This is a genomic window from Mesorhizobium temperatum (assembly GCF_002284575.1).
GTDB lineage: Bacteria > Pseudomonadota > Alphaproteobacteria > Rhizobiales > Rhizobiaceae > Mesorhizobium > Mesorhizobium temperatum.
Genome location: NZ_NPKJ01000015.1, coordinates 54,985 through 112,163 on the forward strand (window position 1 = coordinate 54,985; position 57,179 = coordinate 112,163).

General features: G+C 59.7%; 55 protein-coding genes, 1 tRNA gene and 1 pseudogene (2 of these 57 only partly in view). 29 read left to right on the forward strand and 28 right to left on the reverse strand.

Going from position 1 to position 57,179, the window contains the following annotated elements:
• Both CIT26_RS03235 and ureC read right to left on the reverse strand, forming a co-directional pair.
• Positions 1–307: the 5' portion of a hypothetical protein gene (locus tag CIT26_RS03235; RefSeq protein WP_095491217.1), read on the reverse strand. The gene continues 287 nt to the left of window position 1, outside the view; the window shows 307 of its 594 coding nt (coding positions 1–307); its start codon is at positions 305–307; the stop codon falls past the left edge of the window.
• Between the two features lie 45 nt (positions 308–352).
• Complete coding sequence (gene ureC / locus CIT26_RS03240; protein ID WP_095491218.1) at positions 353–2,065, reverse strand: urease subunit alpha; 1,713 nt, start codon at positions 2,063–2,065, stop codon at positions 353–355.
• 178 nt (positions 2,066–2,243) lie between these two features.
• Here ureC and CIT26_RS03245 point away from each other — a divergent pair, with 178 nt between their 5' ends.
• On the forward strand, positions 2,244–2,627 hold the full coding sequence (locus CIT26_RS03245) for a hypothetical protein (RefSeq protein WP_095491219.1): 384 nt from the start codon (positions 2,244–2,246) through the stop codon (positions 2,625–2,627).
• 126 nt (positions 2,628–2,753) lie between these two features.
• A complete protein-coding gene (locus CIT26_RS03250) occupies positions 2,754–3,248 on the forward strand; it encodes a hypothetical protein (RefSeq protein ID WP_095491220.1) in 495 nt (164 codons plus the stop codon).
• A 26-nt stretch (positions 3,249–3,274) separates the two neighbouring features.
• Here CIT26_RS03250 and CIT26_RS03255 read toward each other — a convergent pair whose 3' ends face one another.
• From CIT26_RS03255 to CIT26_RS03275, 5 genes are read right to left on the reverse strand one after another with little or no spacing between them, the layout of a single operon-like run.
• Positions 3,275–3,580, reverse strand: coding sequence for an urease subunit beta (locus CIT26_RS03255; protein WP_095491221.1), 306 nt, complete (start codon positions 3,578–3,580; stop codon positions 3,275–3,277).
• An 8-nt stretch (positions 3,581–3,588) separates the two neighbouring features.
• Positions 3,589–4,182, reverse strand: coding sequence for a HupE/UreJ family protein (locus tag CIT26_RS03260; protein WP_095491222.1), 594 nt, complete (start codon positions 4,180–4,182; stop codon positions 3,589–3,591).
• 31 nt (positions 4,183–4,213) lie between these two features.
• On the reverse strand, positions 4,214–4,471 hold the full coding sequence (locus CIT26_RS03265; protein ID WP_091596265.1) for a DUF1272 domain-containing protein: 258 nt from the start codon (positions 4,469–4,471) through the stop codon (positions 4,214–4,216).
• A gap of 10 nt (positions 4,472–4,481) precedes the next feature.
• Positions 4,482–4,784, reverse strand: coding sequence for an urease subunit gamma (locus CIT26_RS03270; protein ID WP_023801505.1), 303 nt, complete (start codon positions 4,782–4,784; stop codon positions 4,482–4,484).
• A 43-nt stretch (positions 4,785–4,827) separates the two neighbouring features.
• On the reverse strand, positions 4,828–5,670 hold the full coding sequence (locus CIT26_RS03275; protein WP_095491309.1) for an urease accessory protein UreD: 843 nt from the start codon (positions 5,668–5,670) through the stop codon (positions 4,828–4,830).
• Between the two features lie 472 nt (positions 5,671–6,142).
• Between CIT26_RS03275 and CIT26_RS03280 the strand changes: the two genes are divergently transcribed.
• The 3 genes from CIT26_RS03280 to CIT26_RS03290 all read left to right on the forward strand — a co-directional run bounded on the left by CIT26_RS03280 (position 6,143) and on the right by CIT26_RS03290 (position 8,406).
• On the forward strand, positions 6,143–6,397 hold the full coding sequence (locus CIT26_RS03280; RefSeq protein WP_095491223.1) for an acyl carrier protein: 255 nt from the start codon (positions 6,143–6,145) through the stop codon (positions 6,395–6,397).
• 4 nt (positions 6,398–6,401) lie between these two features.
• Complete coding sequence (locus CIT26_RS03285) at positions 6,402–7,610, forward strand: beta-ketoacyl-[acyl-carrier-protein] synthase family protein (protein WP_095491224.1); 1,209 nt, start codon at positions 6,402–6,404, stop codon at positions 7,608–7,610.
• A 91-nt stretch (positions 7,611–7,701) separates the two neighbouring features.
• Positions 7,702–8,406 carry a glutathione S-transferase family protein gene (locus CIT26_RS03290; RefSeq protein WP_095491225.1) on the forward strand — a complete coding sequence of 235 codons (705 nt, stop codon included), beginning with the start codon at positions 7,702–7,704 and terminating at the stop codon, positions 8,404–8,406.
• A gap of 29 nt (positions 8,407–8,435) precedes the next feature.
• On the opposite strand, the gene CIT26_RS38185 is transcribed toward CIT26_RS03290, so the two are convergent.
• On the reverse strand, positions 8,436–8,564 hold the full coding sequence (locus tag CIT26_RS38185; protein ID WP_280951085.1) for a hypothetical protein: 129 nt from the start codon (positions 8,562–8,564) through the stop codon (positions 8,436–8,438).
• Positions 8,565–8,577: 13 nt separating this feature from the next.
• Between CIT26_RS38185 and CIT26_RS37325 the strand changes: the two genes are divergently transcribed.
• Positions 8,578–8,853 carry a hypothetical protein gene (locus CIT26_RS37325; protein WP_245319069.1) on the forward strand — a complete coding sequence of 92 codons (276 nt, stop codon included), beginning with the start codon at positions 8,578–8,580 and terminating at the stop codon, positions 8,851–8,853.
• A gap of 48 nt (positions 8,854–8,901) precedes the next feature.
• On the opposite strand, the gene CIT26_RS03300 is transcribed toward CIT26_RS37325, so the two are convergent.
• Positions 8,902–9,522, reverse strand: a complete 621-nt coding sequence (locus CIT26_RS03300) for a nucleoside triphosphate hydrolase (protein ID WP_095491226.1) — start codon at positions 9,520–9,522, stop codon at positions 8,902–8,904.
• 364 nt (positions 9,523–9,886) lie between these two features.
• A complete protein-coding gene (locus tag CIT26_RS03305; RefSeq protein WP_095491227.1) occupies positions 9,887–10,996 on the reverse strand; it encodes a hypothetical protein in 1,110 nt (369 codons plus the stop codon).
• A gap of 229 nt (positions 10,997–11,225) precedes the next feature.
• Between CIT26_RS03305 and CIT26_RS03310 the strand changes: the two genes are divergently transcribed.
• Positions 11,226–12,113: a D-alanyl-D-alanine carboxypeptidase family protein gene (locus CIT26_RS03310; RefSeq protein ID WP_095491228.1), complete on the forward strand. Its 888-nt coding sequence runs from the start codon at positions 11,226–11,228 to the stop codon at positions 12,111–12,113.
• 133 nt (positions 12,114–12,246) lie between these two features.
• Here CIT26_RS03310 and CIT26_RS03315 read toward each other — a convergent pair whose 3' ends face one another.
• The 4 genes from CIT26_RS03315 to CIT26_RS03330 are packed head-to-tail and all read right to left on the reverse strand — an operon-like array spanning position 12,247 to position 19,373.
• A complete protein-coding gene (locus CIT26_RS03315; protein WP_095491229.1) occupies positions 12,247–15,672 on the reverse strand; it encodes a DEAD/DEAH box helicase family protein in 3,426 nt (1,141 codons plus the stop codon).
• Positions 15,673–15,679: 7 nt separating this feature from the next.
• Positions 15,680–16,612, reverse strand: a complete 933-nt coding sequence (locus tag CIT26_RS03320) for a hypothetical protein (protein WP_095491230.1) — start codon at positions 16,610–16,612, stop codon at positions 15,680–15,682.
• Positions 16,609–17,802, reverse strand: a complete 1,194-nt coding sequence (locus tag CIT26_RS03325) for a restriction endonuclease subunit S (RefSeq protein WP_095491231.1) — start codon at positions 17,800–17,802, stop codon at positions 16,609–16,611. Before CIT26_RS03325 ends, CIT26_RS03320 begins: the two co-directional genes overlap by 4 nt.
• Complete coding sequence (locus CIT26_RS03330; protein WP_095491232.1) at positions 17,799–19,373, reverse strand: type I restriction-modification system subunit M; 1,575 nt, start codon at positions 19,371–19,373, stop codon at positions 17,799–17,801. The genes CIT26_RS03325 and CIT26_RS03330 overlap by 4 nt, the downstream gene beginning before the upstream one ends.
• Before the next feature lie 151 nt (positions 19,374–19,524).
• Between CIT26_RS03330 and CIT26_RS03335 the strand changes: the two genes are divergently transcribed.
• The 5 genes from CIT26_RS03335 (at position 19,525) to CIT26_RS03355 (ending at position 23,755) form a co-directional block, all read left to right on the forward strand.
• Complete coding sequence (locus CIT26_RS03335) at positions 19,525–19,902, forward strand: hypothetical protein (RefSeq protein ID WP_143747775.1); 378 nt, start codon at positions 19,525–19,527, stop codon at positions 19,900–19,902.
• Between the two features lie 141 nt (positions 19,903–20,043).
• Positions 20,044–20,120: transfer RNA gene (locus tag CIT26_RS03340), tRNA-Arg, on the forward strand.
• A gap of 101 nt (positions 20,121–20,221) precedes the next feature.
• Positions 20,222–21,247, forward strand: coding sequence for a site-specific integrase (locus CIT26_RS03345; RefSeq protein WP_095491234.1), 1,026 nt, complete (start codon positions 20,222–20,224; stop codon positions 21,245–21,247).
• On the forward strand, positions 21,244–21,639 hold the full coding sequence (locus CIT26_RS03350) for a hypothetical protein (protein WP_095491235.1): 396 nt from the start codon (positions 21,244–21,246) through the stop codon (positions 21,637–21,639). The genes CIT26_RS03345 and CIT26_RS03350 overlap by 4 nt, the downstream gene beginning before the upstream one ends.
• A 244-nt stretch (positions 21,640–21,883) precedes the next feature.
• Positions 21,884–23,755, forward strand: a complete 1,872-nt coding sequence (locus CIT26_RS03355; protein WP_143747776.1) for a DEAD/DEAH box helicase family protein — start codon at positions 21,884–21,886, stop codon at positions 23,753–23,755.
• Between the two features lie 693 nt (positions 23,756–24,448).
• On the opposite strand, the gene CIT26_RS03365 is transcribed toward CIT26_RS03355, so the two are convergent.
• Complete coding sequence (locus tag CIT26_RS03365; RefSeq protein WP_095491237.1) at positions 24,449–24,874, reverse strand: hypothetical protein; 426 nt, start codon at positions 24,872–24,874, stop codon at positions 24,449–24,451.
• Positions 24,875–25,934: 1,060 nt separating this feature from the next.
• Positions 25,935–26,846, reverse strand: a complete 912-nt coding sequence (locus CIT26_RS03375; RefSeq protein WP_095491239.1) for a hypothetical protein — start codon at positions 26,844–26,846, stop codon at positions 25,935–25,937.
• 403 nt (positions 26,847–27,249) lie between these two features.
• On the opposite strand from CIT26_RS03375, the gene CIT26_RS03380 reads away from it, so the two are divergent.
• The 9 genes from CIT26_RS03380 (at position 27,250) to CIT26_RS35610 (ending at position 36,208) form a co-directional block, all read left to right on the forward strand.
• Complete coding sequence (locus CIT26_RS03380; protein ID WP_095491240.1) at positions 27,250–28,071, forward strand: competence protein CoiA; 822 nt, start codon at positions 27,250–27,252, stop codon at positions 28,069–28,071.
• A gap of 134 nt (positions 28,072–28,205) precedes the next feature.
• Positions 28,206–30,176, forward strand: coding sequence for a COG3904 family protein (locus CIT26_RS03385; protein WP_095491241.1), 1,971 nt, complete (start codon positions 28,206–28,208; stop codon positions 30,174–30,176).
• A gap of 73 nt (positions 30,177–30,249) precedes the next feature.
• Positions 30,250–32,241 carry an ATP-binding protein gene (locus CIT26_RS03390; protein ID WP_095491242.1) on the forward strand — a complete coding sequence of 664 codons (1,992 nt, stop codon included), beginning with the start codon at positions 30,250–30,252 and terminating at the stop codon, positions 32,239–32,241.
• Positions 32,242–32,416: 175 nt separating this feature from the next.
• A complete protein-coding gene (locus CIT26_RS03395; protein WP_095491243.1) occupies positions 32,417–32,626 on the forward strand; it encodes a hypothetical protein in 210 nt (69 codons plus the stop codon).
• 54 nt (positions 32,627–32,680) lie between these two features.
• Entirely contained in the window at positions 32,681–32,944 is a 264-nt protein-coding gene (locus tag CIT26_RS03400; RefSeq protein ID WP_095491244.1) for a hypothetical protein, read from the forward strand.
• A 582-nt stretch (positions 32,945–33,526) separates the two neighbouring features.
• Positions 33,527–33,991: a hypothetical protein gene (locus tag CIT26_RS03410; RefSeq protein ID WP_095491245.1), complete on the forward strand. Its 465-nt coding sequence runs from the start codon at positions 33,527–33,529 to the stop codon at positions 33,989–33,991.
• A 207-nt stretch (positions 33,992–34,198) separates the two neighbouring features.
• Positions 34,199–34,396, forward strand: coding sequence for a hypothetical protein (locus tag CIT26_RS03415; RefSeq protein ID WP_095491246.1), 198 nt, complete (start codon positions 34,199–34,201; stop codon positions 34,394–34,396).
• Between the two features lie 519 nt (positions 34,397–34,915).
• Positions 34,916–35,716, forward strand: coding sequence for a hypothetical protein (locus CIT26_RS03420; RefSeq protein ID WP_095491247.1), 801 nt, complete (start codon positions 34,916–34,918; stop codon positions 35,714–35,716).
• Positions 35,717–35,728: 12 nt separating this feature from the next.
• On the forward strand, positions 35,729–36,208 hold the full coding sequence (locus CIT26_RS35610; RefSeq protein ID WP_143747777.1) for a hypothetical protein: 480 nt from the start codon (positions 35,729–35,731) through the stop codon (positions 36,206–36,208).
• A 10-nt stretch (positions 36,209–36,218) separates the two neighbouring features.
• On the opposite strand, the gene CIT26_RS03425 is transcribed toward CIT26_RS35610, so the two are convergent.
• The gene (locus CIT26_RS03425) at positions 36,219–36,470 is read right to left on the reverse strand and encodes a hypothetical protein (RefSeq protein ID WP_143747778.1); all 252 of its coding nucleotides are present in this window, start codon (positions 36,468–36,470) and stop codon (positions 36,219–36,221) included.
• A 560-nt stretch (positions 36,471–37,030) separates the two neighbouring features.
• Here CIT26_RS03425 and CIT26_RS03430 point away from each other — a divergent pair.
• The gene (locus CIT26_RS03430; protein ID WP_095491249.1) at positions 37,031–38,878 is read left to right on the forward strand and encodes a DUF262 domain-containing protein; all 1,848 of its coding nucleotides are present in this window, start codon (positions 37,031–37,033) and stop codon (positions 38,876–38,878) included.
• Between the two features lie 139 nt (positions 38,879–39,017).
• A complete protein-coding gene (locus CIT26_RS03435; protein WP_095491250.1) occupies positions 39,018–39,251 on the forward strand; it encodes a hypothetical protein in 234 nt (77 codons plus the stop codon).
• 77 nt (positions 39,252–39,328) lie between these two features.
• Here the strand turns inward: CIT26_RS03435 and CIT26_RS03440 are convergent, their stop codons facing one another.
• Positions 39,329–39,628 carry a hypothetical protein gene (locus CIT26_RS03440; protein ID WP_095491251.1) on the reverse strand — a complete coding sequence of 100 codons (300 nt, stop codon included), beginning with the start codon at positions 39,626–39,628 and terminating at the stop codon, positions 39,329–39,331.
• A 213-nt stretch (positions 39,629–39,841) separates the two neighbouring features.
• The gene (locus CIT26_RS03445) at positions 39,842–40,297 is read right to left on the reverse strand and encodes a MarR family winged helix-turn-helix transcriptional regulator (RefSeq protein WP_095491252.1); all 456 of its coding nucleotides are present in this window, start codon (positions 40,295–40,297) and stop codon (positions 39,842–39,844) included.
• Positions 40,298–40,475: 178 nt separating this feature from the next.
• Between CIT26_RS03445 and CIT26_RS03450 the strand changes: the two genes are divergently transcribed.
• From CIT26_RS03450 to CIT26_RS03475, 6 genes and pseudogenes are all read left to right on the forward strand, one after another.
• The gene (locus CIT26_RS03450) at positions 40,476–40,964 is read left to right on the forward strand and encodes a methyltransferase family protein (protein WP_095491253.1); all 489 of its coding nucleotides are present in this window, start codon (positions 40,476–40,478) and stop codon (positions 40,962–40,964) included.
• A 103-nt stretch (positions 40,965–41,067) separates the two neighbouring features.
• Positions 41,068–41,865 (forward strand): pyrroline-5-carboxylate reductase, encoded by a 798-nt coding sequence (locus tag CIT26_RS03455; RefSeq protein ID WP_095491254.1) that lies wholly within the window; start codon positions 41,068–41,070, stop codon positions 41,863–41,865.
• A complete protein-coding gene (locus CIT26_RS03460) occupies positions 41,862–42,836 on the forward strand; it encodes a D-2-hydroxyacid dehydrogenase (RefSeq protein WP_245319072.1) in 975 nt (324 codons plus the stop codon). The genes CIT26_RS03455 and CIT26_RS03460 overlap by 4 nt, the downstream gene beginning before the upstream one ends.
• A 2-nt stretch (positions 42,837–42,838) precedes the next feature.
• A complete protein-coding gene (locus tag CIT26_RS03465; RefSeq protein ID WP_095491255.1) occupies positions 42,839–44,017 on the forward strand; it encodes an NAD(P)/FAD-dependent oxidoreductase in 1,179 nt (392 codons plus the stop codon).
• Between the two features lie 14 nt (positions 44,018–44,031).
• Positions 44,032–44,380: pseudogene (locus CIT26_RS03470) on the forward strand (RidA family protein).
• Positions 44,381–44,407: 27 nt separating this feature from the next.
• Positions 44,408–45,316: a nitrilase-related carbon-nitrogen hydrolase gene (locus CIT26_RS03475; protein ID WP_095491256.1), complete on the forward strand. Its 909-nt coding sequence runs from the start codon at positions 44,408–44,410 to the stop codon at positions 45,314–45,316.
• A gap of 122 nt (positions 45,317–45,438) precedes the next feature.
• Here CIT26_RS03475 and CIT26_RS03480 read toward each other — a convergent pair whose 3' ends face one another.
• The 9 genes from CIT26_RS03480 to CIT26_RS03520 all read right to left on the reverse strand — a co-directional run.
• A complete protein-coding gene (locus tag CIT26_RS03480; RefSeq protein ID WP_095491257.1) occupies positions 45,439–47,271 on the reverse strand; it encodes an ABC transporter ATP-binding protein in 1,833 nt (610 codons plus the stop codon).
• Positions 47,268–48,212, reverse strand: coding sequence for an acetamidase/formamidase family protein (locus CIT26_RS03485; RefSeq protein WP_095491258.1), 945 nt, complete (start codon positions 48,210–48,212; stop codon positions 47,268–47,270). Before CIT26_RS03485 ends, CIT26_RS03480 begins: the two co-directional genes overlap by 4 nt.
• On the reverse strand, positions 48,202–49,797 hold the full coding sequence (locus CIT26_RS03490) for an ABC transporter substrate-binding protein (RefSeq protein ID WP_425350320.1): 1,596 nt from the start codon (positions 49,795–49,797) through the stop codon (positions 48,202–48,204). The genes CIT26_RS03485 and CIT26_RS03490 overlap by 11 nt, the downstream gene beginning before the upstream one ends.
• A gap of 92 nt (positions 49,798–49,889) precedes the next feature.
• Positions 49,890–50,810: an ABC transporter permease gene (locus tag CIT26_RS03495; RefSeq protein WP_095491260.1), complete on the reverse strand. Its 921-nt coding sequence runs from the start codon at positions 50,808–50,810 to the stop codon at positions 49,890–49,892.
• The gene (locus tag CIT26_RS03500; RefSeq protein WP_095491261.1) at positions 50,807–51,715 is read right to left on the reverse strand and encodes an ABC transporter permease; all 909 of its coding nucleotides are present in this window, start codon (positions 51,713–51,715) and stop codon (positions 50,807–50,809) included. The genes CIT26_RS03495 and CIT26_RS03500 overlap by 4 nt, the downstream gene beginning before the upstream one ends.
• The gene (locus tag CIT26_RS03505) at positions 51,693–52,292 is read right to left on the reverse strand and encodes an ANTAR domain-containing response regulator (RefSeq protein WP_095491262.1); all 600 of its coding nucleotides are present in this window, start codon (positions 52,290–52,292) and stop codon (positions 51,693–51,695) included. The genes CIT26_RS03500 and CIT26_RS03505 overlap by 23 nt, the downstream gene beginning before the upstream one ends.
• Complete coding sequence (locus CIT26_RS03510; protein WP_095491263.1) at positions 52,289–53,416, reverse strand: transporter substrate-binding protein; 1,128 nt, start codon at positions 53,414–53,416, stop codon at positions 52,289–52,291. The genes CIT26_RS03505 and CIT26_RS03510 overlap by 4 nt, the downstream gene beginning before the upstream one ends.
• Before the next feature lie 208 nt (positions 53,417–53,624).
• Positions 53,625–55,370, reverse strand: coding sequence for a hydantoinase B/oxoprolinase family protein (locus CIT26_RS03515; RefSeq protein WP_095491264.1), 1,746 nt, complete (start codon positions 55,368–55,370; stop codon positions 53,625–53,627).
• 1 nt (position 55,371) lies between these two features.
• Positions 55,372–57,179, reverse strand: partial view of a hydantoinase/oxoprolinase family protein gene (locus CIT26_RS03520; protein ID WP_095491265.1) — the 3' portion only. 292 nt of this gene lie beyond the right edge of the window; 1,808 of the gene's 2,100 nt are visible here — the last part of the coding sequence; its start codon lies beyond the right edge, outside the window; the stop codon is at positions 55,372–55,374.

Sequence of the window (57,179 nt, forward strand, 5' to 3'; positions counted from 1 at the left end):
AGTCCGGAAACAGCAGCGCGCAGAGCAGGAACAGCGTGACGGCGTAGAAGATGATGAACAGGTACTTGCCGAAGGTCCAGGTCTCGATCTGGAACAGGCCGAACTCCCACCACCAGAAATGCACCAGCATCAAGAGTACCGACACAACCCAGGCCAGATGCACCGGATAGAGCCGGTATTGGCCGGGATGCTGGACGATGCGGGCCAGCCCCGACAGCAGCCGCGTGACGCCAAGGCCGATCACCATGCCCATGACGATACGGATGTGCGGGAAGATGTCGTGGGCGTAAGGGAGTTGCTGGTTCATTAGGCCCGGCGCGGCATGTTCTGCGTCAGCTATAGCGCCGATGGATCAGAACAAAAAGTACCTCTGCGCCATCGGCAGCACCGTGGCCGGTTCGCAGGTGAGCAATTCGCCGTCGGCACGGACCTCGTAGGTTTCGGGATCGACCTCGACATGCGGGGTAGCGTCGTTGAGCACCATCGAATGCTTGCCGATGCCGCCGCGGGTGTTCTCGACCGCGACCATCTGCTTGTCGACGCCGAGCCGACCGCGCAGGCCGGCATCGAGCGCCGCCCTGGAAACGAAGGTCACCGACGAATTGGTCATCGCTTTGCCATAGGCGCCGAACATCGGCCGGTAGTGCATCGGCTGCGGTGTCGGGATCGAGGCGTTGGGATCGCCCATCGGGGCGGCGGCGATCATGCCGCCGATCAGCACCATGTCGGGCTTGACGCCGAAGAAAGCCGGGTTCCACAGCACCAGATCGGCGCGCTTGCCGACCGCCACCGAGCCGATCTCGTTCGACAGGCCATGCGCGATCGCCGGGTTGATCGTGTATTTGGCAATGTAGCGGCGGACGCGGAAATTGTCGTTGTCGCCGGTCTCCTGCGGCAGCGAACCGCGCTGGCGCTTCATCTTGTCGGCGGTCTGCCAGGTGCGGATCGCCACCTCGCCGACGCGGCCCATCGCCTGACTGTCCGACGAGATGATCGAGAAGGCGCCGATGTCGTGCAAAATGTCTTCGGCGGCGATGGTCTCCTTGCGGATGCGGCTTTCGGCAAAGGCGATGTCTTCGGGGATCGACGGCGACAGATGATGGCAGACCATCAGCATGTCGAGATGCTCGGCCAGCGTGTTGACGGTGTAGGGCCGGGTCGGATTGGTCGAGGACGGGATGACGTTGGGCAGGCCGCAAACCTTGATGATGTCGGGCGCATGGCCGCCGCCGGCGCCTTCGGTGTGGAAGGCGTGGATGGTGCGGCCCTTGATCGCCGCCACCGTGTTTTCGACAAAGCCGGATTCGTTCAGCGTGTCGGTGTGGATCATCACCTGCACGTCGTAGTTGTCGGCGACCGACAGGCAGCAGTCGATTGCCGCCGGCGTCGTGCCCCAGTCCTCGTGCAACTTCAGCGAGCAGGCACCGCCCAGCACCATCTCTTCAAGCGCGGCCGGCAAGGACGCGTTGCCCTTGCCCGACAGGCCGATGTTCATCGGGAAGGCGTCGAAGGACTGGATCATGCGCGCCAGATGCCACGGCCCAGGCGTGCAGGTCGTCGCCAGCGTGCCATGCGCCGGTCCGGTGCCGCCGCCGAGCATGGTGGTGATGCCTGACATCAGCGCCTCCTCGATCTGCTGCGGGCAAATGAAGTGGATATGCGCGTCGAAGCCGCCGGCAGTGAGGATCTTGCCTTCGCCGGCGATGATCTCGGTGCCGGGGCCGATGATGATGGTGACGCCGTTTTGCATGTCCGGATTGCCGGCCTTGCCGATCGCGGCGATGCGGCCATCCTTGAGGCCGATATCGGCCTTGAAGATGCCGCCTGATGCATCGACGACCAGCGCATTGGTGATGACGGTGTCGACCGCACCTTGCGCGCGAGACACCTGGCTCTGGCCCATGCCGTCGCGGATGACCTTGCCGCCGCCGAATTTCACCTCTTCGCCGTGAAGGGTGAAATCCTTCTCGACCTCGATGAACAGTTCGGTGTCGGCAAGCCTGACCTTGTCGCCGACGGTCGGGCCGTACATCTGGGCATAGGCGGCGCGGGTGATTCTAGCCATCAGCAATTGCTCCCGAAATACGGCCCAAAACACAGCCGGTCGAAGCCCGGCCCCACATTGTCGCCATCCTATGGTCACGCAATGACCCGCTGAGCGACACCTTCCGATCCCATTTAACGTTTGAGGTGGCCGGGTCACCCCAAAACGACCGTTTGCCAATCGATGGAAAGGAAGATCCATGCGCAAAATGATAAGTCTCGCAGCCGCCGCCACCCTCCTGCTCGCGACCGCTGCCAGCGCCCAGCAACAGCCGGCGCCGCAACCCGGCGAGCCGCCGGCTTCGCCCGCTCCCGCGGCGCCCGGCGCTCAGCCGGAAGCGCCGGCGATTCAGACCGTCAACGTCGTCGACATCGAGGAACTGCCGGAGGAAACAAAGACGAAGGTCAACGAAGTGATCGCCAAGCGCGGCGAGGACGGGCTGCAGAAACTGCGCAGCTCGATTGACGCGACGCCCCAGGTCAAGTCCGCGCTGGAAGCCAAAGGACTCACCTCGGCGCAAGTGATCGCCGCCAGCATGGATGCCAATGGCTCGCTGACCTTGATCACCAAGAAAGCCAGCTGACGATGCGCTGTGGCGGGCCGGCACAAGGCCGGCCTGCCGCATCGGGGAGGGAACCTTCGCAGGGCAGAATACGTTTCGACTTTTTGGCGTAGTAACGAGTCTCGAAAGAGGCTCTGAGAGCGAGCGATGGCGATCACCACCTTCCCCGACACCAGATGGCTGCATATGATTGCCGCCACTGCGTTTCTCGCGGCGAGCCTTCCCCAGGCCGCGCTGAATGCACAGGGTCTGGAAGGCCCGGATACGGTCAACAAGATCATCGGCTCGGAGGTCGGCCAGGAAGAGACCAACACGGCTGTGGAAGCCGGCAAAGTCGCCACGGCGATCGACCGGACGCGTGAAAACATCGGTATGGTGCGCAAAACATCCAAGCTCGACAAGGTGGACATCGTGTTCCTTACCGACGCCGCGCGCACGGAAGGCGGTCTGCCGCCGGCGATAGAAAGCAAGGTCGAACAGCATCAGGACGACATTGCGGAACTGCGCGAGGAGATCGAGGCGAACGCATTGCTGTTCAACGCCATCGACTCTCGACGCGTGCAGACCGAAGACGTTCTCGCCGTGGAATTCGACGATCCTGGAAAGGTCGTCATCTACGCCGCGGCCAAGCCGCCCAGCTGAGCCGAAACTGCCCGACGCGTTGGATCTCACAGCGCGCCCATGATTTTTTGCTGAAACCCGTAGACCTCGCGCTTGCCGCCGAGCGGCACCAAAGTGACGTCGCGCTCCTGGCCGGGCTCGAAGCGCATCGCCGTGCCGGCGGCAATGTCGAGGCGCATGCCCCGCGCCTTGTCGCGATCGAATTTCAGCCCCTCATTGGTCTCGAAGAAGTGGTAGTGGCTGCCGACCTGGACCGGCCGGTCGCCGCTGTTGGCCACTTTCATGGTGACGGTCGGCTGGCCCTTGTTCAGTTCGATTTCGCCGCCTGCCGTGATGATTTCGCCCGGGATCATCGCCAGCCTCACAAGACGCCGAAGACGAGGCCGGCACCGACGGCAGCACAGGCGCCGCCAGCGGCGCGGGCAAGGCCCGGGAATCTGATGCCGAGGCCAAGACCGGCAGCGAGGCCGGCGGCATGGAGCAGCGCGGTGGCGACAACAAAGCCGGCCATATAGCCGAGCCCACCGGCGTTTTCAGGCACCTCGGTGCCATGGGCGTGACCGTGGAACAGCGCGAACAGGCCGATGATGGCGACGCCGGCCGAGACCGGAAGATCGATCGCAAGGGCAACGAGCAGTCCCAGCGCGACGACGGACGCCAGTATGCCCGGTTCGACGAACGGCACCGGCACCTGCAGCATGCCGAACGCGCCGCCCGCCAGCATGACGCCGACGAAGGCGAGCGGCCAGGCAACAACCGCCTTGCCGCCGTTGAGCGCCGCCCACAACCCGACCGCGATCATCACCGCCATATGGTCGAGGCCGGAGAGCGGATGCATGAAGCCGGCCGTGAAGGACGAGGTCGTGCCGATGCCGACATGGGCATGGGCGGGCATTGCGGCGGCGAGAAGCAGGATCGCCGAGAGCGACGTGCGTTTGATCGTTGCGGGGACCATCGATATGCCTTCCGTTGTCAGGATCGTGCCGTCACGCGGCGTTGCGGGCCGGGCCGCAGCCTTCGGCCTTGAGGACACGCTTTGTCGAGGCGGGATATTTGTTCAGCATCGCTGCCGGCCGGATCGGGCGCGCTGAAAAATTGCCGCCGCAATTCGGGCAGACGCCGCCCAGCACGTTTGCCGCGCAATCGGCGCAGAAGGTACACTCGAAGGTGCAGATCAGCGCATCCGTCGCCTCAGGCGGCAGGTCCTTGTCGCAGCATTCGCAGTTGGGGCGCAGTTCAAGCATTGTCCTCTCCTCACCTTATCGGTTCATGGACGGTCACCAGCTTGGTGCCGTCGGGAAACGTCGCCTCGACCTGGACGTCGTGGATCATCTCGGCGATGCCCTCCATCACCTGCGCGCGGGTGACGACATGGGCGCCGGCCTCCATCAGCTCGGCGACCTGGCGGCCGTCGCGGGCGCCCTCGACGACGAAGTCGGTGATCAGCGCAATCGCCTCAGGGTGATTGAGCTTGACGCCGCGTTCGAGCCGCTTGCGCGCCACAATCGCCGCCATGGCGATGAGCAGCTTGTCCTTTTCCCTTGGAGTCAGGTTCATGCGTTTCCCTAGGATGGCGTAAATTGGAATGACATAATCGGAATCAGAGTGACCATAATTTGGGCAGACCCGCCCGTCCGTTGAGCAATTCGACAAGCGGAACCAGCCGCTTGCGGAGCTGGTAGCCGTCCTCGGCAAACAGCCTCGCAAGAAGCTTGCCAGATTTCTTCACGCTCCAGACGCTGGCGTCGCCCTGGCCGCCGATGATGTCCCGGGCCGGATCGAGCAAAGCCTCCACCTGCGGCGAGATCATCAGCACCGTCGCCATGGCGATGCCGCCGCCGGCCACGGCCGAACGGCCCAGAATGGCCGCAATGGCGGGCCCGATGCGGAAATCCTCGGCATGAACGAGCGCTCCTTCCTGACTGACGCGCCAGCGGTCATGGAAATTGCCGTGCGCCGCGCGTTCGCCCATGGCGAGGCGGCCGAAGACGGTCGCCTCGAGCACCAGCGCCTCGGCACCGGCGGCAAGCTCCAGGTCGAGCCTGCGGGCAAAGGCCGATCGATCAAAGACGATGGTTTCCTGCGGCAGCCAGGCGATGCGGCCGCCGGCGCCGACGGTCAGCTTCACCTGCACCTCGGCACGATCGGATGCGGCGCGGTAAACCTTCTCGCAGGCCTGGGTGGTTATGGTGGCGGAGGCGCCGGCGCCGACGTCGACCTCCCAGCCGAGGCGGTCGCCGCCGGTCAGCCCGCCGGCGGTGTTGATCAGGACGGCTTCGAGCGGATCGGCCGAGACGGCCGGCATGCGGATCTTGGCGGAACCATCCTGATAAAGCCGCCGAAGACGCGTGCGGTCGCCATCCTTGTCACAAGCAAGGCGCGCCGTTCCGGCGACGCGCTGGGCCGGCGGCACAAAGGTCAGGCCACGTTCGATCATATCCATGGCGCCAACGATAACCACACTCATATGGTTTGAATCCGAAATTCGCATCACTTTGGAGCAGCGTAATGAACGAATTTCGGATTCAAAGCCACACTGGAGCGCCGCGCGTCCCCTCGGACGCGCAAAGGACGCTCCAGCACTTTCCAGTTGGCGCATGATCCTTTCCGGAAACCGATTCCGGTTTCCGGGGTCATGCGCTGGCAACTTACGGGACTCTGGTGTGGTTTAGATTTGAGGTTCCTAACCGCCGGTGCCATCAAAGTCGTAGGAACCTCAAATCCAGACCACACCGGCGGCTTTGTCGACATATAGCTTGTTGCTTGACAACGTTTCGGTTTCTATAGAGGAGCCGTCTTGGTACGGTCACACAGCGCCTGGCGGGATAAAAGGCGATGATGACGATTTGAGCCTGGGGAAAAAGCGGCGCCGATCAGTTGGCGTCGAGAAACGACAAGGTTGGGGAAGGAACCGAATGGCTGACCAGCTGGCAACGGACATCATCGCGAAGATCAAAGCTCATGCCGAGCCGGGTGGCGAAGAAATCACCACCAGCACCGAACTGACCTCACTTGGCATCCATTCGCTGGAACTGACGGAGATCATCTTCGACCTCGAGGAACAGTATGGCATCGAGATCGAGATGAACACGGTCGATGCCTGGAGCAACCTGAAGAACGTCGGCGACATGGTCGAGGCGGTTCGCGCGCTGATCGCGAAAAAAGCCTGACTGAATGCACAAGCGCGTCGTCATTACCGGCATCGGCGGCTTATGCGGGCTCGGCACCAATGTGCCCGCGATCTGGGGCGAGATGCGCGCCGGCCGCTCGGCCATCGGCCCGATCGTCAATTCGGAGCTGCATGACCTGAAAATCAGGGTCGGCTGCGAAATCAGGACGCTTCCCGATCACGGCATCGACCGCAAGCAGGTCGTCTCGATGGACCGCTTCAGCCTTTTGGCGACGATCGCCGCGCGGGAGGCCGCGCAACAGGCCGGGCTAACCCTGCACGCGGCCAACACCTACCGGATGGGCGCCATCGTCGGCGTCGGCGTCTGCGGCTGGGAGGCGATCGAAGAGAGCTATCGCGCCATCCTGCTCCAGGGAAAGAACCGCACCGGCATCTTCACCGTGCCGAAAGTGATGCCGGGCGCTGCGGCCGGCCATGTCAGCATGAATCTCGGCCTGCGCGGGCCGGTCTTCGGCATCACCTCGGCCTGCTCCTCCTCCAACCACGCCATTGCCTCGGCGGTCGACCAGATCAGGCTCGGCCGCGCCGATGTCATGCTCGCCGGCGGCACCGATGCGCCGCTGGTCTGGGGCATCCTGAAAGGCTGGGAGGCGCTGCGGGTGCTGGCGCCCGACACCTGCCGGCCGTTTTCGGCCGATCGACAGGGCCTGGTGCTCGGTGAAGGCGCCGGCATGGTTGTGCTGGAAACCTACGAGCATGCCATGGCGCGCGGCGCCACGATTCTTGCCGAAATTGCCGGCGCCGGCCTTTCCGGCGATGCCTCCGACATCGTCGCGCCGACCATCGAAGGGCCGGAGGCGGCGATGCGCTTCTGCCTCGTCGATGCCAGGCTCAACCCGGAAGACATCGACTACATCAATGCGCATGGCACCGGCACCAAGGCCAACGACCAGATCGAGACGGCGGCGATCAAGCGCGTCTTCGGCGACCATGCCCACAGGCTTTCGATCTCCTCGACCAAATCGATGCACGCCCACTGCCTCGGCGCGTCGGGCGCCCTGGAGCTGATCGCCTGCGTGATGGCGATCCGCGAAGGCATCGTGCCGCCGACGGCCAATTTTCGCGAAACCGACGCCGATTGCGATCTCGACATCACGCCGAATGTGGCGCGCGAGCGCAAGGTGCGCGCGGCGATCAGCAACGGCTTCGCCTTCGGCGGCACCAATGCGGTGCTGGCGTTCAAGGCGGTCTGACCGCAACCGGATCATCCAAGATACGGCGAGACTTGGTTGCCACTCGCCACGACCGCGCGCTTCCGCGCGAAAAATCCGCCCAGGAGTTTCGATGACCGACCTGTCCGCCTTTCCGATCGCCACGCGCTGGCCGGCCAGCCATCCCGACCGCATCCAGCTCTATTCGTTTCCGACGCCGAACGGAGTGAAGGTGTCGATCGCGCTGGAGGAACTCGGCCTGCCATACGAGGCGCATGCGGTGAACATCGGCAAGAAGGAAAGCTGGACGCCGGAATTCCTGTCGCTGAACCCCAACGGCAAGATCCCGGCGATGATCGATCCGGATGGCCCGGGCGGCAGGCCGATCGGGCTGTTCGAATCCGGCGCCATCCTGCTCTACCTCACCGACAAGACCGGCAGGCTGATCCCGGCCGACCCGGCGCGGCGTTACGAAACAATCCAGTGGGTGTTCTTCCAGATGGCCTCGATCGGGCCGATGTTCGGGCAGGTCGGCTTCTTCCACAAATTCGCCGGACGCGAGATCGCCGACAAGCGGCCGCTGGCGCGCTATCGCGACGAATCGCGGCGGCTGATCGGTGTGCTCGAGACGAGGCTGAAGGGCCGCAGCTGGATCATGGACGACGATTACACCATCGCCGATATCTCAATGCTGGGCTGGGTGCGCAATCTGATCGGTTTTTACGAGGCAAGGGAACTTGTCGGCTTCGACGACTTTCGCAATGTTGCGGCATGGCTGGAACGCGGCCTTGCCCGGCCGGCGGTGCAAAAGGGTCTTAATATCCCCGCCCGGGGCTAGCTCAACAGGCCGCAGGCGCCGAGAAGAGCCTACTTTGTCTTGGCTTTGGATTTTGAGCCGCCCTTGCCCATGACGGAAGCGGCAAGGGATGCAGCGCTCCTGGCGGTGGCGACAACCGCACCGGCTGCGACATTGGCCGTCGTTTTGACCGTGCGCATTGCGCTATCTGCCATGGAACTGCCAGCGCTTGCCGATTTCCTCGGCTTGGCGGGTTTTGCCGTGGCCTTAGCTGCGGTCGGTGTCACTTTCTTCGGTGCTGCCTTGCCAAAGGTAGGCTTTGCCGCATCCTTGGAGCGGGCGGCGACCGCCGGGCCAGCGCCAGTCTTTGACTCAGTTGCCTTTGATCGAGTTGCCCTGCCCTTGCCGGGCGCAGGCTTTCTTGCGTTGGTTGCCATCGGAGTTGCCATTGGACAGTTTTCCTCATGTCAGCATCATTGCCGTATCTGACATAACGGCCGGAAAGTCCTAAGGTTCCGGCGCGGGCTGTCCCGCAAATCAGGCGTGATCGCCGATCACCAGATCGGCGGGGCGGCGGCGGGCAAGCACGCGGTCGATGTTGGGCATGTCGTTGTAGGCGATCCAGGCGCGGGCGTCCTCGTCGGAGCGGCCATGCTCATGCCATCGCTCCAACAGCCGGCGCTCGAGCTCGGCGCGCGGCACATCGACGAAGATCGAGAAATCGAACAGCGGCGCCAGTCGCGACCATGGTTCTTCGTCAAGCAAGAGATAATTGCCTTCGACCAGGATGAACTTGGTGTCGGCGGCGATGATCGAAGCGGCGGCGCGCGACAGCTCCATGCTGCGGTCGAACACCGGAATGGCGATGTCGGGCTCGGCCGCGCGGATGCGCTTCAGCAAGGTTTCGAAGCCGGCAAAGTCGAAGGTCTCCGGAGCGCCCTTGCGCGCGCGCAGGCCGCGCTGCTCGAGCACGGCATCGTCGTAATGGAAGCCGTCCATGGGCACGATTTCCGCCGCACCTTCTGGCAGCAGTTCATGCAGGCGGGCCGAAAGCGTCGACTTGCCGGCCCCCGGAGGACCGGCGATGGCCACGACAAAACGCCGCGCCTTGCCGGCGTGCTTGAAGATGGTGGCGGCGAGATGAGCAATCTCGGACATTGGAGCCTTTCTGGCTGGGTGTTTTGGATCGCATCTTGGCGGTAGCGCGCGGAAATTTCAAATCCGGGATTGGCAGTACAGATGTTGCTTTCAACTTGCGTTTTGAGGCCAATCACCGAAGTTGGCGCTGCCTTTCCCTTCTCCCCTTGTGGGAGAAGGTGGATTGGCGCGCAGCGCCAAGACGGATGAGGGGTGCTGGACGGAGCGCTGTCGGTGCCAAGCTGGAATACCCCTCATCCGACCGAGCTTCGCTCGGCCACCTTCTCCCACAAGGGGAGAAGGGAAAGCTGCACGTGGCCGCTCGCCCCAGAACTGGACCGTGAGGCGTAATTCAACCTGAAGCGATTGCCCAGGCACACTCCAATCAACCAGAAACCGATTGGCCGATCCTCAGGAAATCGCTGTCGAAAGCGACTTCCCGCGTCGAACCGTCGGCGGCCATCAGGCGCATGCGCCCCTGCGCGGTGGCGATGTCGCGTGGCGGCTCGCCGCCGGCTTCTTGGGGCAGTGCGCCGATAACGTGGCGGAACGAGATATTGCCTCCTTCGGCAAGGGCAAAGGCCGTCGCCACCCCTTCCCGCTTCAGCCAGTTGTCACCGAGCGACGTCGCATGACCGAGCGCCGTGCGGCCGTCCTCGATGCCGAGCACGCCGCGATGGCGGCCGCTCCACGGCGCGTAGTCGCGCCCGCCATTGCTGATCCACAGCATGGTGACCGGCAGTTCGGCCGGGTTCTTCAGCACCAGAACGAGATCGGCTTCCGCCTGGCGCGCCAGTGCGGTCCAGCCCGGCCCGCCATGGTCGGCCTCGACCAGCGTGACAAAATCCTCTCGGCTCTGGTCCATGCGATAGTCGGTCAGGTCGAGCGTGCCGCCATCGGCGGCGGGAAAATGCGTCAGGTCGGTGGAACGCGCGGGATAGGCGAAGCGGAACCGGCCGCGGGCCGGATCAGGCTCGAGCGGGTCGTCCGGCGTTGCCGCAAACCGCTTCGGCGAAAAGGCGAGCTTGCCGCCGTTCTTCATCACCGTCATCGGATGATGGGCGACGGAAATGCCGCCCGAACCGCCGGAAAAGACATGCTCCTGATAGAGAAAGGGATGGTCGTCGCGCAGGGTCAGGATTTTCTCGACCGTCGCGCCCATGACCTTGTGCTGCAGCCTGAAAACGGCCCGCCAGCCGTCGGCAGTCGCTTTGGAGTCGACGACATCCCAGGGGCTGTTGGCCGGCCAGCCATGCAAGGGTGCTTCCTCGACATCGCTGCGCGAAAACGGCGCGCAGAGGAAATCGCCGGACAGGCGAACGGTGCCGGCGGGCAGGTCTTGCGGCAGCGTCTCGCGCGGCTCGTCGATCCACGGCGCGCGATGCAGCGGTTTTAGCCGGCGCCCATCGATATCGACCGTCATCTCGGCGAGATGGCCGACGGTGAGATCGACCGTTACCGAAATGCCCTTTGCCTTGATCGTGAGCGTATCCATGGCGCACCTGCTGATTCTGCCGGCGCCAGCAAACCCGCATGATGCCGGTTGCGCAAGCGCAGTCTCGGTATTTCGGTGCCGAGATCGACGCAGCGCCGGCTCCGTCCTGGGATCTGTGGACAGGCGGTGATCCTGCGCAACACTAGTGTTAACGAAATAGACGGCGCCATTGGGTTACGCTAGTTTCCCACTCGTTTCAGCAACAGCTTACCTTTAGAACAGACCCATCTTGTCCAAACTGCGCCACTTTCCGCTCATCCCAAGATTTGCCGCGGCGCTGGCCCTGCTGCTGCTCGTCGCCGGCTGCGCGACGACGCCGACGGAGACCATGCTGGCGGTGCCGGCGCCGGCGCAGAAATATGCGGCTGTTGTCATCGACGGCAGCAGCGGCAAGACGCTGTTCGAGGCCAACTCGACGGCGCCGCGCTATCCGGCGTCGCTGACCAAGATGATGACGCTCTACCTTCTGTTCGAGGCGCTGGACCAGGGCCGCATCAGCAAGACGACGCTGATCCCGGTCTCGGACAACGCCGCCAGGCAGCCGCCGACCAAGCTGCGCTTCAGGCGCGGCGAGACGATCGATGTCGAATCGGCGATCCGGGCGATCACCGTCAAATCGGCCAATGACGTGGCGGTCGCCGTTGCCGAATATCTCGGCGGCAGCGAAGCGGCGTTTGCCGCGATGATGACGGCCAGGGCGCGCCAGATCGGCATGCGCAGCACCGTCTTCCGCAACGCTTCGGGCCTGCCGGACGTCGGCCAGCTGACGACGGCGCGCGACATGGCGGTGCTCGGCACGGCGCTGCGCGCCCGCTTCCCGCAGCATTTCCACTATTTTTCCGAAAGCGACTTCATGTTCCGGGGCAGGCTGGTGCGCGGCCACAACGACATGCTCGGCCGCGTCCGCGGCGTCAACGGCATCAAGACAGGCTATATCAGGGCCTCAGGCTTCAACATCGTCACCTCCTACGATGCCGACGGCCGCCGGCTCATCCTCGTGGTGATGGGCGCCGACAGCGCGCGCCAGCGCAACGACCACGTCGAGGCGCTGATCCAGCGCAACCTGTCGCCGGCGTCAAACACGACGACGCGGCTGCTGTATGCCGGGGAGCAGTGAGGGCGTCACGTTCGGCGGGGGGCGAGCTCTTGATCGGTGGTTTCAACTTGACAGTTGACGGCAGTTATGCTAGGAATTTATTCATGGTGCTGAGTTGCGCCAACGGCCCGCCCCGCTAGGCGGGTTTTTCATTTTAGGCTACCGCGCTGTCACTGATCTCGCGAATGCGGCTGACAAGCCTGGTTACACGATCTTCGTCGAACACCTGCTCCGGCCCGGTAGGTGCGAGGTCTGTAAACGGCGGTTCGTAGAGCAAACTCGGATCCATAGCGCCCTGGTCGGTCAGGTGCTCGATAATCATACCGACGAACTCGATCTGAGCGGCAGAAGCTGTCCCCGCCGACAGGAACTCGCCGAAGGCTTCCGACACGGCCGCGCGGTCGAGCCCGACCAATGACCGCACGAAACGACCGAAGCCACAGCTTGTCTCGCGGGCACGTTCGATGTCGCCGGCGTCGCCGATGCCAGCGTCCAGCAGCATCTTTTCTAGCTCGGCCAGGTCGGTGGCGGTTAGCGGCTTGCCCTGCCTCAGCCTGTGCAGGACGAGATGGTCCTCGTGCTTCCTGAGAAAATGGCGTGCCTTCTGCTTGAAACGAGCGAAATCAGCCTCACCAACTTGCGGCAGATCAACTTCGACGCCCTCGCCGATTTCGTCAGCGAAATTGGAATACACGACTGCTTTCCGGCCCTTCTCGATGTGCTGGACGAGGTCGCGCAGCCGTAGCCGAACCAGTTCGAGCAAAGGAACATTGACGCCTTCCCACCAGATGTCGGTCTGAATGTCCTCGATCAGTGCGGCCTGGTGGGCGATCGCCGGAATGCCAGTCTGGTCCTCCAACGCCGACGCGATCTCTAGCAGCTGTTTCTTCAGCGTGTCGAACCGCCTGGAGCCCTTCAAAAGCGCGAGCTGCAGCGAGAATATCAAAAGATCGAAACGCTTCGCTTCTTCGGTTCCGAACTGCTTCGCCGATGGCAACGGCGCAACCTCGTCCACGAGTTCCTTGCGCTTCTCGTCGTCGATCGCAATCCAGGCTTCCGGTTTCTGATATTTTTCCACTGCGCGACGGCGCTGACGCACAATGAAATTCTCGAGGTTCAGCCCCGCTACGATGTCGCGGAGAACGTCAACCGCATCGGTTCTGATATCCTCTTCGGTCGGCGGCAAGGCGATGTCGCCCGAGACTTTGAACGATGTCGCATCCTCGGCCAGGCCATCGGACTTTCGCTTCTTTTCATCGAGCGCGCGCACCAAATCGAGCCGCGCCGCGAAAAGCCGTTCCGACAGTGACCTCGCAGCGCTTGCTTCCTTCAATTCCGGATTGGCGCCGAAGAATTCCAGGTTCTGGCAGTAGTCGAAGACGCGGAAGAATTCCTTGTCCTGGCCGGGTCCGAACAGGTCCGGGCAGAGCCGGGTTCCACGACCCATCATCTGCCAGAATTTCGTCTTCGAGCGCACCTGCTTAAAGAAGACAAGGTTGACCACTTCGGGGACGTCGATGCCCGTGTCGAGCATGTCGACCGAGATGGCGATGTGAGGCGCCTTCGTTTTCTTTGAAAAATCGTCGATCAGTGTCTGCGCGTATGCGCCGCTCTCATAGGTGATGACACGCGAAAAATGACCGGCGAGGTTCGGATAGGCCGTGTTGAAGCGCGCCTCGATGAACACCGCATGGGCCTGGTTCTTGGCGAAGATGATCGTTTTGCCGAGGCGGTCGCCGCCTTCAACCTTGATTCCGTTGGTCATGAGATGCGCGATGACAAGATCGACGGTGTCGATGTTGAAGAGCCGCTTGTTGACCTCTGCGGCCTCGACACTATCGGGGATTTCCTCCTCGCCCCATTCCAGCATGTCCCAACGATCTTTTTCTTCGTCGCTCAGATCGTCATAGCGCAGGCCGGAGCGCACGATCTTCAGCGGCACGGAAATCGCCTTGGGCGGCACCAGATGGCCATCGGCCACCGCTTCGTCGAGCGAATAGGCATCGGTCGGCACGCCGTCTTCGAGGTCGAACAGCGAATAGGTGTTGTGGTCGATCTCGTCCTTGGGCGTCGCCGTCAGCCCGACGAGGAAGCTGTCGAAATATTCGAAGATGGCCCGATAGCGCTGGTAGACCGAACGGTGCGCCTCGTCGATGACGATCAGGTCGAAGAGACCCGGTCCGAGTTTGCGCTTCTCGTCGACCCTGCCGTCGATAAGATTCATCATCGTCGGGTAGGTGGACAGGAAGACGCGGCCCTCGCTGGTCCGTTCGGTGACCAGATTGACGGGCGCCAAGTCCGGCAGATGCGCCTTGAACGCACCGGCCGCCTGGTTGACCAACGCCACACGGTCGGCGAGGAACAGCACGCGCTTCACCCAGCCGGCCCGCATCAGCAGGTCGACCAGCGCGATGACTGTGCGCGTCTTGCCGGAGCCGGTCGCCATGACCAACAGCGCCTTGCGGTCACCGTCGTCTTCGAAACTCTTGGCGATGGCGCGGATGGCGCGCTGTTGATAGGGCCGCTTGTGACCAGCGATCTTGGTATTGATGCGGGTCTCAGTGAGCTTCTTCCGGCTGGTGCGGCGCTGGATCAGCAGTTCCAGTTCGTCGCGCTTGTAGAAGCCGCCGACCTGGCGCGGCGGATAGTTCTTGTCGTCCCAGATCCAGTGCTCGTAGCCGTTCGAATAGAAGATGACCGGCCGCTGGCCGTAGCGTGCTTCCAACCGATCGGCGTAGAGCTTGGCCTGCTGCTGACCTTGGCGCCCATCCTTGCGCGTGCGCTTGGCCTCGACCAGCCCGAGCGGCTTGCCATCGGCGCCCCACAGAACATAGTCGACGAAGCCGACGCCTTCATTGTTGGGCATGCCATCCACGCGGAACTCAACATCTTCCGGCTTGGTCAGCGTCCAACCAGCCTCCCGCAGCAGCAGGTCGATGTAACGATCGCGGGTCTCGGCCTCGTTGTAGTCGTGTCGGTCGGGCGTCGCCTCGCTGGCCTGCCGTGCCGCAGCAACTTCTGCCCGCAGCCGCTTCAATTCGTCGTCGAGATTGCTCTTGTCGGAAAGAAGTTTTGCCAGTTCGCCGTTCTTGGCGTCGAGTTCCTCCTGCTGCGCCTTCAGGTGCGCGAATGCCTTCTTCAGTGTCTCGTCGCGACGCGTGAGCTGAGATGCGTCAAAGGCTAACCCATCCGCCGGCTTTGTCTTGCGCGCATAGGTGCGCGCCAGCCAGAAGCAGACATGGAAAAGCTCCTTTACCGCGCCGGCGGCATCGCCCGGGCGGATCGTCTTCTCCTCGTGCACGGCGCGGTTGCGCAGCGTATTGATGAACTTCGCCTTGGCGAAAACGGCTTCGCCCGCTACGCGGCGAAAGCTCGGCTCGTGCAGGAGGGCCGCGATGTTATCCTGATAAGGAAGCCTCAAGCCGGGGTCGCTGCGAAACGCCCATTTCACCGCAAGCTCGACCGTCTTGCCGGCAAAGAACGCAGCTGCAGTGGGCGAGACCGCCGCCTGCCGCTCTGCCTCCACCGCCGCCTCGTGAACGGTCGGGAACTCGGCGGCGAGGAAGGCGAAGTTGGACATCCGTTTGCTAACCAGTGTAGCAACGATCTGAATTGAGGCCGTGTGTGACGTAGGGCGTGAACGACGCGAGCATAAGCGACAAGCTGACAAAATCTCTCATATCAAGATTTCGCAGAACTCCTTGCGGACTTCCAGCGTGTCCCAGGCCAGGATAGTTCGACCGAAAGCCGTAGAGCTTTTTACCCAGCTCTTTTACTGAGGCATGTGGCCAATCTAGCTGATTGCACATCGAGCCAAGCGTAGTCTCTGTAACCCCTGGACATTTTCCACCTAGACCCTCCAACAGATTGAACTGTTTTTGCAAACAAGTCTTTATTCGCGCTTGAGTCCTCTCAGCTCGTAAATCGCTGAACGCCTCCTCAAACTCCCCCATCAATGTGTTGAGGTGAGCATCTAAGGCTGTGATCGCTTTCACCTCATTCATCAATTTGGAAAATAAACCAGGAATAGTTGCGTGCAAGGAGAATTGCCCACGTAACTCATATCTCAAATTGAACTTCTTTAGAAATGCTATGACCAGACCGCGGTAGTGATCGGCGAGCCCAACGATTCCCAGCTCGATTAGTGTTTTGTGCGCTCGCTCCAAGAATTCAAGAGCATCCGTTTCATCCCCGATATCTCGTAGCATCGCTTTGAAGAATGGCTTCGCCAATGCCTCGGAAGAAAGCGCAGTCTCATATCTATCGCGTTCCGTCGCGTATCGCTCCAATTCCAGTTCGTAAACATCCCGAGCTTGGATCGCAGCAGTGTCAACCAAGTTGCCCTCTTGGTCAAATGCCACTGGCGGTGGAGTCGCCGGGGCGGTCGGATGTTTGGGGAGAGGCGCTATCCCGTCAACCAACATGACGAATAAATCGTCGGGTGCAGCCGAACTTTTTTTGAGGCGCTGCCAAATCTCTGGCCAAGTGCTCGGCCATATCGGAAGAAGCTCGGAGTTCATGCAAGCTCTCCGGAAAGGGCATCATGCTGGAGGGACAAAAAAAGAGCGTCAACCTCAACTGACGATGAGATTAGTCGTTTAGCTTCGGCAGACGCAGCTTCGGCCAACCGAACGAAGCGCCATTGTAAGTCGATCGGGGGAACAATGACGGGAAATTCAGACAGCTGGGTCTTGTTAATCGATGCAATTCCTGTGGTCTGTTTTGCAACGCTCAAAAAGTAGCTCTTTCCATAAGGACTCCCCACGAGCCAATTCAGAAACAGAGGCAGTATTGCTGCGGACCTAAGCCTCACTCTAAATATGTGATTTTGATGAATTGCCTCATCTATTTCATTGGCCCAAAGGGTGCCTCGCCCGAGCTTGTCTGGGTCGCCACCTTCGGTCAGTAATAGATCATCTTTCTGAAGACGATAGCGGACAATTTCACTCTCGGTTGCCTCGATTGATTTGACGTTCGCGAGCTCGAGTCTACGATCTTGAACATTTGCCACTGCTAGGTAGGGGACATGCCTTGTCGCTTGTCCATTTAGTTTTCTACCCTTCGTGATGCCTGAACCAATCTCGGCCAGATCGGACAGCGGGATGCGATTCCCCCATTTTGAAACGTCATCCCTGGTATGGCCAAACAAGTCAAAAAAAGTCGACTGCGTGAGGCTACCGAGTAATTGGATCGTGCGCTTACGCTTGCGGCGCAGCGCATCCGCCTTGTCCAGGATCGCCGCGATCCGCTGCTGTTCAGGGATAGGCGGGAGAGGGATTTCGAGCGCCTTGAGATTCTCAATTGGGAAGTTGTCGGCGGTGGTAGCTCGAACCCATCTGAGCACTATCGGCTCCGCGGCTTTGACAAGATGGGCAACATAATTTGGATCTGCGCGCTTTCCACAGATTAGAGCCTTTATGTCCTGGTTGATAGCCAACGGTCGGCGCGTAATGCCTATCGGAAGCGTGTGCTTGAGGATTCCGGATCGATTTACCACGAGAATTGAGTTCACTGGAATGAGATTTGTTGCACTTGCTTTGATAGCTTCCGAAGTGATCTGGTCTTCTGCGCTATCAATCTCCCAACGTTTCATATCCTTCGGCGAAACCCATGGGATCTCACCATTCCAGAAGGCAGGATTGGCCTTGGACGGCGTTCCACCACCTTTGATTTCAACCACGTCCCCGAGTGCGACCAAAGGCACAGTCACAGCATCGCCTCCAATTCCTCCAGCCCTTCGGTGATCTCCTTGTCCAAGGCCTTCAGTTCGGCGATGATTTCCTTTGGAGGGCGGTGCTCCTGCGCTTCGTGCGCCACTTCTTTGTAGCGGTTGATCGAAAGGTCGTAGCCGGCGGCAACAATGTCCGCCTTTGGCACACAGAAGCTTTGCGCCGTGCGCAGGCGCTCGCGCTCGGTCCCATTGCGCTTGGCCCAGCGCGCGGCGATGTCGGGCAAATTGTTCTTCGCCAATTCCTCATCGGTTAGCGTCAGATTAGTGAAATGGCTGGCTTCCTCGTAGCCAGGCGTTGCGCCGAGCTTTTCGCCAGGCAAAAGCGGCGTGCGCTTGTCGTCCAGCGAAAAACCGTCGGCCTGACAATCGTAGAACCAGACATGACCGGTGCCGCCGGAGTTGGTTTTCGTGAACAGGACAATCGCCGTCGAGACACCCGCATAGGGCCTAAATACACCGGACGGCAGCTTGACGATACCGTCAAGCCTGTGATCTTCGACCAGCATGCGGCGTATCTCCTTATGTGCGGTAGACGAGCCGAACAGAACGCCATCCGGCACGATCACCGCCGCGCGACCGCCCGACTTTAGCAGCTTCAGGAACAGCGCCATGAACAGCAGCTCGGTCTTCTTGGTCTTGACGATCGATAGAAGATCCTTGGCCGCGGTCTCGTAGTCTAGGGAGCCGGCAAAGGGCGGGTTGGCGAGTACCAAGCTGTAGCGGTCGGAATCGCCCGCGTGCTCCTGCGCCAATGAATCCTTGTAGCGGATGTCAGGATTGTCGACGCCGTGCAGAGTCATGTTCATCGAACCGATGCGCAGCATCGTCTGGTCGAAATCGAACCCGTGGAACATTTCCTCGTGGAAGTGGTCGCGACTCTCCTGGTCGTGGAACATCTTAGGATGGCTGTCGCGCAAATATTCGCCGGCGGCGACGAGGAAGCCGCAGGTGCCGCACGCCGGATCGCAGATAATGTCCTTCGGCGTCGGCGCTGTCATCTCGACCATCAGCGCGATGATGTGGCGCGGCGTGCGGAACTGGCCGTTCTGGCCGGCGCTGGCGATCTTCGACAGCATGTATTCGTACAGATCGCCCTTGGTATCGCGGTCATGCATCGGCAGCTTGTCGATGAGGTCGACCACCTTCACCAGCAGCGCCGGCGAAGGGATAGTGAAGCGTGCACCCTTCATATGCGTCGCGTGCGCAGTACCGTCCTCGGCCATGGTGCGCAGGAATGGGAAGACGTGTTCTGACATGGTGCTGAACATCGTGCCCGCATCGCTGTTCTTCAGCCGCGACCAGCGCATGTCCGCGTAGGCAACGCCACCTTCCTCGCCGATGCCGTCCTTGCCATCTTTGAAGATGCGCCGGCGCATGGGCTGGCCGGTCCGCGTCGAGCGGTTTTCCTCAAGCTGCTCCGCCTCGTCCAGCCCGCGCATGAAAAGCAAATATGTGATCTGCTCAATCACCTCGAGCGGATTGGCGATGCCACCCGCCCAGAAGGCGTTCCAGACGGCATCGATTTTAGAGCGAAGTTCACCTGTGATCATTCAATTCCTCAAATCCGGACCATTGTTTGCCGAAGCTGTCAGGCTGGTGGGCCTACGATCGATTCGCTTATAAATCTATTTGCAGTAAGCAGTCTTGCGTCTTGGGCGCGCTATCCTCATTTTCATCATGTCGCTGTGGAGGATGACGCCTGTGCCCATTTTGGATTTTATGACTGGAAATCCCATTACTGGCGTCCTGCAAAGGGGCGACAGAGGACGCCGCTACCAAAGTATCTTGAATGGTCTCACGCCGACGGAGCTGCAAGGCGTCAGAACAGCGCTCGATGCCAAAATCAGCGGAGATGACATCCATACCGCAGGCTGGATGCCAGGCAGTAATTGGCTCAACACGCCCTTCTGGCCAATATACGCTGGACCTGCTCAACGCGATTTTAGCTGGGCCGGATTGATGTTCGGCTTATTGGTATGGGAGGCATTCGAACGCCACCCGGGCGACTGGTTGACCGGAAAATTTGAGATAAACGGCGTTGATATCGGCAGCCGCACGTACTGGCGACGCCGATATTGACCCCGCTCCCACCCCTCGTTCTTAGTTCTTAGAAGGCTGCGTTGGTCCATTTCGACGTTGATGCGCATTCCGGCTTCCGCTAAGAAGCCGTGGCTGGCCGGTTTACCGGCTGGTTCGTTTTCCGGATCGTCGATCCTGAAGGCACCCGTAGCTCAGCTGGATAGAGCGCTGCCCTCCGAAGGCAGAGGTCACAGGTTCGAATCCTGTCGGGTGCGCCAATCTTTTCCCTGAAAAAACAGGGACTTAGAGACGCCTCCCCACCCCTAAGAATGCTCCTTTCTACAGCCAGTCACAATCTGGTCACAAGGAGCAACGCCACATGGCCTCGATACGCAAACGAAACGACAAATGGCAGGCACAAGTCCGACGCATTGGACATGCCCCAAGAACCAAAAGCTTCATCAACCGAGCCGACGCACTGCGCTGGATACGGCAGACTGAGCTTGAACTTGATCGGACGTCACTCGCTTACGATCCGGCTACATTAGATCGTACCACCGTTGCGGACCTCCTACGCAAATATGTGCGGGATGTCACACCGGGAAAGCGCGGGCATGCTTCGGAAGCCAAACGGATAGAGGTTTTCCTTCGATACGACTGGGCCAAATTGACTTTGGCACGGATCACCCCACAGGTCTTCACCCGGCATAGGGACCAGCGGCTTAGAGAGGTTGAGGCCGGGACGGTCATACGGGAACTGGGCCTGCTGCGTACCGTGTTTGAGGTTGCACGGCGGGAATGGGACATACCTTTGCAGGGCAACCCGGTTGCCAATGTGCGCAAGCCCAAGGCCGCTAGCGGACGGAACAGACGGCTTCGAGCAGACGAGCTTACGGCACTCCTAGCTGCTTGTTCTAATGGCCGAACCGCTTGGTTGGAGCCGGGCATCAGACTTGCAATCGAAACCGGCATGCGCCGTGGCGAACTTCTCAACATGCGGTGTGCAGATCTCGACCTTGCCAACGGCCTGCTTTCGATACCGGAAACAAAGACCGACATACCACGCACCATTCCTCTGTCAGACAATGCGGTGCTGATACTGCGCAGCTTGCAGGACACGGGCACAGACGACCGATTGCTTCCGGTCACGGCAAATGCCTTCCGCCTCGCTTGGGAACGGTGCAAGCGAAGGGCATCGAAAACCATACCGGGAATCACGGACCTTAGATTTCATGACCTACGGCACGAGGCTGTAAGCCGATTTTTTGAGTTGGGTTTGAGCGTGCCGGAGGTAGCAGCCATCAGCGGGCACAAAGACCCAAGGATGCTGTTCCGGTACACGCATCTCAAGCCGGAAGACATCGTGGTGAAACTTAGGAATGCCAGCCAGCAGGTGGCAGCATGACCAACAGAGCACTCGTGATGCCTGACTACGTTGCCGAGTTGGTGAAGCTATGTCTGGCGCAGCTTAGATTGGTTCCATCAGACGAACATAAGGACATCATAACCGCATCGCTTCGCTACGAAGACGGGACCGAGCTTTCAGTTGTCGTCATGTGTTTAGCTGAGAGAAGTTGGTTTCGTGAAAAGCCAATCGTGGGTGTTTCGATAGCGAAGTTGGATGCCAGCATGAGGGCGACAGAAATTCATTTGCAGGAAGTGATGCCAGTTCCCTACGGTCCTAGTGATCTGCAGTTTCTGCTGGCGCTAAACACCAATATCCGGGCTATGGCCTGGGCCCTCGCAGCGGTGGGCGGCATGGGAGAATGTGTGGAACTACCCAGGCCGTCCAGGTGACGACCGCAACTTACCCTTGACGAGGTACTTTTCGCTGCTGTCCATCATAAGTGGAAAGTCAGGCCAGGCTTTCGTGGCCGCTTTATTCCTCCCTATTAGGAAATAACCGGGCTGCTTTTCGAGCGCCTTAATCTCCCTCACTTGTCCCTAAATTACCTTAAGAGCTAACTGCGGGACTTTCAGATTTGGGCCTGCCGGCTTGTGAGCCGGTGGGCCTTTTTGTTGTCTCAAGAGAAAGGATCAGATGCTCACATCTTTTACAGAACGAATGAAAAGCTACTGGACAGAATCCCTTGGACTGACTGACTCCAACGCCCTGAACGCAGGGTGGCAACAACTCGCACAAGCCATATGCAGATGCGAAACGAACACGTTGCGCTGGCAGGTGATCCAGCAGCCTACGGGATCGGGGAAGACTCAAGCCCTGAAAGTTCTGTGCTCTATACAGAACCCAATACAGCACCCAGGCGTGCTCATTGTCACAAAGTTCCGAGAGGAAGCGAACAGACTGTCGGAGGGGATCAACAAGCTTGCAGAGTGGAACATGGCTCGCCCGTTCCATCAAGAGGCTCCGGGAACGAACGATCAGCTCGCCTTCGCCCCAGTGATTATCACCACACATGCTGCGTACAGGCTGGCTCTAAAGGAGATTGCTGATACTGGCTTGACCCACAAAGCGAATAGGTTGCTGAGCTATCACGGAGGCAAACGTGGCTGGGTAGTGATCGATGAAGCTTTCGATTGGGCTGATACCTATAGCCTACTCGCCAGCAATCTGCGGTCTATGTCCGGCGATCTTGTCAGGGCGATGCACGGCGAACTGCGAACTGCCGCCGAGCAATTACTCGATTTTTCGATCAGGCTTACCGATACAGATCACGGTCGATCTGATCGAGTGCTCGATGCTGAATGCTTCGACATCTTGGCGTGCATCGATGTCAACGGATTGAAGGCAGGCGTTGCCGGTACCTCGGAGGACGCGCTAGCCAAATCAATCGAACACAGACTGGCTACGAAAACCGAGCCTGCGTCGCGTATCGAGAGGTCATCCAAGAAACAATATCTCGATCAACTGGACCAGTTGCAGACTATCGCCCGTATCGGCCACGGGTGGACGAGCAGACGCGGTGGGCGGACCCTGTTACACGGTTCCAGATCGCTCATCGGTGTCGACGGAATGCGCGGCGTCATTCTCGATGCAACAGCGGGCATAGATCCCGCTTATGCTGTCATGGGGCATCATGTTGACGTGCTGCCAAGGCCACTGGGAATACGAACCTACCGGAATGTTACCCTACACGTCTCTTACGGACATAAGGTCGGTAAGGAGCACCTTGCACACAACGCGGGGAGAGAATGGGCTACCGTCTGGGGCGATTTGTCGAAACGACTATCTGGAAAGCACATCCTTGTCTGCGCGCACAAAGACGCCCTGCCTGACATCGAACAGTACGGACCGAAAGACGGGTGCGTTCATTTTGACAACTGGGGCAACCTCGACGGCAGGAACGATTGGAACAGATGCGAGGCAGCTATTCTGTTCGGCCTGCCCTATCTGGATGACATAGAACCTGCCCAGAGGTTCATTGCGCATCAGGGTCAGCAATCGGACGAATGGTTCCGCGGAAGTCGCAAGTACGAAGAGCACGCAGACATACGGACTGCACTTGGCGATGGCTTCATAGCTAGAAGCGTAGTCCAGGCCATAAATCGCATCCAATGCCGAAACGCAATTGATGCCGAGGGCAATTGTTACCCTACGAGCATCTACCTGCTCTTGCCCAGCGGCAACACGGGCATGGCCGTTCTACGAGCAATCCAACAGCAGATGCCAGGCATACAGTTAGCGGAATGGCTATCAGGCGCCACGAAGCGGAAGGCCCGCAAGGTACCGACTGAGATCAAACTGACCAATCACTTCGAGAATGCGGACCCCGGCTACTACCCGAAATCTGAAATCGTAAAGACCCTACAGATCAATCCTTCCAGCTTGGAACGGGTCACTGCCAAGCTACGCCAACAATCGTCAGTGTTGGCTGGAAAGCTGGAAGCATACGGAGTCCGCTACCACACCCAGACCGGGCGCGGAAAGGAGGCGTATTTCATCAAACAATGAGGTGAGAGAATGTTGGTACATAGTGCTAGCACGCATGTCGTGCTGAGCAGAACCGAGGCCGCCATGTGCGGCCTTTCGCGTTTCTATACAGGCGAAATGTGCAGGCAAGGACACCGCTCCGAACGGTATGTCAGCAACCGCCAATGCGTTAAGTGCAACGCTGAAAAGGCACGAGAGCGAGAGCTTCTAAAGGGCCTCGCAGATCCGTCATTCAGAATGTACAGGAACACACTGCGCCGAACTGGAATGGCACTAAGCGGCCGCGCTAGTCCGGCACGGGCGGTTGGCTGCGACCACCCAGAGCTACGAGACTACATCGCTCGGCAATTCCGGCCCGGCATGTCTTGGGACCGATATCGTCAATGGGAGATCGATCACATTGAGCCACTGGCGCGAGCTAGAGGCACGGAAGAGCTTGTGAGGCTCTGCCATTATACCAATTTGCAGCCTCTGTGGCGGCGAGAGAACCGAATGAAGGGCGGGGCCTAGTGCCCCGTCTGTCTCCGCATATCTGTATCTGCGCGTTACGACGCAAGTGTAGCAGGTGGGCGTGACAGGGGCACCCACTAGTCAGCTAAGGTACTGATATGTCTATACGCTCAAGGCGAGAAGGAGACACAATGTCTCCCTTTTGTGTCTCACTTGCTTGATTTCCGGATTGAAAGCTAGACGGTTCATGCGCTGAATTTCGCGTCATTGCTTGGGAGGTAAGGTAGCGTACTTAAGTGCTGTGCCAATTGTACCGATTGCTGGCGCGAAACTAACGAGCATGGCCACATACGCAAAGTACCACATTAATTTGTATATATCGGCATTTGCTTGCGACGGCGAGACACGGGCAAGCTCACGGAATACAAAGCACAGTACGAGCGCCAAAAAGAAAATGCCAATGGAGGTCTTTGCAATCCGCATTAAATAGCGTCCGCCAGAGATAGTCAGAAAAAAAGCGATGATTAGAATTAAAAAGGTCGAAAGTGCCACGCCAAGGTTAGTTGCTTGGACTTTCCATTGGGGATGTGTCAAGCCAGTGTCGGATAACAATTCGGTCCATTTTGAGACAAAGATTACAATCCCGCCGGGAACCAGCGTTGTCATGCCGTTGAGCCAATCAAACTTCACTGAGGCCCCCAGGTGGGAGCCATGAACGCTCCGACCAATTCATGATTCTGGTCCAAAATCTCATACTTTGCGGACCTCAGAACGGGCTTCGTGGTAGGAAAGAACTGAAGATCAATCTCATTTTTGTATCCAAGTGTGATCCCTTCGAAGATATTATGCCCCTTCAAATTATCCATTAAGTAGCTTGCTATAGGCCCTGGCGACATTCGAATAGTCATCACATCCGGATTGCCAGCACTACGTCCCTCAACTGGACTTAGGGAGTACGCTACGCCAACCTCGTATGTCTGCGGTTCTTCGTCCCATCTAGCTGTAGCGACTGCTCGGAATTCGAGCATTGTATTTGACGGATTGTGCTTATCAGAGGGAACAAACAACCGTATCGGAGCGTCGATTTCTTTAGGCGCAGCTAATTCTGTGTCGTGGTAAGAGGCCGAGACGGCGGCGGCACAGCCTGCTGACTTTTCTTTTCCGAGCGCGTCGGCATCGGATGCGTGACCAATATATGGCACTCATAATCGCGCCAACGTTTCCGTATTCAAGGCAACCATTGGCGTCGATGCTGTCGCGTTTAATGAAGGGCCGCGGCTGTGGAATGGCAGTGCCGGGCAGCAACCAGGTTGTGGGGCCAGGGATAAGCCAGTTTACCCAAAGATCACCCGTGCCACGGTTTTCCACGCATGTCTCGTAGGTTTCAACGCCATTGCCCTTGTACACGCGACTCGTAGTCACGAAGTTTTCTGCGCCCATGTTATGGGGCAGTGGGGCCTGCCCTTCGCACTGCTCAGCCGCAAATGCACTACAGCTCACAAAGCACACGCCAACCATCAACCAATATGCGGTTTTACGATTTGGCATTTGCGCTTCCTAATACTTGTTGCGGGCTCGGTTCACTGGCACGCTCTTGATTGAGTGAAAACAGCCTCTCCGGCCAGCTCGTCCCCATCAAGGGATAGTTTTTGCAGCGATGGCCGCGCCGGGATAGCGTTTTCCTTCTTCGGAGAGTGCCCCTTCTAACGGAGGGCATTTTCTGCGCGCCCGCCTTCTTACGCCCGCTATATCAGCGAATTCTGACTTGCAATTCTTGTTCTATGGCATCTTTCTGCAAAGGCTCAATTCCTTTTCGATTAAAGGCATTGTCGGCGGCCAAGACGATAGCCGTCACACTGTCACCACTCAGGGAAAAATCGGTAAGATGACTCGCAACCAAGCGTTCGACGTCATCTTGAAATGAAGGGATCCCCTGGGGGCTATCTGGTCTGATTTCAATCCTGATTTTGCCGACGTCTCTGAAGGCATTGGTCGGTTTGACATCATTGTGCACAAGATGATTCCTGACGTGTAGGCGATCGCCATAAGAAAGATCGTCTGAACGTAACCAGGGTATCTGCGGCGCACCCGCCTCTATCGCCCCGAGCCGCCGAACAATAGCGGACAGTTGGTCCTGAATTATCTTTTCCGGTGGAGTTGCGGTCTTTTCGAATTCGACTTTACCGCGGGAAAAAGTCACCGGGTTATCCACCATGTGACCGTCGGCTATTGCAGCTGAAACAGCGGAACGTAGCAGCTCACGAGCTACCTCCAAATCCCTAGGTCGCTTTCGAGAGAAGCTGATCGTCCTGAATGAGGCGACATCGAACGGGATCGGCTGGTTCTCCAACCGCATGTGGATGATTGGCTTTTGGATCGTATGCCTGATGCCAATTTCGTAAAAAGCGTTGGGATTGAGGGTCGTTAAATCGGCAATCACAAGATCGGCGTTCAAAAGTGCGGTGATAACCTGCGCATCAATACGGCCTGGGTCGGAGATTTTGTCGGCCCGCTCAACCCGAAACTCCTCAAAATGCTCTTCGAAGACCGGTGCAATTATCCCCTCCAACAGCCAATCGGCATGGATACGGTCGTCACTGTCGTCTGCACCAATCGGACCAACAATAAAGCAAAGTTTCGGTTTCTTCGGCAGTTTGGTCACGCTTGATTTCCTCCAACGGCTAGCAAAGTGAGAGCACGGGACGCCCCAAAACACAACTCTGGCTGCCGGCAACGATGTGACTATTCACTGCCGGCAATGCATCTTTCCAGGCGCTCCTTTGCGCCCGCATAAATATTCCTGCGGATAACTGTGAAATATGCCAAGGCGTTCAGATGTCGGGACTCTGGCGTGCTAAAGAAGCTGATCATCTCAGAGCGGGGAAATAGGTGGCAAAGACAGTACCAGCAGCATTCGATGAATTACATTCCTGGCTAGTACCAACAGCCCGACGATAGGTAAGAACCGGCACCAGCCCCCGCTGGCGAAGCTGCGACACAAGCTCTCCCTTGAAAACAATCAGGCCGACGCCCCGCGCACAGCCGTCAACGACACGGAGAATGTCATGCAGTTTGCATTGGTAGTTGGACAGAAGCATGAGGCCTCCCCTGGCTTGGCTGGGCATTGCCCGGGTTGCGGTCAGCCCGTAGTCGCGAAGTGCGGCGATCAGCGGATGTGGCATTGGGCGCACCTGAGGAAGCGGAAATGCGATCGTTGGTGGGAATCCGAGACGCCTTGGCACCGCGCTTGGAAAGAGAACTTTGCGAGGGAATGGCGCGAGGTCATCAACTGCGATCAGAATGGCGAGAGGCATATCGCAGATGTGCGCACCGCCCTGGGCCTCGTTTTGGAGTTTCAGCATTCACGCCTTGATCCACAGGAGAGAGCCGCCCGAGAAGCCTTCTATGGAAACATGGTCTGGGTCGTAGACGGGACGCGCCTCAAGCGGGACTGGCCGCGGTTCTACAAGGGCACGACAGCGTTCAGGCAGACCGCATTAGATGTTACGCACAGGGTGCCTTGCCCGGAGGAGCGCTTTCCGTATGAATGGCTCGCAAGCTCGGTGCCAGTGTTCTTCGACTTTGCGGGTGATGGATCGGCAGATGAACCCGAGCCTGCACGCCAGCTTCTTTGGTGCCTCCTGCCGGGCCGAGTGGATCGGTATGCCGTTATGATTGCGGTGTCCCGTCAAATGTTTCTGGAAGGTGCGATGCGTCGCCCGCAGATCATCGACGTTACGGAGCGGCTTAATGCCGTAGCGCTTGAACTGCAGCTTGAACTGCAGCAACAGCGGGACAAGGAGCGAGAGGAAGCACGGCGCCACGCCCAGTGGCGATCGTACCGGAACCAACAAATACTTCAGTCCCATAAGCCTCGTCGTCGCTGATATAGTAGGGTACTGTACACCATCTGCCATAATCCACCCTTCCCTGTGTTGCGGTGTTCAACGCTTCGCAACATACTACCCACTGGGACACGTGAACGATCTTAAGAGTTCGAGACACGTGTGAGGAGGCTCAGATGGACTTCACTGCGTACGCTTTTGGGGAGTTCGCCGGGGGGCTGCTGGGTGTCGTCTTATTAACAGCTCTTTGGTCACTCGTAATCCGGCGCTTCCTTCAGCCACCTGCTTTGGTTTACGTGGCAAACCTGTTGTCGCTTCTTACTGCAACAATCGTAGGAGGATACGGTCTTGCCAACGGGGCCAGTCCGAACTTTGCGTATTCCTTCGGTATGTACGCAGTCCCGCAGATCATCGTTTTTACTGCGCTTCTATGGCGACAGCGGGCTTCGGGAAAAGCGAGGCCCCTCGACTACGCCATAGATACGCAACTCCTGAGAACTACCGGGGACACGTCCTCAGTACCGACTGTCGAAATCGATGTGAATGAAATTCCTGACCGGCAAACTAATCATGGTGAGACACTACATGTACAGACCAAGCGTCCCCGAAGGTCAAACTTCTTCGCTCAGTACTGGCGAGGAGAGTTCTCATTAGGAGCGTCGTACTGGGGTGTAAATTTTTTAGTATATTTGGCAATTTTGGCTCTCGTCGGAACACTGACTGCCTTGTTCTCACCAGAGGATGGCTTTGAGCCGGTCTCGATATTTTGGTTCACATCTCTGCTGTCGGCGGGAATAGCAGCGGTCGTTGTTTGGCAGGTTGTCGGCCTTTGGAGGGCAGCACAGCGCCATGCGGACCGACAGCGCAAAGCTGGCAAGTCTGTTTTTTGGGCGGGAGCAGCTCAGCTAATGGCAGTGCTCAGTGTGCTCCAAATCGTCGGTACCTTCTCTCAAAACACCGCGCCGCAGATATCAGAAATGTACCGGATCGCATTTAAAGATGACCCGGACTTGCCACCGAATGAGCTTAAGCTCCTAAGCGGGGGTACGGAATTGAGCTTATTCGGAGGGATCAAATATGGTCTGTCGAGAGACGTTGAGCGACTACTGAAAGCGGCTCCGGACGTTTCTGTAATTCATCTGAACAGTAGTGGCGGTCGTATTGCAGAGGCCAATAAACTCTTCAAGCTGATCAAAGAACGTGCGATCGACACATACGTGTCAAATGAATGTTCGTCTGCATGCACCTTAGTGTTTGCCGCTGGGTCTCACCGCTGGTTATCCGACGCCGCCAAACTCGGATACCACGGGCTTTCCTTTCCCGGTCTTACTGAGCAAGAACGCCGCGCTGCAACGGAAGAGTGGGCAGCGATGTACCGTGCAGCGGGCTTGGATGGCACTTTCATAACCAAAGCCCTCGCCGTCTCACAAGAAACGATGTGGTATCCTACGTCAGACGAACTGATGCAGGCTAAGGCCATCACCGACATCGATCGAGGTGAAAAGTTTGGCTCATCAGGACATGAGATCGTCCCATCGCTTGCTTCGATAGAGCACGATTTGCGTGCCTCGTCTGAAGTGATAGATGCCCTTCAAGATGCCGCCCCGGATGTCGCTCACAAGATCTACCGGTCAGTACGGGTAGGCATAATGGCAGGGCAATCAAAGGATCAATTGAGGCAGAGCGTCAGCGGGTTCGTAGCGTCGGCCGTCTTTGCAAATTTCCTTCGGGCAGATGACGAAACTTTGGCTGAGTATGCCACGCTTTTGTCCAAGCAGTATTTATCCCTGCTCACTCGTGACCCGGCGCTTTGTTTCCAGTACGCAGCGTTGGGTGCGAACGCTGATGTGATCAAAGCGCTTCCTAGCGATATAATTGAAATGGAAGAGCAGTTGAATGCGCGGATACTGCGGGCCGGAGGCGGGCGACCCGCTCCAAAGCTGGAGGAGAATCAAGCCGCATGGGCAATTATTTCTGAGACTATGACGCAAGAGCAAGCTGCACTCCTTGCGATGGAGCCGGGACAGGTACCAGCAGCTGGCTACGACCAGTACTGCAAAGGCACAATTGCCATGTTTAAGGGCATTAGTAGCTTTGGCACGAGTCAGGCTGCAATGATAATGCGCCAGGTATTCTCTACAAAATAATCGACTACTGAACGATTCGGATCGACGTTCAATCGACTGCCCAACTCTTAGCGGCAGTTAAAAGGAGGGACTCTTGAAATTTGATGTGAGGGGACGTATCCGCAACATGCGTCTGCCCGACGGGCGTACGGCACTATTCTACTCGATATATGAAGCTATCAGCAATGCGATACATGCGATTGAGGAACGGTTTGGAGTAACTGATTTCTCTACCCGCGGAGTTATTACAATTGTCGTGGAACAAAATGACGATAAAACGCTGAGATATATCGGGATTTCTGACAACGGGATCGGCCTCAATAGTACACACCTCATTGCCTTTGAAACATGTGACACCCTGCAGAAAGAAGCCAAAGGTGGCCGAGGGGTTGGTAGACTGGTGTGGAGTAAGGTGTTTCGGGACATAAAGGTGAAGAGCACTTACGAAACTGGCATGTCTGGTTATGACCAAGTGTCATTCACTTTTAAACCAGAGTTGGACGACTCCTTTGTGGATATCGCACGTGCACCCAGCCGCGAAGGTGAGATGGGTACTCAAATAATATTGTCTTCTATTGATCCGAATGAAAACTCGGCAATGAGTACGACGATTCTTACTAAAAATCTTTGCCATCATTTCTTTCCTTACTTCATTGCTGGCGGGATGCCGAGACTGAATGTACAGATAGGTCGCCGGAGATTGGATATAGGTTCATACCTGTCGACGAGAGTTGTAAGGGTGGCGCAAGACACGATATCGATAGACAAGGAGAACATCGGCGACATAGTCATATCTCATGTCTATGTGGACAAGAGTATATCGCACGAGTTTGGAAACTCGATACTGCTAACCGCTCAGGGTCGTGTGGTTAAGACTATAGAGATTGAAAAGAAATTTTCTCTCCGAACCCTGGCCAACGGAAAGGCGTACGTATGCGTTGTTGGTGGTCGCTTTCTTGATGACAGGGCCGATCAGGAACGTACCGCTTTCAAAGCACTGGATAGCGAAGTGGGGATGATCACAGATGTGGCTATGAATGCGGCGGAAGCTTTCCTTGGCGCGCACATAGCGGGCATTCGGACTGTCCAGCGCAAGAGTGTATTGGAACTTCTTAGTGAGCATCCCCAACTGGCGCTGTCGGTTAAGGATGTGGAGCAGTTCGTCGGTACCTTGTCACCCAGTATGTCTGATGAAGACATTGGGAAAACGCTCTTCACGCTGTTGTATCGTCATGAGAAGCGGCTGCGCGCCGATATAAGGCTTCTGGACGGTGGGAACTCGGACGAAGATACTCGGGATGAATTTAGGAGTAAGGTTGACTCACTTGTGCAGAAGGTGAGTGACGATGCGAAGCGCAGACTTGCCGAGTACACGATAAAGCGCCACCAGATTATACAGCTTGCTAGATCAATGCTGAGGTATTCGGATGGTAGCGATCGGAAATACGTATGGGAGAAAGCTGTTCACGAGCTTATATGTCCTATGGGTAAGATGCTTTCTGCTCACAATTATGATGACCACAATCTTTGGTTAATTGATGATCTATTATCATACTACAGTTTCTTTGCCTCCGATAAGCCTATGACTTCGTTCGGAGTTGACGGGCAGCGCCAAGAGCCTGATCTGATTTTTTTCAACCCTTATGGTTTTAGGAGAGAGGGCACCACCGATCCAGTCGTGATCATTGAATTTAAAAGGCCAGGCGATGAGACTCTTACGAGCGACCCGGTTGATCAAGTTCTGGACTATATCGAGCGCCTCAGAGGGCGGACGGTTCGTGGACCTGAGGGAGAGGTTATTTCTGATATCGATGATCGAACACCGTTCGAGTGCATAGTGATTTGTGATTTAACTGAAGGCGCGAAGAAGAAGTTTGTACGTAGCTTGGCGCAGACGCGCACACCAGACGGGCAGGGGTTCTACGGCTATTCGTCTGAGCATAACGCATCCATACGCGTGCTGAGTTACTCCAAGGTGTTTAGAGACGCCGAAGCTCGCAATCGGAGTTTTTTTGACAGATTGGGGTTGCTGCCGGAGGCAGTGCGGGAGGCTTTATCTGAAGCAACCTCAGTGGCAGCCGAGTAGGCGATGTCTCAATGCTGACCTGAAGAACATTTTTCGCGCAGGTATCTAACTCTAGCGATCACCCAGGCTTCCCCGTATCCCCTGCGCCATCTATCAGGTGTCAAGAGACTGTCGCGCCAGAGGCCGAACTTCTATATGCATGCTTAGCGGAAAAAAGCATGAGGAAGCGTATCGCATGGCAGGCAGACTATTTTCTAAAGATCACAAACTCCTTGAACAATTCATAGGGGTTACGCTAGATCGCTTCAAAGTTGGCGCGATCACCAAGGACGGAGCCATTGGCCAAATCGCGCATGTGGTCACGGCGGTCAGTCTTCCGGAAGAGGAAGGGGCTGACGATTGGCGGGCGTATATGAAGGCAGTTATTGCCGATAAGGACGCCTGACATGCCCACGGGTCCTAACGGCAGAAACGCCAGGGAAATCAAGGAGGAGCAAACGTGATTGAAGATGAGGATGAGGGACCCGCGAGCAGGTGGCTTTCGGCTTGGGTAGACGAGCACATCAACTCACCCGGCTACGATGAGGATAAGGCAAATTTTGAGGTGCAGGCCCAAGTTTGCTTAGCTCACGCAGAAGCGGAGGGGTTCAGCAAAAGCGATATTATGGATGCAGCCGGAGGCGATTTGGCCGCGTTCCTGATGGATAGTCAGAACGCGTTGACAGATGCCGAAGTGCAGCGGCTGTCCAGAGAGGACGATTGAAACCGGGCACGCCCTCCAGTTCGTAAAAGCTACAAATTTTTTTGCGCGGGCATCTAATACAAAGCAAGCGTCCATTTCCCCCATGGGGGTCTCGCGTAGGTCGATATCGGTCACACTCCAGCCACAGCGATCATAACTGTCGAGCAGGAATCGGCTTGACTGCTCTAAGACGGGAGACTAGGTCTGGTGCGTCAACCGGCTGTAGCGATTGAGTTATTTCCGGGGTGTGAGCGGTTCCGATCTAAGTTGTAACCGCTGCCTAGCTGCCCTCCGAAGGCAGAGGTCACAGGTTCGAATCCTGTCGGGTGCGCCATTCAACCGGACAAGATTCGAACTTCCTTACGCAATTTGCTCGCCGCGCTGCCGCCTGGATTGCTCCTGGCAAAGAGCAGCGCGAGCGTGAGGCCCGCGAAACGGCGCAAGACATCACGGCCAGAAGTCCCAAGATGCGCAGCACACGACGGCGGGCGACCGTCGCGCGCGTATGCAGGAACGGCTTGCCGCCGCCCGGCAGAAACCGTCAGGCGCGCAGCGCGGCGGACCGGGCTTGGAGTAGCAACCAATGAATTGGAGTAGCAACCAATGAATAAGAGAGACGACGGCGAAAACGTGCCGGGCACTTCATCGTTCCGCCCGGATATCGGAAAGGAAGCGCAACGGCCTGTCGGTTCCAAGAACACGGAAAGTCCTGCGACCGACAGTGAGCGGCCTAATACCTCCGGCAGCGGGGGCCGGCAAAGCTATTGGACCTCGGATAGGTATGGCTGGGTGCTCATCGTCAACGGGGAGAAGCGCGCGCGGGTGGAGGGACCGAAAATCATCATCCTGACTCACGGTGACGCCAAAGCCCGACGCTTGGTAGCGCCTGACGCAAAGGTACCGTTTGATATTGCGGAGCGGCTGTTGGGCATCCCCAAGGTCGATAGGTTCGAGGATCGCGGGCTGCGGATTACCTCCCCCCGTTCGATGCGCGAACGCGCCACAACCGCCTTCTGCCAAGAGGTACCGAAAGACCGAGAACTGCGGCATTACCTGAGTGAAGCATGAAGCATATCAACGCCAAAGCGACCGAGGATGGACTTGGCGTCAACGGTTTAGCCGCCCGCGATCAAATCGGGCTGGCGATCCGCAGCTTGCAAGTTTCAGGGAACAGGTGGTCGCCGAACACACTGGCCCTCATCAATCGGCCGTCGAAGCTCTCCACCAGACACACGATGATCCCGTCGCTCCCTATCAGTTGTCAGCACTCATTGAATGCCGGAAGGCGCGTACGCTTGGCCGCACCTCGCGGTACAATTCAGTATCGCCTGGATTGTCGCCACGCTGTTCGGGATCGTCGGTGGAAGTCTGGATATCACGCTGAGGTACGGTCAGGTCGCGCCAAAATCGGAGCGCGTGGACACGGCGAAGATCGCCGCGGTAGGCCAGTCGTTCGAAAGTTGGCCAGGCTGACCGTCCCGCCCGAGGTGATATTGGAGCCTTGGGAGTGCAACGCGTCGAAGGCCTCGATAATTGTATCGACGCCCGTTCCGCCCTGCGCAACTGGCGTAACGCCGGCAAGGGCTGACAAATCCACCCAAGCGAGTTGGCCTGGTTTCGCACCTTGATGACGCCGTTGCCGCCGTCTGAGGTATCCAGCCAAACCATGCCGGCGTAAATCGTGCCTGGCTCAGTGGTGCCGCTATTCTGCTCGGCCAGCGCCTGCAGCGTCGGTCCTGATCGCAAGGCCAGGACCGTTGTCTATGACAAAGTCATGTTGTGACATTAGTTTCCCGTACCCGCGGGCGGGATGCCGGCGGGTTTTGTTTGTTGGTTGAAGTGTGGGTTTGATGTAAGGTCCAGGCCTCACGACAGCGCAGAGCAATCACTAGATCAGCAATTAGAGCTAGCTATTACGACTGCGCTGACCGGGTTTTTCAGCCGTGCTATCTTTGCGTAGTTTCGTTCTCAAACGAGGGGGTCTACAAACCGATGACCGCCCGCTTTTTGTTGGTATTGCTGCTCGCGGCTGCATACAGCCCTCTGGCATTCCTTCCCGCTTATTCAGCAGAGCGAGCGTCCGAGGCGCTTGTTCGAATGCGGACAGAAATCGAAACAACGAAGGCTGAACTTGAACGCACTACCGCTGAGTTGAAGCGCCTTAAAGGCGTAAAGTCGGACTACGATTCGAAGCTGCAAAAGTATGCTGACGAAGGAGGCGAGCTTGCCGGGAAGATGCTTAAATCGATTGGGGACCAGATCAAAGATCGCGCAATCGACACGCCTAAGAAATTCAAAGACACGATGAAGCGCGCATACGAAATTGAGAAACAGTATGGCGAAACGGCTAGTGCAGGCGCAGATGCTGCGATCGCGAAAATCGACGACGAAATCAGGGAGATCGATATACCGCGACTGGAAAAGCGAAGCGAGCGCCTCGCCCGCGATCTGGGGTACAAAACCTTCCAGTATGTTGTCTTGGGTCCGATGCTCCAGGCAAAAGCAGAAGAAGAGGAACGGCAACAAAAAGGAAGAAACGAAAAGTCCGGCCAGTACTATAAGGTTCTTCCGAAAGCAGAGTATTTCCGGGACAACTACAAGCCGCTCCCGCCCGGCACCTTTACCAACGACGCCAATCCAAACTCTAACACTACCCCGCCTCCTTCTCCCCCAACAACGTCATCAGAGACTAAGACCCCGCCTGTCACGCAGGAGGCTCCGCCTGTCACACCCCCGCCGCAGACAGCCCCCCCTCAAAAGCAGCCGAGTATAGACAATTCCGATCCGACTTAATTGGAGAGTATCGTGTTAAAGCGCATCCCGCTGTTATTTGGCCTTCTCGCATTCGCGTCACCGCAAGTAGCAAGCGCCTATATTGTTCCTGGGCATTCGCAATGTCCCGAGGTTAATCCAAGGAACAGTTGGGTGGAATTTATGATAGGCGACTTCCGGCTCCCGGAGGGATCATTTCCGTTGGCGGTATTCCCGGATCCATTTTTCTCCATACATTTTATAAGAGACATCGGCGACGTACAGGTAAGTTGCTATACCGTGCACTACACAGGCGATCAGCACTGGACGGTCACCGGCCCAGTGAGAGATCACAACAAAAACAAATCTGAAGAAAGAGTTGGTGGAGACCCCGAGGAATTGCAGTTAAACGTTTGGGGCGGACTTTTTCGGTTCAACGAGGAGGGTGAAGTTTTTTATCTGGCTGACGGTCAACTGGCCGGCCACCTCTACTGTTTTCTCGGTAACGAATGCTGGTTAAAGCCACCGTCTTGAGCGTACACGGTCAGCTGAAATACTCCGCAGCAGGATCTTCTTTCGCAGGCGGTGCCCAGCCGACTTTTCCGAAGTCCGCCGGAGTAGCGCCCAGTTGCCCGAGACACAGACGCAACAGATTGGCGCCGGAATCTGAAAGCGTGCCGGTTCGCAGTCTCCCCGCCAACAGTGCGGTGATCGATACGATGCCGCCATGGCTTGCATTCAGCCAAGGCACGTTTTCAGCAAGTTCCTGCCAGGCTGCTTTGCCGTGATCGTTCAACCACTCCGGAGCGTCGCCGATCAGGTCGCGCAGCTTCGTGTCGGCCGTTCTGCTTCTCATGCGTGAAGAGCGAGATGTCTTATTCAATGAAGTCGTCCCGCAACCGTCGCCCGCGCTGGCTTATAGAATCAGGCGACTGATTAAGATCGCCGAAGAAGGCAGGGCCGAGGTGTCGTAAACGCCAGAGAAATTTCAAAAGATATTTGGGATTATATAGCCCCAACAATAACATAGCGGTGCCCAGTTTCATCCTCTCCGGCGCGCCATTCAAGCGCAAGAGAAAGCTTGGCGGAGGGGCATGTCTCTTGTCGACGCAGGTCGATCACGACGGGTTACTTGACAGCATTGAAGTCGGGATGCTTTCCCTCCACGCGTCAGATCCATGACGAATCTGCACTGGGGCGATTTTTACGTCGGCTATTTCAATTCCAACTTCTTAGTCTAACGTACAGCCGACGGGGGGGGAAATGCCAAAGCGGACAAGTTCTCGATCGGGAAGCATTCAATCTTCGGGCGTTAAACATCACATCAAAACTCACAGAGCCGGGGGGCACTAACGAATGGACATCGCGCCAGACAAGCAGAATATCGACCGCGTATTTTCTAACACGACTTATCACATAGATTTCTATCAACGAGACTACAAGTGGACTGACGAGCCGGTCCGCCGGCTGATCGATGACATCTTCTATGCTTTCGAGGAGACGTACAAGGAACACGTCGTCCTTGACCCCGGGCCGGAGATCATCGTCGCGAAGTATCCCTGGTACTATCTCAATACTTATGTGACCAACACAATCGACGGACGCGTCTATGTTGTCGACGGACAGCAGCGCCTGACCACGCTGACGCTGATCCTCATCAAGCTGCACCATATGGCGGTTTCCTTCCAGTCGGACCTGGCCGACTGGATCAAGGGAAAAATCGCGGGGCAGGACGGCTTCAAAAAGCGCTTCTGGATGAATCATGAACGGCATCTGGAGGCGCTGAAGGCACTGTTCGAGGATAAAGACCAGATCCCGACCGACAGCGGCCTTACCGCCGTTAACATGCTCGACAACTATAATATCATCGCCGATGCGCTCGATGAACGGCTGACGGACAAGCACAAGCTGGAGACCTTCGTCTTCTACTTTCTGCATCGGCTGGTGCTGATCAACCTTTCGGTCGAGCAGACCGACGTACCGATGGTGTTCGAGGTCATCAACGATCGTGGCGTGCGGCTCCGGCCATATGAAATCCTGAAGGGCAAGCTCCTCGGCCAGATCGAAAAGATCGAACTGGATGCACAGGATTTCAACGGTTTGTGGGAGCGTTGCGTAAGAAGCGTGAACCGTTTCAAACCGGATGAAATCGATACGTTCTTCACCTATTTTCTGAAGGCGAAGTTCGCCGACACCCGCAAGCTAGCCCAACGGTTTGACAACGAATACCACCGGGAAATGTTCAAGAAGGATATGAACGACGCGCTCGGGCTCGACCACGACGCGGTAAGGGTCAAGAAATTTCTCAGTGAGGATTTTCGCTACTACACCTCGCTTTATGCCAAAATCTGGAACTATGCTGGCGTACGCAAACCGGCCCAGGAGCATGTTTACTTCAACAGGCTGAACGAAATGGACAGCCAGTTTCTGCTTATTCTTTCTGCTTGTACAGTTGACGATCCTGAAGAAGAAGAGAAGATTCGGCTCGTCTCTTATCACCTCGACCGGCTGTTCACTTTGCTGCGGCTACAGCGTGCCTATGACAGCAACGAATTCAATGACGCCGTTTACGAGATCTCAAAGTTACTGCGGGGCGAGAATGCCAGCGCAATTCCAGTGGCGTTCGATCAGCAACTGCTCAAGTTGCTCTCATTGAGGCGTGGTCTGCCGGTAAGCGATCCATTCGAATATTCGCAATTCAAGAATACTTCGGTAACCGACGTTCCGACACGCTTCACCCGCTACTTTTTTGCGCGCGTCGACGATTTTATGGCACGTGAAATGAAGGTTGGGCCCAAGCATACGATCGACGAACTGGTCACGAAGACAGGCTCGAAGGGCGGGTTTCATATCGAGCACATCGTTTCGAACAACGCGGCCAATCTGGCGCTCTATGACAACAACGCGGAACGGTTCGAGGTTGACCGGAACAGGCTGGGTGGGGTCTTGCTGTTGAAAGGCAAGGATAACATCTCCAGCAACAACGAGGCTTATGCGCAAAAACTCAAATCCTACGCGGGGACTCTTTACTGGAACGAGACCTTGCGAGACGACACCTACAAATCGAAGCTGGACTTCAAGACAATGATGACCGGTCACAAACTCAAGTTCGAGGCGTGCAGGAGCTTTGGACCAGCCGAGGTTGAAAAACGCCAGAAACTTCTTTTCGACATGATATCGATCGTTTGGGCTCCAGCGTCATGACTTTCAGCCATATCTCGTAAAGCTGGACGTTGAATCAGTCCCGCCCGCCCATGGCGGTCGCCTTCCACCTCACCGATGGTCTGGAACCCAACCCGCCTCGAATGACTTGTTGTCGGTAGAATCTCGAAGGGAGAGCCCATTGCCCGCACCTGACGAAATGGATGTCGTCCTCGAAAAGCTGCCTTTGAGGATCGGCGCCTACGTGCCCGACGACTTGCTGGAGGACTGGTTCGCGCCGGGAACGGGCATGAACCCGGTCAGCAAGGAAGCGCTGGCGGCCGCCAAGACCTACGGATGGCGCTTCGAATGCGAGTTCAAGCACTATCCCGAAAGGATGGAAGGCGTGTTCTGGAAGTGGGTGCCGGCGATCTGATCCGCACAATTTCCATCGGCCCCTTGGCGCTTCAGTGATCGAGATTGCCGCGGCGCGTGATCGCTATCCTGATCGCCTCAGCCTATCGGCGTCGTCACCTTTCCTGTTCCGCCGCATTCGGGGCAGGTGCGGCCGTCGATCATGCCTGTCCCGGCGCAGCGGTGGCACATATGCTCGCCGGCGCCGGCAATGCCTGCCGCGTCGGCATTAGCTTGATCTTCCGCAAGTTGCGCAGGTTTGCCTTGCAGCTTGCCTCGCAACCGGGCGGCGGTCTCGTCGACTTCAAGCGGCGTGCTGCTGTCGCCCGGTTCGCCGGATTGGCCGATGGTTTCGTTGCGCGGCCGGTCATTTGTGCCTGTCGTTATCTTCTGAACCATTGCAGTACTCTTTTGCGGTGGCGCAGCTCTCAGCTTCTGCGGTTCGAACGCCTCAGCTCCGCAGAGGTTCCGGTTGGCAATCGATCGCCGGCGGACCCGGACGGAAGTGGCAAACAGCCAAGCGCATCCAGGCTGAAACGGCACGAGTTCGGGGGGTCGCCCAAGCAGGACGGGAAATCCCATCAATGGCGCCGCGCAGCCTTTGCGTCAGCACTACGGCAGCCGCTCCGACCGCACTTTCACATCGTCGCTCAGTTGCCGCACGATCCCGGCGGTCTTGCGAATATCCGCTTCGTCGAGAGCAGCGCCCATGGTCGAGGCGATCGCCAAGAGCTGGGCGTTGAGCTCGCCGTAGCGCGCAGCACCCTTGCGCGTCAGCTGCACAAGCTTCGAGCGCCGGTGTTTTGGGTTGTCGATGAATTCGACCAGCCCCTCGGCCGCAAGCTCATCCGCCAGCCGCTGCATGCGCTGGCGGCTGGTGGGCCGCATCTGGGCGATCTGCGGCACGGTGAGCGGACCAAGCAGCGTGAGGCTTCGCATGAAGCCGAACGCACCGCCGCCCCAACTGGTGATGAGCCCTGTCTTCTGGCCGAGAGCCCGTATTCTGAAGAAGCACTGGGCCACCTCGAGCATCAGCTCGGTGATCGCCTCGGCCTTGCCGTCAACCATGGGGTCCGCTTCCTTCGTTCGGTCGGTCCCGTGTCGTGCCGACGCCATCGCTTCCGTTCCTCCTGTCTGTGCCAACTTCTGTGATTGACACCGCTGTTGTCAACTTCTAGAATGACACCTTGATTGTCATCTCTAGGGGCTATGGGCTTCATGGCCCTCCAGCATCTGCGGAGCAGACATGGACCAGGCTGGGCAAACCGACAGCGGAACCGCAGGCGTCATCGCGAGACCGCCGCTGCTGTTTCTCGCCGCTTTTCTGATTGGCTTCGTCCTGGACCGCCTGCTGCGCTTGCCGTTCCCGATTCCGGGGAATGACCAGGTCACCTGGATCATCGGCGGCTCGCTGATCGTGATCGGTTTTGCGCTTTTCGCCGCGGGCATTCGCAACTTCATGCGCGCGGAGACGCCGGTGCCGACGAATGAGCCGACGCGCGTGCTGGTGACGACCGGCATCCACGGCTGGACGCGCAATCCGATCTACCTCGGCATGTTCCTGATCTATGGCGGCATCGGCGTCGCCGCGCAGAATATGTGGATCCTTGTCCTCACGCTGCCTCTCGCAATCCTGATCCGCTACGGCGTCGTCGCCCGCGAGGAGGCCTATCTCGAGCGGCGTTTCGGCGATGCCTATCTCGACTACAGGCAACGCGTGCGGCGCTGGCTCTAAGCGTCGCAAAATGCCGATCGCGTGCTCTGATCCCAAAGTCTTGCCGAGCTGGTACTATTTTGTCGGCTGACGACGATCCAGAACCAACGCTTAGGGATTTCAAATGAAACTCGGCTTCATCGGCACAGGCGCGCTCACAGCCGCGATTGTCACCGGACTTAAATCCGCCGCGGACAATTCCGTATCGGTGCTCCTGTCGCCCCGTAATGAAGAAATCGCTGCCAGCCTGGCGCTTCACTACCCGGATGTACGCGTTGCACCGGATAATCAGGCCGTCCTCGACAATTGCGATACTGTCATGCTGGCGGTTCGGCCGCAGATTGCGCAGGACGTGCTTTCAGGATTGCAGTTTCGTCGGGACCATCACGTCGTCAGCTTGATCGCCATCCTGTCGCGCGAGGAAATAGCCGCCTTGATCGCTCCTGTGGAGCACGTGACGAAAGCACTTCCCATGCCGATGATCGCTCACAGGCAGGGAGCGACAATCATCTGTCCGCCCGATCGGCGCATGGCGGCGTTTTTCAGCCGGCTAGGAAAGGTGATCGAGGTCGATGATCCGAGCGAGTTCGACGCGCTGAGCGTCGTCACCGCGACATTTGCCAGCTATTTCAAATATCTCGATACCATCCATGGCTGGCTGAAAGACCATGGCGTCGGGGACGCGCAGGCGCGCGACTATATCGCCACCATTTTCAAAGCGCTGGCCAACGCACCGGAAACAGCGTCGGATACCGGCTTCATGGATCTGGCGGAAGACTATGCAACGCGCGGCGGGCTCAACGAACAGATTTTGCGTGAGCTCACGGCGCGGAACGTCTTTGATGCCTTCCGAGAAAGCCTGGACGGCGTGCATCGGCGTATCTCGGCAGGAGCAGCGCCGCGCACCGGCCCTGCATCATGACGATGACAGTCGACCCTGCCATAATCCTCCACACCAACGCGCCGGCGGTGGCGATGAAGCTGTTGCGGGCAACGCATCCGGGGCTGTCGGTTTACCCCTGTGACAGCTACGCCGGCCTGGCCGCCTTGATAGAAGAGACAAAAGCCGAGATCGTCTACTCGGTGCGCTTCGACGGCACCGCGCGCTTCCCGCGCTCCGCTCTCCTGGAGAGCCAGACGGTGAAATGGGTGTCGGTCGGCGGGTCGGGGACGGATCATCTGGGTGCCTGGAACCCCGAAAAGGTGACGGTGACGAACGCCGCCGGTGTCGCGGCCGACATGATGGCCGAATACGCGCTGGGGGCGATGCTGTCCTTCTCGCTGGGTCTTCGAAATTTCGCCAAGCATCAGCGCGCCCGGACATGGGTCACCGGCACGGTCGAGCCGATCCAGGGCAAGACCTTGCTGCTGCTCGGCCTCGGCAGGACCGGGCAGGCATTGGCCCGGCGAGCGAAAACCTTGGGGCTGACGACGCTCGGCGTGCGTGCGCATCCCGGGCCAACCGCCGATGTCGACGAGGTTCACGGCATCGAGGCATTGCCGGGACTTTGGGGCCGGGCCGACTTCATCGCCTGTTGCGTGCCGTTGCTGGAGGCGACGCGCGGGCTGATCGGCGCTGCGGCGTTTGCCGCGATGAAGCCGTCAGCGGTGCTCATCGACGTTTCGCGTGGCGGCGTCGTCGACGAGGCAGCACTGCTGTCGGCGCTCGACGGCGGCTGCATCAAAGGCGCCGCGCTCGATGTGTTTTCGACCGAGCCGCTGCCGGCGGATCATCCACTTTGGGGCTATGAGAACGTGATCGTCACGCCGCATTGCTCGTCGGTCTATGACGGCTGGGAGGAGAAAGCGCTGGCTATGTTCGCAGACAATCTCAGCCGCTATCGGCGCGGCGAAAAGCTGCTTAACATTGTCGATCCAATGCGCGGTTACTAGCGATGAAGTCTCCCGACAGCGCCTCGATCCAAGAATCCGATATCGCGATCATCGGCGGCGGTATTGCCGGAGCGAGTGCGGCCTATGAGCTGGCGGCCGTCTCGTCGGTCATCCTGCTCGAGCGCGAAAGCCATTGCGGCTACCATTCCACCGGCCGGTCGGCCGCGAGCTTTACCGAGAATTACGGCAACGCCGTCATCCGACGGCTGGCGATCGCCAGCCGATCTTTTCTCGAAGCGCCGCCCGAGGGCTTTTGCGATCATCCCTTGACGCTCCCGCGTGGCATGCTGACCATCGCGCGCCAGGATCAGCTGGGCCGGCTTGAAGAGGAACTCGAAAAGGCCAGGCAATTCGTGCCGTCGATCCATCGGGTCAGCCCCGAACAGGCGTTGGCGCGCGTGCCGGTGCTGCGATCGGAGTATGTCGCCGGTGCGTTCGTCGAACCAGGCTGTCGCGAGATCGACGTCAACGAGCTTCATCAGGGTTTCCTGCGCACTGCGCGCAAGCATGGCGGCCGGATCGTCACCAATGCAGGCGTCGACGCAATCGAGCGGCACAAGGATCGCTGGATCCTGCAGACGAGCCAGGGACTATTCGCCGCGCCGATCCTCGTCAATGCGGCCGGCGCCTGGGCCGACAGGATCGCCGCTCTGGCCAAAATTGCCCCGATCGGTCTGGTGCCGAAGCGACGCACTGCGTTCCATGTCGCGGCACCGGATGGCGTCTCGATTGCCAGCTGGCCGCTGGTCAACGATGTCGGCGAGGAATTCTACCTCAAGCCGGACGCCGGCCGGATTTTCGTCTCGCCGGCGGATGCGACCCCGAGCGAGCCGATGGACGCCTATCCCGACGATTTCGACGTCGCCGTCGGCGTCGATCGCCTGCAGCGGGCGACGACGATCGACGTGCGCCGGATAGAGCATCAATGGGCGGGCCTGCGCAGTTTTGTCAGCGACGCCTCGCCGGTGGTCGGCTTCGACGCCGAGGCCGAGGGCTTCTTCTGGCTGGCGGGCCAGGGCGGCTACGGCATCAAGACATCGCCGGCGCTCGCCAGGGCATGTCGCGATCTAATCGGCACCGGACGCTTGCCGGATGATCTGTTGCGTCAAGGCATCGAGCCGGGTGATCTTGCGCCCGGCCGGATCGGGGCGACATCCGCGCCGGAGGAAAAAGCACCGTGAGCAAGGATGACCGCATGACAATCGAACGCTTCGAGAACGGACCACGCTTCTGCCGTGTGCTCAGCCACATTGGGCATTGTCTATCTGGCCGGCATGACGGCCGACGATCTGTCGGGCGACACCACGCAGCAGACGCGCGACGTGCTCGCCAAGGTCGACACCTATCTGGCGAAGGCCGGCGGCGACAAGTCCAGTATCCTGAGCGCCACGGTATGGCTGCGCGACATTGCCGACTTCGACAAGATGAACGCCGCCTGGGACGCCTGGATCGACAAAAGCGCCATGCCGGTGCGGGCAACGGTCGAAGCCAGGCTCGCCGGCGACGGCTATCGCGTCGAGATCATGGTGACCGCTGCAGCCTGAGCTGCGATCTATTGGGGAGACGACGCCATGGCTCGAGACCTGTCCATCGCGGTCTGCCAGACCGGCCCGATACAGAAAAGCGCGCAACGGCCCGAAACGGTGGACCGGCTGGTCGCGCTTCTGGAAAAAGCGGCCGCCGCCGGCGCGGAAATCGCGGTGTTTCCCGAACTGGCGCTGACAACCTTCTTTCCGCGTTGGCGCATCGACGACCGGGCCGAGATCGAAGCGTTCTTCGAGCCCGCCATGCCGGGCCCGCAGACGCAGCGCCTTTACGACGCCGCGGCGCGGCTCAGGATAGGCTTTGCGCTCGGATATGCCGAGCTGGCGCGCGTCGACGGGGCCCGCTTCAACACGATGGATCTGGTCGGGCAGGACGGCAAGCTTGTCGGGCGCTACCGCAAGATCCATGTGCCGGGATCAAGTGAGCCGGAACCGGGCACGACCGTCCATCTCGAGCGGCGTTATTTCGAGCCGGGCAATCTCGGCTTTCCGGTCTTCGTCTATCGCGGCGTGCGCGTCGGCATGGCCATCTGCAACGACCGGCGCTGGCCGGAGACCTACCGCATGCTCTGCCTCAACGGCGCCGAAATTGTCCTGATCGGCTACAACACGCCGCTGCTGCTCGATGAGGCGCCGGCGCAGGCGCATCTGCGCATGTTCCACAATCATCTGCCGATGCAGGCCGGCGCCTATCAGAACACGGTCTGGGTCGCGGCAGCGGCCAAGGCCGGCGTCGAGGACGGCCAGGCCTTGATCGGCGGCTCCTGCATCATCGCCCCGACCGGCGAAATCGCGGCGCAGGCGATGTCGCTCGACGACGAGGTGATCGTCCATCGCGCCGATCTCGACCTGATCGCCGTCTGCCGCAAGGTGAATTTCGACTTCGCCAGATATCGCCGGCCCGACCAATATCAGCTGATCGCGGATCAGGTTTGAGGTGACAGCCCTCGCTGGCGTTAGAGCGCTTTGCGTTTTGGTGGAACCAAAACGGCGCCCTAACTCTTTGTTTTAACGCATTTTGTCGGACGCCAAACGAAGACGTTTGGCTGCAAAATGCTCTAGGAAACAGCAACGAGATGACCGTTGCCAAGATCCTTCAGGGCCAGTTTCGGCGGGTCTTCGCCGATTTTTCGAGTCGGGCTCGGGATCTCCTGATCGAGACGCGCGAAACGCGGCCGGCGCTTTGCCGGATCGGGCACCGGCACGGCCTCGATCAAGCGCTTCGTGTAGGGATGGCGCGGGTTCGAAAAGACTTGGTCGCGAGTGCCCATTTCGACGATCTGGCCGAGATACATGACCGCGACACGATCGGAAATGTTCTCGACCACCGCCATGTCGTGCGAGATGAACAGATAGGCGATACCGAATACGCGCTGCAGTTCCTTCAGCAGGTCGAGCACGCGGGCCTGCACCGACACGTCGAGCGCCGAAACGCTTTCGTCGGCGATGATGAGCTTGGGCCTGAGCGCCAGCGCGCGGGCGATGCAGATGCGCTGGCGCTGGCCGCCCGAGAATTCGTGTGGATAGAGCTCCATCTGGTCGGCCGACAGGCCGACGCGCTCGAACAGCGCCGCCACAAGCTGGCTGCGCTCTTCCTTCAAGGCGATGCCATGGATCAACAGCGGCTCGGCAACGAGGTCGCCGACGCGCATGCGCGGGTCAAGCGAGGCATAGGGATCCTGGAAAATCATCTGCACGTCGCGGCGAACCGCCTTGCGCTGGTCACGGCCAAGGCCCGCCAGATTGCGCCCGCCGATCACGATATCGCCGTGGTAGGGCACAAGCCCGGCCAGCGCCTTGGCGGTGGTCGACTTGCCGCAGCCGGATTCGCCGACCAGCGCCAGCGTCTCGTGCGGCGCGATCGAAAAGCTGATGCCTTCGACGGCGTGGACACGGCGGTTCACCCTGCCGAAGAAGCCGCCGTGCAGGTCGAAATGGACATGCAGATCGTTGACGACAGCGACACTCGCGCGCATTTCCGCTTCGGCGGATTTTTGTTCGGCGGATTTTTGGCGGCCGACGCCGGTTCCGATGCGCGGCACGGCGGCGAGCAGTTCACGCGTATAGTCGGCTTGCGGGCGGGAAAAGATATCGGCGGCTGTTCCATGCTCGACCATGCGGCCGTGCCGCATGATGACGACGCGATCGGCCATTTCGGCAACCACGCCCATGTCATGGGTGATGAGGATGATGCTGGTGCCATGCTCGCGCTGCAGATCGCGCAGCAGTTCCAGCACCTCGCCTTGCACGGTGACATCGAGCGCCGTCGTCGGCTCGTCGGCGATCAGCACATCCGGTTTCAGCGCCAGCGCCATGGCGATCATCACGCGCTGGCGCATGCCGCCGGACAGTTCGTGCGGAAACTGTTTTAGCCGGCTTTCGGCTTCCGAGATGCGAACGGCCTTCAGCGCCTCGATGGCGCGCCGGCGCGCCTCGGCGCGAGACAGACCGGTATGGGCCTCGATGGACTCGACCAGCTGCCGGCCGATCGACAGCACCGGATTGAGCGATGTCATCGGCTCCTGAAAAATCATCGCGATGCGGTCGCCGCGAATGCGCCGCATCTGGCGCTCATCGAGGACTGCCAGATCGATGTCGCCCCGATCGATATCGCGAAGCCGAATCGCGCCGGATTCTATCCGGGCGGCGGGCTGCGGAAGCAACTGCATGATCGCTAGCGCGGTCATCGATTTGCCGGAGCCGGATTCACCGGCAATGCAAAGCGTCTCGCCGCGCGCAAGCGAGAACGATAGGTCTGATACCACCGGCCGCTCGCCGTCTTCGCCGCGCACGCTGACGGTCAGGTCGGAGATTTCCAGCACCGGACCAGCCGTGACCGAAACGGCCGGAGCGGCAGCCCCGGTCCGCTTGCTGCCTGCGCCTTTGCTCATTCGAAGACGCAGCGCGGGAAGTAGAACGACACCACCCAGTTCGGCATGTCGACGATCTCGCTGATCCGGAGATCGCCGCAGACCGAAACCAGCATGTAGGCCTCGACCGGCTCCATTCCGTAGCGGCCGGCAAGCAGGTCGATCATCTGGGAGACCGCTTCTCTGGCGCCCGTCATCAGGTCCGGTCCGATGCCGGTCGTCACCTCGTAGCCCTTGGCATCGAGATGGCGCGTCACTGGCCCTGGCGTGGTGAAGCGCGGTGTCTTCAGCCGCGCATCCTTAACCAGGTCGAGCTTGAGCACGACATCCATCGGGCTTTCGATCGCCGTGCCGCACACTTCGCCGTCGCCCTGCGCGGCATGCGTGTCGCCGACCGAAAACAGCGCACCGGCCACCTCCACCGGCAGATAGAGCGTGGTGCCGGCCGCGAGATCGCGGATGTCGAGATTGCCGCCGACGCGCCTTGGCGGCACCACCGAGTGAAGGCCCATTTCAGCCAGCGCGTTGCCGATGGTGCCGGCAAAGGGTTTCAGCGGCACGCGGGCTTGCCTGCCGAACAGCGCCGGCTCGAGCGAGACGGCGTCGTATGTCCAGATGTTCAGCGCCGGTTCCGGGAAGTCGTCGGCGAGTAGGCCGAACCCAGGAATGTTCCCCGTCCAACCGAAGCCGGACGGCTTGAACATCTCGATCGTCACCTTCAATGCATCGCCCGGCTCGGCACCTTCGACGAAGATCGGCCCGGTCACCGGGTTGATCCTGTCGAAGTCGAGCTTGGCGACGTCGGCAACGGTGCTGTCGGCCTGAAGCTGGCCACCTGACGAATCGAGGCACTGGAATTCGATCGTCGAACCGGGCGCCACCCGCTCAGTCGGGACAAAGGAATTGTCCCAGCCGAAATGATGATGGCGACCGTGGATGGTGTAGTCGCAGTTATTGCACATCGGTCACATACACATTGTCGTAGTTGATCGGGATATGGACAGGGTCGACATAGAGATTGTCGGCGCCGCCCATCCGGGCCGATTTCATGGTGAAGCGCTGCTCGTTGAAGACCGGCACCCAGGGCGCGTCTTCCATGATCTTGCCGTAGATCGCGCTCCACATCTTGGCACGTTCGGCTGATTTGGCCGGATCGACGATCGAGTCGGCCTCCGCCGCCTTGGCGTCGAGATCCTTGTTGCAGTACCACGACCAGTTCCAGCCACCCGGAACCGCGCCGGCGCAGCCGAGGATCGGCCCGTAGAAGTTCGACGGATCGGGGAAATCGGCGATCCAGGCCATGCCGCCGGACCAGATCATCGGCGCGCCGGCCTTGTCGCCGCCGGCGGCGATAACATTGGCCTGCGCGAGCGACTGGATGCTGGCCTTGATGCCGACGGCCGCCAAATCCTGCTGGATCGCCTGGGCGATGCGCGGGTTGGGATCGGTGTTCATGGCGAACAGCTGCGTGTCGAAACCATCGGGATGACCGGCCTCGGCAAGCAAAGCCTTGGCTTTGGCCACGTCATAGGGATAGCCCTTGAATTCCTTGTCGTAGCCGGGCATCGACGGCGGCAGCGGCTGGTTGGCCGGCACCGCACGGTTGTTGATCAGCTGGACGATACGGTCCTTGTTGATCGCCATGTTGACCGCTTGCCGCACCTTCACATTGTCGAACGGCGCCATGGTGGTGTTCATGGTGATGTAGCCGGTGTGCAACTGGCCGCCCTCGACAACGCGGGCCTTCTGCTCGGGATCGGCCATCACCTCCTGGAACTTGGCCGGCGGAATGCCGTCGCCGGGAATGTCGATCTCGCCCTTCTGCAGCCGCAGCAGCGCCACGATCGGCTCCTGGCCGATCTCGAAGCTGACCTTGTCGAGATACGGCAGGCCCTTGTGCCAGTAATCCGGGTTGCGCTCGAAGACGACGCGCTGACCGAGCGTCCATTCGGCGAACTTGAAAGCCCCGGTGCCGACCGGATGCTTGCCGAAATCCGCGCCGTATTTCTCGACCTCCTCCTTCGGCACAACATGCGAGAAGTTGATGGCCATGACATGCAGGAAGGTGGCGTCGGGCCGGGTCAGTTCGAACTTGATCGTGTAGGGGTCGACGACGGTGACGCCCGCCAGGCTTTCCGCCTTGCCGGCAGCGACATCGTCATGGCCCTTGATGGAGCCGAAGAAGCCGGCGCCCGGGCTCTGCGTCTTCGGATTGGTGACGCGGTCGAGCGAATATTTCACGTCGTCGGCAGTCATCTCGCGGCCATTGTGGAACTTCACCCCTTGGCGCAGCTTGAAGGTGAAGGTCTTGCCGTCGGGCGCAATCTCGTAGCTCTCGGCGAGGTCGGGCCGCAGGTTGGTGGTGCCCGGCTCATAGTCCATCAGCCCGTCGAACAGGCTCTTGATCATCGACCAGTTCTGCCAGTCATAGCCGATGGCCGGATCGAGCGTAGCGACGTCGTCCTTGTAGGTGATGGTGATCGCGCCGCCCGGCTTGGCGTTCGGATCGACGGCATCCTCGGCGCGTACGCTTGTCATGCCGAGCATCAGCGCGAGCGCCGACACTGCAACGGTGGAGGTCAATAATTTCTTCATCTCATGTTCCCTTTCTCTGGTTTTTATCGGTCTTTTTTTGGTTTTCATCTGAGCTTGATGCGCGGGTCGATGAACGGTGCGACGGTGTCGGCCAGGAGATTGCCGAGCACGATGGCGAAGGCCGAAACCAGGGTGACACCCATGATGATCGGAATGTCGACCCGCTGGATGGCCTGCCAGGCAAGCTGGCCGATGCCGGGCCAGCCGAACACGCTTTCGACCACCACGATGCCGCCCATGAAGATGCCGATGTCGATGCCGATCATGGCGATGACCGGCAGGATGGCGTTGGGCAGTGCATGGCGGAAAATGATGGCGCCGCGCGCAAGGCCCTTGGCGCGGGCGGTCCGCATATAGTCCTGGCGCAGCACGTCGATCATCGACGAGCGCATCATGCGGGCGTACCAGCCGGCGCCGAGGATGCCCATGGTCAGCGAGGGCAGCACCAAATGGCGCCAGGTGCCGTAACCGCCGATCGGAAACCAGCCGAGCCGGACGGCGAATACATAAAGGAGCAGCAGGCCGACGACGAATTGCGGCGCCGAGACGCCGACAAAGGAAGCGACCATGAGTGTCTGGTCGGTGGCGGTGCCGCGCCTGACGGCGGCAAGCAGGCCCATCGTCAGGCCGATCGCCAGCTCGCAAAGGATGGCGCCGACCATCAGCAGCAGGCTTGCCGGCAGCCGCGAGACGATGAGCTCCGTGACCTCGGAACGCTGGATGTAGGAGCGTCCGAGATCGCCGCTGAGCAGGCTGGTCAGATAGTGCCAGTACTGGATGATGAAGGGCTGATCGAGGCCGAGCTGCCGGCGGATGTTCTCGACCGTCTCGGGCGTGGCGCTACGGCCGGCGATCTGTCGGACGGGATCGGCGGGCAGCAGGTAGAGCAATGCAAAGGTGATCAGCGACACGCCGAGCAGGATGAGCAGCGATTGAATGACGCGGCGGCCGAGATAGGCGATCATGCCCGGCCCCTTTGCGTCGGATCGAGGATGTCGCGCAGCGCATCGCCGATGAGGTTGAAGGCCAGCGCCAGCGCCAGGATCGCCGCACCCGGAAAGAAGACCAGCCAGGGTGCTGCCTGGAAATAGGTCTGGTTCTCGAAAATGATGTTGCCCCAAGATGCGGTCGGCGGCTGCACGCCGATGCCGAGATAGCTGAGCGTCGCTTCCAGAAGAACGGTGGTCGAGATGCCGAGCGTGCCCCAGACGATGATCGTCGGCAGCAGATGCGGCAGGATATGGCGAAACAGGATACGTGGCGCGCTTGCCCCGATCGTACGCTCGGCGTCGATGAACTCTCGCTCGGCGAGCGAGCTTGTCTCGGTGTAGATGACCCGCGCGGTCTGCACCCAGTTCACCAGTGCAATCACCATGGCGACGATCCACAGGCTCGGCTGGAGCACCGCCGCCAGGCAGATGGCGAGCAGCAGCGCCGGAAAGGCCATCATCAGATCGGTGAAGCGCATCAGCGCGCTGCCGATCCAGCCGCGGAAATAGCCCGCGGTGACGCCAACCAGCGTGCCGATCAGAAGCGCGACGCCGTTGGCGACGATGCCGATGACCAGCGAGGTGCGCGCGCCGAAAAGGATGCGGGTCAGCAGATCGCGGCCGAGCAGATCGGTGCCCAGCCAGAAGCTGGCATTCGGCGGCAAGGGCGCACCTTCAAGCGTCAGCCCGTCAAACATCTGCTCGTTCGGATCGTAGCCCGTCAGCCACGGCGCCAGGATGGCGCCAGCCACGACGACGGCAACGATCACCAGGCCGATCAATGCCAGAGGACGCTTGACCAGGCGCCGCCAGACGCCGGCGCGTGGCTTGACCGGCATGCGCCCGGTTGCCGGAAGATCAGGCGCGATGGGACTGGTCATCGCCGCCTTCTTCCGTCATCGCCACGATCCTGCGCGCGGCCTCCTCGACACTGATCTGCCAGCTCATCGCCAGCGACCGGAGCTGCGCATAGGCGCGGCCGTCCTCGGCGCCTTTCGACAAGGCCTCCACGGCGCGCACGATGGTCTGGCGCTCCGCGACGCGCAGGCGAAGCGACGATATCTCGCTTGCCAAAAGCTTGCGCGCCTCGAAACTTTGCCGCGCGATCAACAGGGCGCTGTAGACGCCGGCATTGCCGACCGGCTTCAGCAACTGGGCGTCGGCCTTGTGCGACAGCGCCCACTCGATGCGGCCTGGCGCTTCGGAGCCGATCAGCGCCACCAGCGGCATCGGCGCTTCGCCCGGCGTCCAGGGGAATTGTTCGTCGAAGCCGAGATCGGCATCGAAGAAGACGAAATCCGCCGCCAGCGCCGCGGCCGGCAGCTCCGGCCAGCAGCCGACCGTCTCGAGGCCGATGGCCGACAGTTGCCGCGTGATCGCCTGCACCGTCGGATGCGGACGATGCAGGACAAAGGCCCTGGCGCCGCCGAGATTCGGGATGCGCGGGATCTTGCTCACGACACCACCCTCAGCCGTGGGTGACCGAACGTCTCGGTCCGGTCATAGCGGGACAGGTAGGGGTCGGGCGCGACACCCTTGGTCACCAACACAGTCTTGAACGCGGTGCCCTCGATGCGCCCGATCTGCACCGGCAAGGTGGCGTGCTGGGTTTGCGGATCGATGGATATGTCGCCGAGCGGGGTTCGAAACGACGTTCCGGCAAAGGCCTGGGGAAGGTCCGGCCATTGTGCGCCGGGATTGCGGGCGAGGATCTCGGCAAGCGTACGCACCGAGGCATAGGCGGCCGCCTCGAAGGACGAGGCAGGCATGACGGAGGGCGCCGAATCGCCCTGGCGATCCGCTGCCGACATATCGTGAAAGTACGGCCCGACGGAAAGGTGGCCATTGCCCGCCTCGTTGAGCGCCGGCAACTCGCATTCGGTCAGATTGCAGGACAGGATCGGGCAGCGCTCCGGCCTGAAATGCGGGTCGCGCTTGGCGAGCTCAGCATAGGCCGCGATGAAGGCATAGGACGAGGAGCCGATCAGGTTGTTCAAGATGAAATCCGGCCGAGTAGCCTGGATCTCGGCGATCAGCCTGGAGACATCGACCTCGCCGAGCGGCAGGTAGCGCTCGCCCAGAACCTTGCCGCCGGCGTCGGCGATCAGGTCGCGGGCGACACGGTTGGTCTCCCAGCCCCAGATGTAGTTCGAGCCGAGCAGGAAACCGTTGGCGCCGAAGCGCGGCACGACATGGGCCAGCAGCGGGACGAGATGCTGGTTTGGACAAGCGTGCATGTAGACGACATGCTCGTTCGCTTCGAAGCCCTCATAGGGGCAGGCGTACCAGAGCGTGCCACCGGCGCGCTCGAGGATCGGAATGACCTCCTTGCGGCTCCATGACGTGATGCAGCCAATGATGTGGCGCGCGCCGCTGTTGGCGAGAATGTCGGCGCAGCCCGTCGCGTAGCCATCGATGTTGCCCTGCGGGTCGCGCTCCACCGGAACGAATTCGATCGGGATGGCGGGATCGGCGTTGACATCGGCGATGGCCGTCATCGCACCCGAACGGCAGGATTCGGACAGCAGGCGGTAGTTGCCCGATCGCGAGTAAAGGATGCCGATTTCGATACGCCGTCCCAAGCAAATCCCCAAAATAACAATGCCCCGCAGCCGCCGCCGCGGAAGGCGAGGCATACGAGGCATTTTTGCCGCCCGGCGGTCAGAGCCGGTATTTCCCCATTAGCGTATTCGGTACGGCGGGTCAGTCAAGCGGGAAAAGCGAGGGCCGGGAAAGTGACCGCGTTGCATCTGGTTGCGCGAAGGGGTCCCGCAGAGAACTCGTCCTATCTCAGCGGTGGGCGCGTTTCTCGTCCGTCGCCGCCCGGTCGATCGCCAGCCCATCCGTCGACAGGGAGACACCAAATTTTTCGCCAGCGTCCTCGGGCGTGTAGTAACCCAAGGCGACATCCCTCAGCACCAGTTCCGGATCGCGCGCCAGGGGATCGCCATAGCCGCCGCCGCCCGGTGTGCCGACGCGCACGCGGTCGCCGGCCTTCAGGGCGATGTCCTGCTCCTTGGAGAGGTGCGGCGGCACATGTTCCTTGCCATCGCGGAACACGGTCACCGTGTTGACCGCGCCGTCCTTGCCGCCGAGCGCGCCTTGCGGGCCGAAGCGGCCGTGGTCCATGACAAAGGAGGCGCGGGCGTCGCCGCGCAGGATCTCGACCTCATAGGCGAGCCCAAAACCGCCGCGATGCTTGCCGGCACCGCCCGAGCCTTCGCGCATGGCATAGTGGCGGTAGAGCACTGGAAAAGCCTGCTCCATGATTTCGACCGGCGGCGATTTTGAAATGCCAATGGTCGAGCAGCCATTGGTGAGGCCGTCGTGATCGGCATTGCCGCCATAGCCGCCGCCGGAGATCTGGTACATGACGTAGTCGCGGCCGCGGGCCGGGTCGTTGCCGCCGAGCGCGAAATTGCCGCTGGAGCCGGCGGGAGCTGCCGTCACCTTGTCAGGCAGCGCCTGCACCATCGCCGCAAACACCGCCTCGGCGATGCGCTGCGAAACCTCGGCCGCGCAGCCCGATACCGGGCGCGGATATTTGGCGTCGAGGAAGGTGCCTTCCGGCCGCTTGACGATCAGCGGCTCGAACGCGCCGGCGCTGATCGGCACATCCGGAAAAATATGGCGCATGGCGAGATAAACCGAGGACAAGGTCGTCGCCAAGACGCTGTTCATCGGCCCGGCGCAGGGTTTTGACGAGCCGGCGAAGTCGAAGCTGAGCGTATCGCCTTGTTTCTCCACCGCAAGCGCGATGGTCAGCGGCTCGTTCACCACCCCGTCGGAATCGACGAAGGCTTTGGAGCGGTAAATGCCATCGGGAATGGCTGATATGTTGGCGCGCATCTGTTCGGCGGCGCGGCGGCGCAGTTCGGCGATCGCCTCGACAACCGTTTCATCTCCGTAACGATCCAGGATTCCAAAGAGCCGGTCCTGGCCGATCAGCAGTGCCGCCGCCTGTGCGCGGATGTCGCCGATGCGCTGGTCGGCAACCCTGATGTTCGAGCAGATGATAGCGTAGATTTCAGGGTCGAGCACGCCCTTCTTGAACAATTTCACCGGCGGCAGCCGCAAGCCCTCCTGCTCGACCGCCGTTGCCGAGGCAGAAAAACCGCCCGGCACCGAGCCGCCGATATCGGGCCAGTGGCCGGTGTTCGACAGCCAGCAGAAAATCTTGCCGTCCCGGTAGACCGGCATGGCGAAGCGCACATCCATCAGATGGGTGCCGCCGAGATAGGGATCGTTGACGATGTAGATGTCACCGGGCTCAGGCGGCAGGCAGCGGCCGTCGGCGATCATTTCGATCACCGTTTTGGTCGAATACTGCATCACGCCGACAAACACCGGCAGGCCCTGGCTGCCCTGTGCGATCAGCGAACCATCGACGGCCGAATAGATGCCGTCGGAGCGGTCATTGGCCTCGGCGATAACGGGCGAGAAGGCGGCGCGCGAAAAGGTCAGGTCCATCTCGTCGCAGACCTGCTGCAGCGCCGCCTGGATGACCGAAAGGGTGATGGCGTCGAGCTTTTCCATCTCAGGCCCCACTAACCCACTCAATGCCGATGTCGATGATGATGTTGCCGTCGGCGTCCGAGCGCGCCCGGTCGCCGGGCTCGAGCACGGTGGTCGCGTCCATCTGTTCGAGGATCGCCGGCCCTGCGATGACGGCGTCGAGCGGCAGCTTTTCCCTAATATAGACCGGCGTGTCGTGCCAGCGCCCGCCATACCAGACCGGCCGGATTTCGCGCCGCGCCTCATCAAGCGTTCTGGCGCGCCCTGCCGGGTCGATCAGCCGTGACAGGTCGATCGCCGGCCGCACGCCGGTGACCGAGGTGTTGAGGTTGACCAGATTGGCGCGGATCTCCGGCAGCTCGACCTTGAAGCGGGCGAAATAGGCTTTTTCGAAAAGCTGCTGCAGCACCGCGCGCATCACCGAAGACGACGGCAGCGGCACGTTGATGATGTGGGTCTGGCCGACGAACTGCATGTCGGCGGAATGGGTGACGCGGATCGTCTCCGGCTTCACCGCTTCCTTGCCGATCAGCGCTTCGCCTTCGTTTCGGTGCCGTTCCAATATGGCGTGAAGCTGGGTTTCATCGAGCCCAGCCACCGGCTGGTTGACCGTGTTGACGAAATCGTGCCTGAGATCGGCGACGACGCAGCCGAGCGCATTGGTGATGCCCGGCCGCGCCGGCACCAGCACTTTGGGCAGGCCGAGCTCGCGCGCCAATGCTGTCGCATGCAGCGGCCCGGCGCCGCCGAAGGCGAACAGCGCAAAATCGCGCGGATCGTGGCCGCGTGACACCGAGACCATGCGGATGGCGCCGGCCATCTTCATGTTGCCGAGCCGCAGCACAGCGCCCGCCGCCTCGACGCCCGACAGGCCGGTGAGGCCGCCGATCCTGTCCTCGAATATACCGGTGACATGCTCAACGGTGACCGGGTTCTCGACCGCAAGCAGCTTCTTCGGCGCCAGCCGGCCGAGCACCAGATTGGCATCGGTGATGGTCGGCTCGTTGCCGCCGCGCCCGTAGCAGATCGGGCCGGGATTGGCGCCGGCGCTTTCCGGGCCGATCTGGATCAGGCCGGCCGCATCGACGCGGGCGATCGAGCCGCCGCCGGCGCCGACCGTGTGCACCGCCACCATCGGCACATGGATCGGCATCGCATATTCGATCTCGATCTCGTTCGACACCGCCGGTTCGGCATTGCGGATCAGCGCCACGTCGGTCGAGGTGCCGCCCATGTCGTAGGTGACCAGGTTTTCGAAGCCGGCGCGTTTTCCCGTATAGGCGGCGGCGATGACACCGGAGGCCGGGCCGGACATGACGGTCTTGGCCGACTCACGTGTGACAAAGCGGGCCGAGATCATGCCGCCATTGCCGTTCATGATCAGGAAGTCGCGGGCGTAGCCTTTTGATCCCAATTCCTTGCGCAGCCGCTCGACATAGCGCTCGAGGATCGGCTGCACCGAGGCGTTGACCGAAGCGGTGACGCCGCGCTCGAATTCGCGCGCTTCCGACAGCAGCGCATGGCCTGACGTGATGTAGCCGTTCGGCCAAAGCTCGGCGGCGATCTCGGCGGCGCGCCGCTCATGCGCCGGATTGGCGTAGGAATGCAGGAAATGGATGACGAGGGATTCGCAGCCGGCCTCGATCAACTGGGAAATCGCCGCGCGGATCTCGGCTTCATCGAGCGGGATGCGCACCGCGCCCGACGCCTCAACCCGCTCCGACACTTCAAGCCGCAGATTGCGCGGAATGATCGGGACGAAGCTGCCCGTCATGCCGTAGGCCTGCGGCCGTGTCCTCCGGCCAAGCTCGATGACATCGCGAAAACCGC

Coding starts and splice junctions, on each gene's coding strand:
- ureC (WP_095491218.1), bottom strand. CDS start 2,065: ATGGCTAGAATCACCCGCGCCGCCTATGCCCAGATGTACGGCCCGACC.
- CIT26_RS03245 (WP_095491219.1), top strand. CDS start 2,244: ATGCGCAAAATGATAAGTCTCGCAGCCGCCGCCACCCTCCTGCTCGCG.
- CIT26_RS03250 (WP_095491220.1), top strand. CDS start 2,754: ATGGCGATCACCACCTTCCCCGACACCAGATGGCTGCATATGATTGCC.
- CIT26_RS03255 (WP_095491221.1), bottom strand. CDS start 3,580: ATGATCCCGGGCGAAATCATCACGGCAGGCGGCGAAATCGAACTGAAC.
- CIT26_RS03260 (WP_095491222.1), bottom strand. CDS start 4,182: ATGGTCCCCGCAACGATCAAACGCACGTCGCTCTCGGCGATCCTGCTT.
- CIT26_RS03265 (WP_091596265.1), bottom strand. CDS start 4,471: ATGCTTGAACTGCGCCCCAACTGCGAATGCTGCGACAAGGACCTGCCG.
- CIT26_RS03270 (WP_023801505.1), bottom strand. CDS start 4,784: ATGAACCTGACTCCAAGGGAAAAGGACAAGCTGCTCATCGCCATGGCG.
- CIT26_RS03275 (WP_095491309.1), bottom strand. CDS start 5,670: ATGGATATGATCGAACGTGGCCTGACCTTTGTGCCGCCGGCCCAGCGC.
- CIT26_RS03280 (WP_095491223.1), top strand. CDS start 6,143: ATGGCTGACCAGCTGGCAACGGACATCATCGCGAAGATCAAAGCTCAT.
- CIT26_RS03285 (WP_095491224.1), top strand. CDS start 6,402: ATGCACAAGCGCGTCGTCATTACCGGCATCGGCGGCTTATGCGGGCTC.
- CIT26_RS03290 (WP_095491225.1), top strand. CDS start 7,702: ATGACCGACCTGTCCGCCTTTCCGATCGCCACGCGCTGGCCGGCCAGC.
- CIT26_RS38185 (WP_280951085.1), bottom strand. CDS start 8,564: ATGCGCACGGTCAAAACGACGGCCAATGTCGCAGCCGGTGCGGTTGTC.
- CIT26_RS37325 (WP_245319069.1), top strand. CDS start 8,578: ATGGAACTGCCAGCGCTTGCCGATTTCCTCGGCTTGGCGGGTTTTGCC.
- CIT26_RS03300 (WP_095491226.1), bottom strand. CDS start 9,522: ATGTCCGAGATTGCTCATCTCGCCGCCACCATCTTCAAGCACGCCGGC.
- CIT26_RS03305 (WP_095491227.1), bottom strand. CDS start 10,996: ATGGATACGCTCACGATCAAGGCAAAGGGCATTTCGGTAACGGTCGAT.
- CIT26_RS03315 (WP_095491229.1), bottom strand. CDS start 15,672: ATGTCCAACTTCGCCTTCCTCGCCGCCGAGTTCCCGACCGTTCACGAG.
- CIT26_RS03320 (WP_095491230.1), bottom strand. CDS start 16,612: ATGAACTCCGAGCTTCTTCCGATATGGCCGAGCACTTGGCCAGAGATT.
- CIT26_RS03330 (WP_095491232.1), bottom strand. CDS start 19,373: ATGATCACAGGTGAACTTCGCTCTAAAATCGATGCCGTCTGGAACGCC.
- CIT26_RS03345 (WP_095491234.1), top strand. CDS start 20,222: ATGGCCTCGATACGCAAACGAAACGACAAATGGCAGGCACAAGTCCGA.
- CIT26_RS03350 (WP_095491235.1), top strand. CDS start 21,244: ATGACCAACAGAGCACTCGTGATGCCTGACTACGTTGCCGAGTTGGTG.
- CIT26_RS03355 (WP_143747776.1), top strand. CDS start 21,884: ATGCTCACATCTTTTACAGAACGAATGAAAAGCTACTGGACAGAATCC.
- CIT26_RS03380 (WP_095491240.1), top strand. CDS start 27,250: ATGCAGTTTGCATTGGTAGTTGGACAGAAGCATGAGGCCTCCCCTGGC.
- CIT26_RS03385 (WP_095491241.1), top strand. CDS start 28,206: ATGGACTTCACTGCGTACGCTTTTGGGGAGTTCGCCGGGGGGCTGCTG.
- CIT26_RS03395 (WP_095491243.1), top strand. CDS start 32,417: ATGGCAGGCAGACTATTTTCTAAAGATCACAAACTCCTTGAACAATTC.
- CIT26_RS03410 (WP_095491245.1), top strand. CDS start 33,527: ATGAATAAGAGAGACGACGGCGAAAACGTGCCGGGCACTTCATCGTTC.
- CIT26_RS03415 (WP_095491246.1), top strand. CDS start 34,199: ATGCCGGAAGGCGCGTACGCTTGGCCGCACCTCGCGGTACAATTCAGT.
- CIT26_RS03420 (WP_095491247.1), top strand. CDS start 34,916: ATGACCGCCCGCTTTTTGTTGGTATTGCTGCTCGCGGCTGCATACAGC.
- CIT26_RS03430 (WP_095491249.1), top strand. CDS start 37,031: ATGGACATCGCGCCAGACAAGCAGAATATCGACCGCGTATTTTCTAAC.
- CIT26_RS03440 (WP_095491251.1), bottom strand. CDS start 39,628: ATGGTTCAGAAGATAACGACAGGCACAAATGACCGGCCGCGCAACGAA.
- CIT26_RS03445 (WP_095491252.1), bottom strand. CDS start 40,297: ATGGTTGACGGCAAGGCCGAGGCGATCACCGAGCTGATGCTCGAGGTG.
- CIT26_RS03450 (WP_095491253.1), top strand. CDS start 40,476: ATGGACCAGGCTGGGCAAACCGACAGCGGAACCGCAGGCGTCATCGCG.
- CIT26_RS03455 (WP_095491254.1), top strand. CDS start 41,068: ATGAAACTCGGCTTCATCGGCACAGGCGCGCTCACAGCCGCGATTGTC.
- CIT26_RS03460 (WP_245319072.1), top strand. CDS start 41,862: ATGACGATGACAGTCGACCCTGCCATAATCCTCCACACCAACGCGCCG.
- CIT26_RS03465 (WP_095491255.1), top strand. CDS start 42,839: ATGAAGTCTCCCGACAGCGCCTCGATCCAAGAATCCGATATCGCGATC.
- CIT26_RS03475 (WP_095491256.1), top strand. CDS start 44,408: ATGGCTCGAGACCTGTCCATCGCGGTCTGCCAGACCGGCCCGATACAG.
- CIT26_RS03480 (WP_095491257.1), bottom strand. CDS start 47,271: ATGAGCAAAGGCGCAGGCAGCAAGCGGACCGGGGCTGCCGCTCCGGCC.
- CIT26_RS03485 (WP_095491258.1), bottom strand. CDS start 48,212: ATGTGCAATAACTGCGACTACACCATCCACGGTCGCCATCATCATTTC.
- CIT26_RS03490 (WP_425350320.1), bottom strand. CDS start 49,797: ATGCTCGGCATGACAAGCGTACGCGCCGAGGATGCCGTCGATCCGAAC.
- CIT26_RS03495 (WP_095491260.1), bottom strand. CDS start 50,810: ATGATCGCCTATCTCGGCCGCCGCGTCATTCAATCGCTGCTCATCCTG.
- CIT26_RS03500 (WP_095491261.1), bottom strand. CDS start 51,715: ATGACCAGTCCCATCGCGCCTGATCTTCCGGCAACCGGGCGCATGCCG.
- CIT26_RS03515 (WP_095491264.1), bottom strand. CDS start 55,370: ATGGAAAAGCTCGACGCCATCACCCTTTCGGTCATCCAGGCGGCGCTG.